This is a genomic window from Streptomyces malaysiensis subsp. samsunensis (assembly GCF_024519315.1).
Classification (GTDB): domain Bacteria; phylum Actinomycetota; class Actinomycetes; order Streptomycetales; family Streptomycetaceae; genus Streptomyces; species Streptomyces malaysiensis.
The window spans coordinates 57,672-114,212 of sequence record NZ_JANIIC010000014.1; the positions used below are offsets into that span (position 1 = coordinate 57,672).

Annotated in this window: 56 protein-coding genes and 1 pseudogene (2 of these 57 running past the window's edge); 9 read left to right on the forward strand and 48 right to left on the reverse strand. The window is 71.3% G+C overall.

The window, feature by feature from the left end; all coding sequences use genetic code 11:
• The 15 genes from NQU54_RS14445 to proS all read right to left on the reverse strand — a co-directional run.
• Positions 1-141, reverse strand: the 5' end (the start) of a protein-coding gene (locus NQU54_RS14445; protein WP_257631418.1) for a YifB family Mg chelatase-like AAA ATPase. It extends 1,482 nt beyond the left edge of the window; only the first 141 of its 1,623 coding nucleotides appear in the window; the start codon lies at positions 139-141; the stop codon falls past the left edge of the window.
• Complete coding sequence (locus NQU54_RS14450) at positions 141-500, reverse strand: YraN family protein (RefSeq protein WP_069866423.1); 360 nt, start codon at positions 498-500, stop codon at positions 141-143. The genes NQU54_RS14445 and NQU54_RS14450 overlap by 1 nt, the downstream gene beginning before the upstream one ends.
• 114 nt (positions 501-614) lie before the next feature.
• The gene (locus NQU54_RS14455; RefSeq protein ID WP_009714730.1) at positions 615-923 is read right to left on the reverse strand and encodes a DUF2469 domain-containing protein; all 309 of its coding nucleotides are present in this window, start codon (positions 921-923) and stop codon (positions 615-617) included.
• Positions 924-962: 39 nt separating this feature from the next.
• Positions 963-1,496: an NUDIX hydrolase gene (locus NQU54_RS14460; protein WP_257631419.1), complete on the reverse strand. Its 534-nt coding sequence runs from the start codon at positions 1,494-1,496 to the stop codon at positions 963-965.
• Positions 1,489-2,256, reverse strand: coding sequence for a signal peptidase I (lepB, locus tag NQU54_RS14465; RefSeq protein WP_079259128.1), 768 nt, complete (start codon positions 2,254-2,256; stop codon positions 1,489-1,491). Before lepB (NQU54_RS14465) ends, NQU54_RS14460 begins: the two co-directional genes overlap by 8 nt.
• A gap of 165 nt (positions 2,257-2,421) precedes the next feature.
• On the reverse strand, positions 2,422-3,381 hold the full coding sequence (gene lepB / locus NQU54_RS14470) for a signal peptidase I (protein ID WP_372505879.1): 960 nt from the start codon (positions 3,379-3,381) through the stop codon (positions 2,422-2,424).
• A complete protein-coding gene (gene lepB / locus NQU54_RS14475) occupies positions 3,308-4,492 on the reverse strand; it encodes a signal peptidase I (RefSeq protein WP_372505880.1) in 1,185 nt (394 codons plus the stop codon). Before lepB (NQU54_RS14475) ends, lepB (NQU54_RS14470) begins: the two co-directional genes overlap by 74 nt.
• Positions 4,485-5,321: a signal peptidase I gene (lepB, locus tag NQU54_RS14480; protein WP_257631421.1), complete on the reverse strand. Its 837-nt coding sequence runs from the start codon at positions 5,319-5,321 to the stop codon at positions 4,485-4,487. The genes lepB (NQU54_RS14475) and lepB (NQU54_RS14480) overlap by 8 nt, the downstream gene beginning before the upstream one ends.
• 83 nt (positions 5,322-5,404) lie before the next feature.
• On the reverse strand, positions 5,405-5,755 hold the full coding sequence (gene rplS, locus NQU54_RS14485) for a 50S ribosomal protein L19 (protein ID WP_014055193.1): 351 nt from the start codon (positions 5,753-5,755) through the stop codon (positions 5,405-5,407).
• A 132-nt stretch (positions 5,756-5,887) separates the two neighbouring features.
• Positions 5,888-6,718, reverse strand: a complete 831-nt coding sequence (gene trmD, locus NQU54_RS14490; protein WP_069866432.1) for a tRNA (guanosine(37)-N1)-methyltransferase TrmD — start codon at positions 6,716-6,718, stop codon at positions 5,888-5,890.
• Positions 6,715-7,416: a ribosome maturation factor RimM gene (gene rimM / locus NQU54_RS14495; protein ID WP_257631422.1), complete on the reverse strand. Its 702-nt coding sequence runs from the start codon at positions 7,414-7,416 to the stop codon at positions 6,715-6,717. Before rimM ends, trmD begins: the two co-directional genes overlap by 4 nt.
• Positions 7,417-7,497: 81 nt before the next feature.
• Positions 7,498-7,737, reverse strand: coding sequence for an RNA-binding protein (locus NQU54_RS14500; protein ID WP_046087411.1), 240 nt, complete (start codon positions 7,735-7,737; stop codon positions 7,498-7,500).
• 2 nt (positions 7,738-7,739) lie between these two features.
• A complete protein-coding gene (rpsP, locus tag NQU54_RS14505) occupies positions 7,740-8,183 on the reverse strand; it encodes a 30S ribosomal protein S16 (protein ID WP_069866434.1) in 444 nt (147 codons plus the stop codon).
• A 155-nt stretch (positions 8,184-8,338) separates the two neighbouring features.
• On the reverse strand, positions 8,339-8,932 hold the full coding sequence (locus NQU54_RS14510; protein ID WP_167503504.1) for a hypothetical protein: 594 nt from the start codon (positions 8,930-8,932) through the stop codon (positions 8,339-8,341).
• Positions 8,933-9,091: 159 nt separating this feature from the next.
• On the reverse strand, positions 9,092-10,507 hold the full coding sequence (gene proS, locus NQU54_RS14515; protein ID WP_257631423.1) for a proline--tRNA ligase: 1,416 nt from the start codon (positions 10,505-10,507) through the stop codon (positions 9,092-9,094).
• Between the two features lie 314 nt (positions 10,508-10,821).
• On the opposite strand from proS, the gene NQU54_RS14520 reads away from it, so the two are divergent.
• On the forward strand, positions 10,822-11,733 hold the full coding sequence (locus NQU54_RS14520) for a methyltransferase domain-containing protein (RefSeq protein ID WP_257631424.1): 912 nt from the start codon (positions 10,822-10,824) through the stop codon (positions 11,731-11,733).
• A gap of 129 nt (positions 11,734-11,862) precedes the next feature.
• Here NQU54_RS14520 and ffh read toward each other — a convergent pair whose 3' ends face one another.
• The 5 genes from ffh to nsdA form a co-directional block, all read right to left on the reverse strand.
• Positions 11,863-13,413 (reverse strand): signal recognition particle protein, encoded by a 1,551-nt coding sequence (gene ffh / locus NQU54_RS14525; RefSeq protein WP_257631425.1) that lies wholly within the window; start codon positions 13,411-13,413, stop codon positions 11,863-11,865.
• A 472-nt stretch (positions 13,414-13,885) separates the two neighbouring features.
• Positions 13,886-16,423 (reverse strand): [protein-PII] uridylyltransferase, encoded by a 2,538-nt coding sequence (locus NQU54_RS14530; RefSeq protein ID WP_257631426.1) that lies wholly within the window; start codon positions 16,421-16,423, stop codon positions 13,886-13,888.
• Between the two features lie 85 nt (positions 16,424-16,508).
• Positions 16,509-16,847, reverse strand: a complete 339-nt coding sequence (locus NQU54_RS14535) for a P-II family nitrogen regulator (protein ID WP_069866445.1) — start codon at positions 16,845-16,847, stop codon at positions 16,509-16,511.
• Positions 16,844-18,136, reverse strand: coding sequence for an ammonium transporter (locus NQU54_RS14540; protein WP_257631427.1), 1,293 nt, complete (start codon positions 18,134-18,136; stop codon positions 16,844-16,846). The genes NQU54_RS14535 and NQU54_RS14540 overlap by 4 nt, the downstream gene beginning before the upstream one ends.
• A 207-nt stretch (positions 18,137-18,343) precedes the next feature.
• The gene (nsdA, locus tag NQU54_RS14545) at positions 18,344-19,858 is read right to left on the reverse strand and encodes a transcriptional repressor NsdA (protein WP_257631428.1); all 1,515 of its coding nucleotides are present in this window, start codon (positions 19,856-19,858) and stop codon (positions 18,344-18,346) included.
• 451 nt (positions 19,859-20,309) lie between these two features.
• On the opposite strand from nsdA, the gene NQU54_RS14550 reads away from it, so the two are divergent.
• The gene (locus NQU54_RS14550) at positions 20,310-20,978 is read left to right on the forward strand and encodes a bifunctional DNA primase/polymerase (RefSeq protein WP_257631429.1); all 669 of its coding nucleotides are present in this window, start codon (positions 20,310-20,312) and stop codon (positions 20,976-20,978) included.
• A gap of 137 nt (positions 20,979-21,115) precedes the next feature.
• Here the strand turns inward: NQU54_RS14550 and ftsY are convergent, their stop codons facing one another.
• From ftsY to NQU54_RS14575, 5 genes are all read right to left on the reverse strand, one after another.
• Positions 21,116-22,333 (reverse strand): signal recognition particle-docking protein FtsY, encoded by a 1,218-nt coding sequence (gene ftsY / locus NQU54_RS14555; protein ID WP_257631430.1) that lies wholly within the window; start codon positions 22,331-22,333, stop codon positions 21,116-21,118.
• Between the two features lie 34 nt (positions 22,334-22,367).
• Positions 22,368-23,018 carry a response regulator gene (locus NQU54_RS14560; protein WP_069866454.1) on the reverse strand — a complete coding sequence of 217 codons (651 nt, stop codon included), beginning with the start codon at positions 23,016-23,018 and terminating at the stop codon, positions 22,368-22,370.
• Positions 23,019-23,324: 306 nt separating this feature from the next.
• Positions 23,325-25,457 carry a sensor histidine kinase gene (locus NQU54_RS14565; RefSeq protein ID WP_257631431.1) on the reverse strand — a complete coding sequence of 711 codons (2,133 nt, stop codon included), beginning with the start codon at positions 25,455-25,457 and terminating at the stop codon, positions 23,325-23,327.
• Position 25,458: 1 nt separating this feature from the next.
• The gene (locus tag NQU54_RS14570) at positions 25,459-25,758 is read right to left on the reverse strand and encodes a hypothetical protein (protein WP_257631432.1); all 300 of its coding nucleotides are present in this window, start codon (positions 25,756-25,758) and stop codon (positions 25,459-25,461) included.
• 131 nt (positions 25,759-25,889) lie between these two features.
• Positions 25,890-26,288: a YqxI family protein gene (locus NQU54_RS14575; RefSeq protein WP_257631433.1), complete on the reverse strand. Its 399-nt coding sequence runs from the start codon at positions 26,286-26,288 to the stop codon at positions 25,890-25,892.
• Between the two features lie 204 nt (positions 26,289-26,492).
• Between NQU54_RS14575 and NQU54_RS14580 the strand changes: the two genes are divergently transcribed.
• Positions 26,493-27,479 (forward strand): LLM class flavin-dependent oxidoreductase, encoded by a 987-nt coding sequence (locus NQU54_RS14580; protein WP_257631434.1) that lies wholly within the window; start codon positions 26,493-26,495, stop codon positions 27,477-27,479.
• Positions 27,480-27,522: 43 nt separating this feature from the next.
• Here the strand turns inward: NQU54_RS14580 and NQU54_RS14585 are convergent, their stop codons facing one another.
• The 4 genes from NQU54_RS14585 to NQU54_RS14600 all read right to left on the reverse strand — a co-directional run bounded on the left by NQU54_RS14585 (position 27,523) and on the right by NQU54_RS14600 (position 34,154).
• On the reverse strand, positions 27,523-28,941 hold the full coding sequence (locus tag NQU54_RS14585) for a sugar porter family MFS transporter (RefSeq protein WP_099015077.1): 1,419 nt from the start codon (positions 28,939-28,941) through the stop codon (positions 27,523-27,525).
• A gap of 216 nt (positions 28,942-29,157) precedes the next feature.
• Positions 29,158-33,054, reverse strand: coding sequence for an SMC hinge domain-related protein (locus NQU54_RS14590; RefSeq protein ID WP_257631435.1), 3,897 nt, complete (start codon positions 33,052-33,054; stop codon positions 29,158-29,160).
• Positions 33,055-33,293: 239 nt separating this feature from the next.
• A complete protein-coding gene (locus NQU54_RS14595) occupies positions 33,294-33,500 on the reverse strand; it encodes a hypothetical protein (RefSeq protein ID WP_069866466.1) in 207 nt (68 codons plus the stop codon).
• A 372-nt stretch (positions 33,501-33,872) separates the two neighbouring features.
• Positions 33,873-34,154, reverse strand: a complete 282-nt coding sequence (locus tag NQU54_RS14600; RefSeq protein WP_079259117.1) for an acylphosphatase — start codon at positions 34,152-34,154, stop codon at positions 33,873-33,875.
• A 305-nt stretch (positions 34,155-34,459) separates the two neighbouring features.
• On the opposite strand from NQU54_RS14600, the gene NQU54_RS14605 reads away from it, so the two are divergent.
• On the forward strand, positions 34,460-35,302 hold the full coding sequence (locus NQU54_RS14605; RefSeq protein WP_257631436.1) for a CAP domain-containing protein: 843 nt from the start codon (positions 34,460-34,462) through the stop codon (positions 35,300-35,302).
• 20 nt (positions 35,303-35,322) lie between these two features.
• Here NQU54_RS14605 and NQU54_RS14610 read toward each other — a convergent pair whose 3' ends face one another.
• The 5 genes from NQU54_RS14610 to NQU54_RS14630 are packed head-to-tail and all read right to left on the reverse strand — an operon-like array spanning position 35,323 to position 38,741.
• Positions 35,323-36,561: a tyrosine-type recombinase/integrase gene (locus NQU54_RS14610; protein WP_257631437.1), complete on the reverse strand. Its 1,239-nt coding sequence runs from the start codon at positions 36,559-36,561 to the stop codon at positions 35,323-35,325.
• Positions 36,561-36,755, reverse strand: a complete 195-nt coding sequence (locus tag NQU54_RS14615) for a helix-turn-helix transcriptional regulator (RefSeq protein ID WP_257631438.1) — start codon at positions 36,753-36,755, stop codon at positions 36,561-36,563. Before NQU54_RS14615 ends, NQU54_RS14610 begins: the two co-directional genes overlap by 1 nt.
• A 2-nt stretch (positions 36,756-36,757) precedes the next feature.
• Positions 36,758-38,176, reverse strand: a complete 1,419-nt coding sequence (repSA, locus tag NQU54_RS14620) for a replication initiator protein RepSA (protein ID WP_372505882.1) — start codon at positions 38,174-38,176, stop codon at positions 36,758-36,760.
• The gene (locus NQU54_RS14625; protein ID WP_257631439.1) at positions 38,173-38,385 is read right to left on the reverse strand and encodes a hypothetical protein; all 213 of its coding nucleotides are present in this window, start codon (positions 38,383-38,385) and stop codon (positions 38,173-38,175) included. Before NQU54_RS14625 ends, repSA begins: the two co-directional genes overlap by 4 nt.
• Complete coding sequence (locus tag NQU54_RS14630) at positions 38,382-38,741, reverse strand: hypothetical protein (protein ID WP_257631440.1); 360 nt, start codon at positions 38,739-38,741, stop codon at positions 38,382-38,384. Before NQU54_RS14630 ends, NQU54_RS14625 begins: the two co-directional genes overlap by 4 nt.
• A 247-nt stretch (positions 38,742-38,988) precedes the next feature.
• Between NQU54_RS14630 and NQU54_RS14635 the strand changes: the two genes are divergently transcribed.
• Positions 38,989-39,747, forward strand: a complete 759-nt coding sequence (locus NQU54_RS14635; RefSeq protein ID WP_257631441.1) for a GntR family transcriptional regulator — start codon at positions 38,989-38,991, stop codon at positions 39,745-39,747.
• 1,145 nt (positions 39,748-40,892) lie between these two features.
• Positions 40,893-41,369, forward strand: a complete 477-nt coding sequence (locus NQU54_RS14640) for a winged helix-turn-helix transcriptional regulator (RefSeq protein WP_257631442.1) — start codon at positions 40,893-40,895, stop codon at positions 41,367-41,369.
• Here NQU54_RS14640 and mutM read toward each other — a convergent pair.
• The 9 genes from mutM to NQU54_RS14685 all read right to left on the reverse strand — a co-directional run bounded on the left by mutM (position 41,282) and on the right by NQU54_RS14685 (position 50,734).
• The gene (gene mutM / locus NQU54_RS14645) at positions 41,282-42,217 is read right to left on the reverse strand and encodes a bifunctional DNA-formamidopyrimidine glycosylase/DNA-(apurinic or apyrimidinic site) lyase (RefSeq protein WP_257631443.1); all 936 of its coding nucleotides are present in this window, start codon (positions 42,215-42,217) and stop codon (positions 41,282-41,284) included. The two genes, NQU54_RS14640 and mutM, sit on opposite strands and share 88 nt — an antisense overlap.
• Positions 42,218-42,339: 122 nt before the next feature.
• On the reverse strand, positions 42,340-43,176 hold the full coding sequence (gene rnc, locus NQU54_RS14650; RefSeq protein ID WP_079259113.1) for a ribonuclease III: 837 nt from the start codon (positions 43,174-43,176) through the stop codon (positions 42,340-42,342).
• A gap of 19 nt (positions 43,177-43,195) precedes the next feature.
• Positions 43,196-43,369, reverse strand: a complete 174-nt coding sequence (gene rpmF, locus NQU54_RS14655) for a 50S ribosomal protein L32 (RefSeq protein ID WP_009714764.1) — start codon at positions 43,367-43,369, stop codon at positions 43,196-43,198.
• Positions 43,370-43,371: 2 nt separating this feature from the next.
• Positions 43,372-43,962: a YceD family protein gene (locus NQU54_RS14660; RefSeq protein ID WP_232564737.1), complete on the reverse strand. Its 591-nt coding sequence runs from the start codon at positions 43,960-43,962 to the stop codon at positions 43,372-43,374.
• 202 nt (positions 43,963-44,164) lie between these two features.
• Positions 44,165-45,241 (reverse strand): cell division initiation protein, encoded by a 1,077-nt coding sequence (locus tag NQU54_RS14665; protein WP_257631444.1) that lies wholly within the window; start codon positions 45,239-45,241, stop codon positions 44,165-44,167.
• A 107-nt stretch (positions 45,242-45,348) separates the two neighbouring features.
• Complete coding sequence (gene coaD, locus NQU54_RS14670; protein ID WP_069866482.1) at positions 45,349-45,858, reverse strand: pantetheine-phosphate adenylyltransferase; 510 nt, start codon at positions 45,856-45,858, stop codon at positions 45,349-45,351.
• Positions 45,855-46,442 (reverse strand): 16S rRNA (guanine(966)-N(2))-methyltransferase RsmD, encoded by a 588-nt coding sequence (rsmD, locus tag NQU54_RS14675; RefSeq protein WP_167503486.1) that lies wholly within the window; start codon positions 46,440-46,442, stop codon positions 45,855-45,857. The genes coaD and rsmD overlap by 4 nt, the downstream gene beginning before the upstream one ends.
• A gap of 125 nt (positions 46,443-46,567) precedes the next feature.
• On the reverse strand, positions 46,568-48,769 hold the full coding sequence (gene recG, locus NQU54_RS14680) for an ATP-dependent DNA helicase RecG (RefSeq protein ID WP_257631489.1): 2,202 nt from the start codon (positions 48,767-48,769) through the stop codon (positions 46,568-46,570).
• Positions 48,770-48,994: 225 nt separating this feature from the next.
• Positions 48,995-50,734 (reverse strand): DAK2 domain-containing protein, encoded by a 1,740-nt coding sequence (locus NQU54_RS14685; RefSeq protein WP_257631445.1) that lies wholly within the window; start codon positions 50,732-50,734, stop codon positions 48,995-48,997.
• Between the two features lie 265 nt (positions 50,735-50,999).
• Here NQU54_RS14685 and rpmB point away from each other — a divergent pair.
• A pseudogene (gene rpmB, locus NQU54_RS50540) lies at positions 51,000-51,110 on the forward strand (50S ribosomal protein L28); the annotation flags it as partial.
• 147 nt (positions 51,111-51,257) lie between these two features.
• Here rpmB and thiD read toward each other — a convergent pair.
• Together thiD and NQU54_RS14700 are read right to left on the reverse strand one after the other, a co-directional pair.
• Positions 51,258-52,097, reverse strand: coding sequence for a bifunctional hydroxymethylpyrimidine kinase/phosphomethylpyrimidine kinase (gene thiD, locus NQU54_RS14695; RefSeq protein ID WP_257631446.1), 840 nt, complete (start codon positions 52,095-52,097; stop codon positions 51,258-51,260).
• A 163-nt stretch (positions 52,098-52,260) separates the two neighbouring features.
• Entirely contained in the window at positions 52,261-53,229 is a 969-nt protein-coding gene (locus NQU54_RS14700; RefSeq protein WP_069866488.1) for a thiamine-phosphate kinase, read from the reverse strand.
• 136 nt (positions 53,230-53,365) lie between these two features.
• On the opposite strand from NQU54_RS14700, the gene NQU54_RS14705 reads away from it, so the two are divergent.
• Complete coding sequence (locus NQU54_RS14705) at positions 53,366-53,599, forward strand: Lrp/AsnC family transcriptional regulator (protein WP_069866490.1); 234 nt, start codon at positions 53,366-53,368, stop codon at positions 53,597-53,599.
• A gap of 20 nt (positions 53,600-53,619) precedes the next feature.
• Positions 53,620-54,117, forward strand: coding sequence for a DUF3515 domain-containing protein (locus NQU54_RS14710; protein ID WP_257631447.1), 498 nt, complete (start codon positions 53,620-53,622; stop codon positions 54,115-54,117).
• Positions 54,118-54,275: 158 nt separating this feature from the next.
• Here NQU54_RS14710 and NQU54_RS14715 read toward each other — a convergent pair whose 3' ends face one another.
• The 3 genes in view from NQU54_RS14715 to NQU54_RS14725 are tightly spaced (at most 34 nt apart) and all read right to left on the reverse strand, a layout consistent with a single transcriptional unit that may run on beyond the window.
• The gene (locus NQU54_RS14715) at positions 54,276-55,448 is read right to left on the reverse strand and encodes a D-alanine--D-alanine ligase family protein (RefSeq protein ID WP_257631448.1); all 1,173 of its coding nucleotides are present in this window, start codon (positions 55,446-55,448) and stop codon (positions 54,276-54,278) included.
• A gap of 34 nt (positions 55,449-55,482) precedes the next feature.
• Entirely contained in the window at positions 55,483-56,484 is a 1,002-nt protein-coding gene (locus NQU54_RS14720) for an NAD(P)H-dependent glycerol-3-phosphate dehydrogenase (protein WP_069866496.1), read from the reverse strand.
• Positions 56,481-56,541, reverse strand: the 3' portion of a protein-coding gene (locus NQU54_RS14725) for a lysophospholipid acyltransferase family protein (protein WP_257631449.1). The gene runs 698 nt beyond the window's last position; the window shows 61 of its 759 coding nt (coding positions 699-759); its start codon lies off the right edge, out of view; its stop codon occupies positions 56,481-56,483. The genes NQU54_RS14720 and NQU54_RS14725 overlap by 4 nt, the downstream gene beginning before the upstream one ends.

Below are 56,541 nucleotides of genomic sequence, written 5' to 3' on the forward strand. Positions count from 1 at the left end.
GTCCCGGCTCTCCACCAGGCTCTTGTCGGGCAGTCCGACGAGTGTGAAGGCGGCCACTCCCGGCTCCAGATCGGCCTGGACCTCCACCACGACGCCCTCGACCCCGACCAGCGCCACCGAGCAGGTGCGGGCGAACCCCATCAGGCCACCCCTCGCACATGCTCGACCACGGGCGCGCCCCGGCGGGGCAGCACGACCGCCACCACGTCGATGCGCACCCCGCCCGGCGGCGGGCCGCCGTGCCGCTCCAGCCAGCGCTCCGCCAGCCGCCGCAGCCGCTCGGTCTTATCCGGCCGGACGGCCGCCATCGGGTGCTCGTAGCCACCCTCGCGGCGCGTCTTGACCTCGCACATCACCAGGGCCCCGGCGTCGAGCGCGACGATGTCGACCTCGCCCTCCCGGCACCGCCAATTGCGCTCCAGGACGGTCATCCCGGCTTCCGCAAGCGTGCGGACCGCCACGTCCTCGCCGTAGCGGCCCAGCGCTCCTCGGGCGTTCATTCGGCACCACCTCCGGCACCGACTGTGACGCCCCCGCGCCCCGCTCAGGGATCTTGGAGCATTTCTGTGGACGGCCGCCCGGCTGTGGACAACTCAGTCACCCGGAAGGGGGAGTCAACCGCCGGGAAGGTCGAGGTCGCTCTTGTTCAGCTCCTCGATATTCACGTCCTTGAACGTGAGAACCCGTACCTGCTTCACGAAACGGGCCGGGCGATACATGTCCCAGACCCAGGCGTCGGCCATCGACACCTCGAAAAAGACCTCACCCTGGACCGAGTGCACCTGCATCTCGTAGTCGTTGGTGAGATAGAAGCGGCGCTCGGTCTCGATCACATATTTGAACAGACCGACGACATCGCGGTACTCCCGGTAGAGCTTCAGCTCCATCTCGGTCTCGTACTTCTCGAGGTCCTCGGCGCTCATGGCATGTTCCCCTTCAGCCGTGCGTCCCCCCATTGTGCGTCAGACGCGCTCAGTCTCCAGGATCACCGGTGCACTCGGGGGTCCCTCGACGAGCAGCGTACGCAACAGTTCCGCCAGCCGTGACGGGTACACCGGCTCGGTGGCCGCAGCCAGATCGTCCGCCGTCCACCACCGCAGCCCGGCCACGCTCCGCCGCTCCAGCTCCGTCAGCCCGCCGCCGGGGCGTGCCGGGGTCTGCCGGGTACGGCACAGGTAGTACCACTCGTCCTGGTCCCAGCGCCGCCCGGCGAACGGGAAGGAGCAGATCCGCCGCCACAGCAGCGGGCCGAGCCGCACATCGGTGATCCCGGTCTCCTCCGCGAGCTCCCTGAGAGCGGCCTCCTCGCGGCTCTCCTCGCCCTCCAGACCGCCTCCCGGGGTGAACCACCACGTGGACGACGGATCGTCCGGTTCGAAGCCGTGCAGCAGCAGGATCCGGTCCTGCGGATCCAGCAGCACCACCCGTGCGACCTTCCGCAGCCGCCGCTCGGCCCCGTCGGTCCGCTCGGCTGCGCCGGCCCCCTCATCAGCCACTCGCGGCCACCTTCCCCTTCGCCGTCTGGCCCTGCCGCGCGCCGCCCGCCCTGCGCCGGACGTACGGCCCGTGGGCCGCGCCCCCCAGGATCAGCACGGCGCCGACAATGATCGCTATCAGTATCGGCCCCAGCGGCCCAGGCTCCGAGATCCCGCCCGGCAGCGCCTTGAAGGCATCGGGCCGCCCCACCGTGCCCCAGGACCCCAGCGGCCAGGCGGTGGCGTCCACCCGGGCGTCCACCGCGCCCCGCTCCACGGCGCCGCCCGCCTCGTCGGTGAGATGCACCCGTGAGTCGAGGGAGTCGCTGCGGTGGTCGCCCAGCAGGAACAGCCGGTCCTTGGGCACGGTGGTGGAGAAGACGGTGGAGGACGCCTGCTCCCCCTTGCGCAGATACGGTTCATCGAGGACCTTGCCGTTCACCCGCAGCCGGCCCTGCTTGTCACAGCACTCGACCCGGTCGCCGCCGACCCCGATGACCCGCTTCACCATGGGCAGGTCGCCCCACACGTTGTCGCGGAAGACCACCACATCGCCGCGGCGCACCTCGCCGCCGTCGATCCGCTGCGCCAGCACCCGGTCGCCCTTGCCGATCGTCGGCGCCATGGAGTCGGTGGGGACGGTGTACGGCTTGTAGAGCACCGCGCCCCAGACGAAACCTCCGAGGAACAGCACACACCCGACGGCCACCGCCAGCCCGGACAGCACGCTGCCCGGCGTACGCCGCGGCGTGCCGCCCCCCACCCCTTGGGCTCCGCTCATTCCAGTGCTCCCGCCGTACGCAACAGACGTAGAAGATCAGGTTCCGTGTGCCCTGGGACACACGGAACCGCACCTTACCCGGCGGTACGGGCCCCGTCAGCAGTCGGCGGTCAACCGCTCCGTCCGGCCCTGGGCTCCCAATCGGCCCTGAACTCCGGACCGGCCCTAGGCTCCGGTCCTGGCCTCGGCTCCGGTCCTGGCCTCGGCCTCCTCCCGGACCTTGGCGATCAGCCTGCGGCGGCGCCACAGCACGATCGGCACCGCGCCCGCGAGCCCCACGGCCGAGGGGGCCATCGCGGCGGCCGCGCTCAGACCCGGCTGGTCGAAGGTGCTCGGCACCGACAGGGTGGACCAGCGGTCGATGGGCCAGGCGACGACGATCGCACGCCCGACGACATCGCCAACCGAGACCGTGCCGTCGTGCAGATTCTGGTGGTAGCGGGAGTCCAGCGAGTCCTGGCGGTGGTCGCCCATCACCCAGATCCGGCCCTCGGGCACCTTGATCGGGCCGAACGGCTTCTCGTCACAGGGAGTGTTCCCGGGGAAGATGTACGGCTCGTCCAGCGGCTTGCCGTTGACCACGACCTTGCCGCCGCGCTCGCAGGAGACGGTGTCCCCGCCGACCGCGATGACCCGCTTGATCAGGTCCTTCTCCTCCGCCGACGGCATCAGTCCGATGAAGCTGAGCGCCTTCTGGATGCCCTCGGCGATCGGGCCGGAGCTCTTCGTCTGGGTCTCGCCGAGCCAGCCGCCCGGATCGTGGAAGACGACCACCTCGCCGCGCTCCGGCTCGGAGCCGAACCACGGGGTGAGCTTGTCCACCAGCACCCGGTCGCCCCGCTGGAGGGTGTTCTGCATCGAGTCGGAGGGGATCGAGAACGCCTGCACCAGGAAGGTCTTGATCAGCAGCGCCAGGGCCAGCGCGATGATGACCAGGATCGGCAGCTCCTTCCAGAAGGAACGCACCTTCTTGGCCTTGGCGGCCTTCCCGGAGCCGTCCGGCCGCCCGGAGCCCGGCCGCGCCGGTTCCTCGTCGCCGGACCCGGGCGGATCAGCCGCGCCGGGCCCGTCCGGAGGGCCGGAGGGTTCCTGCCCGCCATCGGCTCCGTGCGGGCGCGGCGCCATGGGCGGGGCCTTGTCCGTGGGTGCACCGGCTTCGGGCGCCTCGTCCGCCCCGTCCGTGGGAGGCTCCCCCCTCGTCCCGGGCTGCCTCTCGGGCTCTTCGTGACCGGATCGTGCGCCGACCGCCAAATCCCCCACATCCACTCCTCACGCCTGACTGCCGCCTGCCCCACGAACGGCGCAGGATCACCACTCCCATAACGAGCGGGAGTTCCGCAGGGGTCGGGAGCTGGACCATCGCTTGCTGATCTACGGAGGACAGCCTATGCGCCGAGCCCTCGGCCTGCGTTGCCCCGCTCGGCGCGTCCTTCACGGAGGCGTAGGTGCCCGGCTCCTCGAGCCGCCGCATGTGCCCGAACGGCCACGCGATCACCACGGCGCGGCCGACCACCATGTTGTCCGGCACCGTGCCCTGGTAGGGCTCGTCGAGATGGACGCGTGAGTCCGCCGAATTGGACCGGTGATCGCCCATCACGAACATCCGCCCCTGGGGGACGGTCACCTTGAACTGCCTCTGTGACGGCGGGTTGCCGGGGTGCAGATACGGTTCGTTCAGCGGCGTCCCGTTGACGGTGACCTTGCCGTTCGCATCACAGCACGCCACCGTGTCGCCGCCCACCGCGACCACCCGCTTGATCAGGTCCTGCTCGTCGGAGGACGGCAGCAGGCCGATGAAGGTCAGGAACTCCTTGCCCTGCTTGATGACCGGCGGGTCGTCCTTGGGAGGCTTCCGCTCGTCGTCCAGCCAGCCCCCTGGGTCCTTGAACACCACCACATCGCCGCGCTCCGGCTTCGAGCCGAACCACGGGGTGAACTTGTCCACCAGCACCCGGTCGCCGATCCGGATGGTCTGCTCCATCGAACCGGACGGAATGACGAACGCCTGCACCAGGAAGGTCTTCAGGACGAGCGCGATCACCAGCGCCACGCCCACCAGTATCGGTATCTCCTTGACGGCCGAACGGCGCCGCCTGCGCTTGATACGGCGCTGGATCCTGCGCCGCTCCGCACGCCCGCCGACCCGGCGCTCGCCCGGCGCACGCGAGGGGTCCACACCGGCGGGCGGGCCCCCCGCCTGACGCGCCCTGGTACGGGGCCGCCCGCGCTTACCCATGGGCACCACCGGAGGCCGCGGACGGTATGCCGCCGGGCGCCGCGGGCACATCGGCGAAGGTGTCCGTCCGGGGCACGGCGGACCAGCGGCCGAACGGCCAGCCGATCCATTCGGCGCGGCCGATCACCTTGTCGACGGGGACGGTGCCGCCGCCCGGTGCGCCCAGATAGTCGCGCGAGTCCCGGGAGGCGTCGCGGTGGTCGCCCATCACCCACAGCCGTCCCTCGGGCACGACGGTGTCGAAGCGCACCCGCGATGGCCTGTCTCCGGGGCGCAGATAGCCCTCGTCCACCGGCTGACCGTTCACCTCGATCCTCCCCCGCTTGTCGCAGCAGGTGACCCGGTCACCACCAATGCCCACCACGCGCTTGACGTAGTCGGACTCGGCCGGTTCGGCCAGCCCGACCGCCGCGGCCGCCTTGCGCAGCAGACCCGTCACCGGATTCCCGGACGGCTCCTCCTCGCCGAAGGAACCGGCTCCGTCGAACACGACAACGTCGCCGCGGCGCGGATCGTCCCCGAAACGGTAGGCGAGCTTGTTCACAAGAACCCGGTCCCCGGGGCGGAGGGTGTTCTCCATCGAACCGCTGGGGATCAGGAACGGCTGCATCACAAAGCCGCTCACCAGCAGCACGACCGCGGCACAGGCCGCCGCGAGCAGCGCCGCCCGCCGCCATCGCCCGCCCCCGGTCAGCCATTCCGGCAGCCACCGGGCGGACGGGGGTTCCCCGGCCCGCGCGGGAGCATGCGAAGAGCGCGACCGCTCCCCGTGCTCCTTCTCGGAGCCCGGGGAGCGGTCGCGCTCCGCGAGCTGTCCTTCGGTGTTCATCGGGCCAGAGCCTATCCGGCCCGGCCGGATGATCCGGCGGTAGCTCAGTAGTCGCGCAAAATCGCCGCGATACAGCCGCGAACTCAGTTGTCGCGCTTCTCCTTGATCTTGGCGGCCTTGCCGCGGAGGTCGCGCAGGTAGTACAGCTTCGCCCGGCGCACATCACCGCGGGTGACGACCTCGATCTTCTCGACGATCGGGGTGTGCACCGGGAAGGTGCGCTCCACGCCGACGCTGAAGCTGACCTTGCGGACGGTGAAGGTCTCACGGACGCCGGAGCCCTGGCGGCGGATGACGACGCCCTTGAACTGCTGGACACGGGAGCGGTTGCCCTCGATGACGCGGACGTGGACGTTGACCGTGTCGCCGGGGCGGAAGGTCGGAATGTCGCTGCGCAGCGACGCGGAGTCGACGGTGTCGAGCAGGTGAGACATGATCGTCTGCTTTCTTCGCCGATGCCACAGGTCATCAGCGGAATATCGGATGATGATTCGGAGTGCCGCCCTCATCGGGTGGGCGTCGGTCCCCCTGTGGCAGGGGCGCACACCCGGACGTACGGCAGCGGCCTATTCTTCCACGGCCCGGTCCGGCCGCCCAAATCGGGCCCCACCGGTCCCGGGCAGCTCTTCCCAGCCCAGCTCGGTGAGGAGGGCGCGGTCGTGCTTGTCGAGCGTCGCCGGATCGCAGCGCTCGATCAGATCGGGTCGGTTCTCGCTGGTACGGCGGAACGCCTCGTCCCGGCGCCAGCGGGCGACCCTGCCGTGGTGGCCGCTGATCAGCACCTCCGGGATGGGGCGGCCGCGCCACTCGGGGGGCTTGGTGTAGACGGGCCCCTCCAGGAGATCGGCCATCGCGCCGGGGGCGAAGGAGTCGTCGCGATGCGACTCGGCATTGCCCAGCACGCCCGGCAGCAGCCGGGCCACCGCCTCGGTGATCACCAGCACCGCGGCCTCGCCGCCGGCCAGCACATAGTCACCGATCGAGACCTCGTGGACCTCGAGCCGCTCGCCGTACTCCTCGATCACCCGGCGGTCGATGCCCTCGTAGCGGGCGGGCGCGAAGACCAGCCAGGGGCGCTCGGCGAGCTCCACGGCGAGGGCCTGGGTGAACGGACGGCCGCTCGGGGTCGGCACGATCAGCGTGGGCTTGACCAGCCCCTCGGCCTCGCCCGACTCCATGATCGAGTCAAGCGCCTCGCCCCACGGCTCGGGCTTCATGACCATGCCGGGGCCGCCGCCGTACGGAGTGTCGTCGACCGTGTTGTGCCGGTCGTGCGTCCAGGCGCGCAGATCGTGGATCCGCACGTCGAGTTGGCCTCGGGCGCGCGCCTTGCCGACCAGCGAGACGTTCAGCGGCTCCAGGTACTCGGGGAAGATCGTGACGACGTCGAGCCTCATGACGACTCACCCTCACGGCCGCCCGCGGTGTCGCCCTTGCGAACGCCACCGGTGTCGCCCTTGCGAACGCCGTCGGTGTCGTCCTTACGGTTGCCCTCGGAACGGTTGCCCGCGGCGTCGTCCTTACGGTTGCCCTCGGAACGGTTGCCCGCGGACTCGTCCTTACGGTTGCCCGCGATCTCCGCCTCGGCCTCGTCGAGCAGGCCCGGCGGCGGGTCGATCACGGCGCGCTGCGCCTCCAGATCGATCTCCGGCACGACCCCGGAGACGAACGGGATCATCACCTCGTCCCCGCCGGGGCGCTTCACGATCAGCAGGTCCTGGTACGGCAGATGGGAGATCTCGGAGATCCTCCCGACCTCCCTGCCGTCCACGGTGACCACATCGAGGTCGATCAGCTGATGGTCGTAGAACTCCTCGGGGTCCTCGGGGAACTCCTCGGGGTCGACCTCCGCGATCAGCAGGATGTTGCGCAGCGCCTCCGCGGCGTTGCGGTCGCGTACGCCGTCGAAGCGCAGCAGCAGCCGGCCGCTGTGCACCCGGCCGGTCTCGATGGTCAGCGGCCCGGCCGAGGCGGGCTCGGTGGCCAGCACGGCCCCCGGGGCGAGCCGCAGCTCCGGCTCGTCCGTCCGGACCTCGACGGTGACCTCGCCCTTGATGCCATGGGCACGGCCGATCCGCGCGACAACCAACTGCACGATGCGATGTCCCTTCACGCACACGGGCCGGGGACGGCCCAAAGCCCTCCCCGGCCCGTGCCGGTGCTCTTCTTGTTCGCCTCAGTGGACCTGATCGACGTCGACGAGGTCGACGCGGATCCCACGGCCGCCGATGGCGCCCACGACGGTGCGCAGGGCGCGTGCGGTGCGGCCGTTGCGGCCGATCACCTTGCCGAGGTCATCGGGGTGCACCCGGACCTCCAGCACCCGCCCGCGCCGCAGGTTGCGCGAGGCCACCTGCACCTCGTCGGGGTTGTCGACAATGCCCTTCACCAGGTGCTCGAGGGCCTCCTCGAGCATCCTCAGGCCTCGGTCGAGGCGGTGGACTCAGCGGACTCGGCCGCCTCGTCCGACTTCTTGTCGGCCTTCTTCGCCTTCGGGGTGATCGCCTCACCCTTCGGCTCATCACCGGCGTCCTTGGCGGCCGCCTCGAACAGGGCGCGCTTGTCGGCCTTCGGCTCGGCGACCTTCATCGGAGCCGGGGCGGGCAGACCCTTGAACTGCTGCCAGTCGCCGGTGACCTTCAGGATGGCCAGCACCGGCTCGGTCGGCTGCGCGCCGACCTTCAGCCAGTGCTGCACACGCTCCGAGTCGACCTCGATGCGCGACGGGTTCTGCACCGGGTGGTACAGACCGATCTCCTCGATCGCCCGGCCGTCACGGCGGGTGCGGGAGTCGGCGACGACGATGCGGTAGTGAGGCGAACGGATCTTGCCCAGACGCTTCAGCTTGATCTTGACTGCCACGGGAGTGGTGTCTCCTGGTCTTGACGTGGTTGAGCACTGCGACGTGCCGCGTGGGGTTGCGGTACCCGAGTGCCCGATGGACGCGTCAGCCGGAGGAGAGAGGGGTCCTGGTCGACTGTCGAGTACAGCAGACCATTGTGCCACACCGTGACCGGTCAGCCGACCGCGGCCACCGGCTCCGGAATACGGAAGGGCTTACCGCATCCTCCGCACACGATCGGCGCCTGGGCCAGCACCGACGGGACGACCCGGACATTGCGCCCGCAGTCGCACACCGCCTTGACCCGCACCCCGCCACCGGACGAGCCGTGCCGCGCGGCGGGCCCGCGGAAGGTGCGGGAGGTCTCGGCGGTCGTCGCCACGGTGTGCGCCTTGAGCGCGCGCTGGAGGCGGTCGATCGTGGTCCGGTAGCGCTTTCTCGCCTCGGGGCTGAGGGTGACCAGCGAGAAGCCGCTGCTGGGATGCGGCTCATCCGGGTGGTCAAGCCCCAGCTCCTCGGCGACCGCCAGGAACCGGCGGTTGTGGTAGCGGCCGGCGCGTGAGGTGTCACGGACACCGCGGGCAGCGGCGATCCCATGAACTGCCTCATGCAGCAGCCGTTCGAAGGAGAGCTCGGCGCCACATGCGGACGACGACTCTCCGATCAGCGATTCGGGCGCGGCTAGATCCGGCAGCTCGGGGTGGTGCCGTTGAATATCGGCCCACGCCTGTGCCAGCTCTGCGGCGAGAACAGGTGGTGTCGTGCTCACGTCGTGCTAACGAGCAGGACCGTCCCGGTGTTCCGATTCCGGGCCATCCCAAATAATTTGCACGTACCAGTCAGTTCACGGTGATGTACGACGACGAGGGGCGGGTGCGTAAATCTGTGGATGAGCCACGCACCGCGCACCAAGCCGGTACGTACCGGTTCAGTAAGCCCGCGCGACGAACGCGACGTTACCGGGAGCGTCATCGGCGTCCGGCACCGCCCCGTCCTCGGTGACCAGACACCGGACGGATACGGACCGCTCGGCGAGCGCCGCCTCGCCCTCGGGCCCCAGGTCCGCCCACCGGATACGGGCCCAGCCGCCCGCCGCCGCGGCCTCGGCGGCCTCCTCCATGGTCGTCACGTCCGTGGTGCGCGCCTTACGGCGCTCACGGGCCTGCCGCAGCAGCAGCGCCTGGTCCTCCTCCAGGACCTTGGGCAGCAGCTCCGGCAGCAGCTCGGCGCGCACCGGCTCCTTGCCGCCGGGGATCCGCCGGGCCACCATCGCGGTGCCGCCCTCCAGGTCGCGCGGGCCGATCTCGACCCGGATGGGGACGCCCTTGAGCTCCCAGTCGACCGCGCGCCGGCCGAAGGGGGTGTCCGTACGGTCGTCGACATGGACCCGCACGCCCGCCGCGGTGAGCAGGTCGCCGACCTCGCGGACCTTGGCGAGCACCGCCTCATCGCCCTTGATCGCCAGCACCACGACCTGGATCGGGGCCAGCCGCGGCGGGATCCGCAGGCCGTTGTCGTCGCCGTGCATCATCACCAGCGCGCCGACCATCCGGGTCGTGCTGCCCCATGAGGTCTGCCAGACCAGCTCCTGCTCGCCGTCCTTGGACAGATAGCTGGTGTGGAAGGCCCTGGCGAAGTTCTGGCCGAGCTCATGGCTGGTGCCCAGCTGGAGCGCCTTGCCGTCACCCATCATCCCTTCGAGGGTGAGGGTGTTGAGGGCGCCCGCGAACCGCTCCCGGGCGGTCTTGCGGCCCAGGACGAGGTCCATCGCCAGGACGTCCTCCATGAACCGGGCGTAGACCTCACGGTGGATCCGGGCGGCGAAGTCCCTGGCGTCCTCGTACGTCGCGTGCGCGGTATGGCCCTCCTGCCACAGGAACTCGGTCGTCCGCAGGAACAGCCGCGGCCGCAGCTCCCAACGCACCACATTGGCCCACTGGTTGATCAGCAATGGCAGATCGCGGTAGCTCTGCACCCACTTGGAGAAGTACTCGTTGACGATCGTCTCGGAGGTGGGCCGGACGACGACCGGCTCCTCGAGCTCCTTACCGCCGCCATGGGTGACGACCGCCAGCTCCGGCGCGAACCCCTCGACGTGATCGGCCTCCCGGGCCAGATACGACTGCGGGATGAAGAGCGGGAAGTACGCGTTCTGGACGCCGACCGCCTTGATGCGGGCGTCCATGTCCTGCTGCATCCGCTCCCACAGCCCGTACCCGTACGGTCGGATGACCATGGTGCCGCGCACCGGGCCGTTGTCGGCCAGCTCGGCCTTGTTGATCACATCCTGGTACCAGCGGGGGAAGTCCTCCACCCGCGGGGTGAGTACGGGAGTCTTGGCCATGGCGCCGATCGTACGGCGGCGGGGTACCGAACCGTGAATCGCGCCAGAACGAGGCGATCACTGCCGGCCACCGCCCGGCGCCGTCCAGCGGCCCGCCGAGGCCAGCGGGCCGGGGGCGGTTCCGGGAGCATGGCGTACGCACAGGTGTGCGGGGGCGCACAAAGGGGGCACGCAAGCACGGCCGTGAAACCTCTGGACGCGGGGACGGATGCGGAGTTCCCTGGCATTTGGGGGTGGGACGTCATAACGCACAACGGCGTATGTGACACCAAATCTGACGACGGCACTGCTCTTCGCTGATTGGGGCCCTTTCGATGACATCCACGCTCGTACGGCGGCACCGACCGCGCCCCTCCTCGTCATGGACGAGGGACGCCCACGCTCGCACCCGCGACTGGGCGGAGATCCAGGAGCGGATGCTGGTCCCGCTGTACGAGGCCGTCTACGAACGGCTGGACGTCGGCGCCGAGACCCATCTGCTGGGCCTGGGCTGCGGCTCCGGGCTCGCCCTCCTCATGGCGGCCGCGCGCGGCGCCACGGTCTGCGGGGTGGACACGGACGAGCCGCGTCTGGACCTCGCTCGCGAGCGGCTGACGGCCCCGCGCGCGCCGGGCGGGAATGGCGGGCCGGGGCGGTCCGCCCGGCTGGGCCCCGGCGGCCCGGAGAGCCCGTGCGTTCAAGAGGCCGCGGCGAACGCGGCCTTCACGGTGGTGACCGCCTTCGAGCCGCTGTCGGCCCTGGACGCGGGAGGCTCGGGGGCCGCGGTGTCCGCGGCGGCATCCACGCTCGCGGCCGCCGCCGCGCGCACCGAGCGCGGCGGGGCCGTGGTGCTCGCCGGATGGGGCCCGCCGGAGCGCTGCGCCACCTCCGGGGTGTTGCGGGTGGGCGCCCGGCTCGCCGATCCGATGTACTCCCCCGGCGAGCGCCGGGAGGAGCCCACGCCCGCGCACTGGCGGCTGTGCGGCCGGGACGACCTGGAGGAGCTGGCCGCGCGGGCCGGGCTGCGGCCCGACGGATCGGGCCGGGTGGCCTGCCCGTTCGGGTACGCCGACATGGACAGCGCGGTGCGCGGGATGCTGTCGACGGGGCTGTTCGACGCGGCGGAGCGGGCCACGGATCCGACCCAGGTCCGTAAGGAGATCACCGAGGCGCTCCATCCGCATCGGCGCGCGGACGGCACGGTGTGGATGCCCAATGTCTTCCGCTATCTGATCTGCCGCGTCTGAACGGGAGCGTCACGTAAAGCCCCTGGAATCCGCCGTGTGCGCGGGGGCCTTACGGTTCGTTCGTACGGACGCCTCGAAGGGCCGGAGCCGTTCGTTCGTACGGACGCCTCGAGCGGGCGCCGGGGCGGCTCAGCCCATGAACTTCTTGAACTCGTCGGGGAGTTCGAAGTCCTTACCGCCCTGCTCACCGCCGGGCAGCCCGAACGCGCCACCCTGCTCGCGGCGCGCCGCGGCGGCCTGCTCCTCGGCCTTGCGCTTCATGGGGTTGCCCGAGCGCTGCTTCCCCTTGGCCTTCTTCTGCTGCTTGCCCTTGCGCTTGGCGCTGCCGCCACCCATGCCAGGCGTACCCGGCATCCCGGGCATTCCCGGCATGCCGCCCTGGGCCATCTTCGACATCATCTTGCGCGCGTCGAAGAACCGCTCCACCAGGTTCTTCACCGCGCTCACCTCGACACCGGAACCGCGGGCGATACGGGCGCGGCGCGAGCCGTTGATGATCGTGGGGTCCTGGCGCTCGGCCGGGGTCATCGACTTGATGATGGCCGCGGTGCGGTCCACATCCCGCTCGTCCAGATTGTTGAGCTGGTCCTTCATCTGGCCCATGCCCGGCAGCATGCCGAGCAGCTTGGAGATGGAGCCCATCTTGCGGACCTGCTCCATCTGCGCCAGGAAGTCGTCGAGCGTGAACTCCTTGGGGCCCTTCGCCAGCTTGGCCGCCATCTTCTCGGCCTCTTGCTGGCTGAAGGTCTGCTCGGCCTTCTCGATCAGGCTGAGCATGTCGCCCATGCCGAGGATGCGGGACGCCATACGGTCCGGGTGGAACGCATCGAAGTCGTCCAGCTTCTCGCCGTTGGAGGCGAACATGATCTGACGGCCGGTGACATGCGCGATGGACAGCGCGGCACCGCCGCGCGCGTCGCCGTCCAGCTTGGAGAGCACCACGCCGTCGAAGCCGACGCCGTCGCGGAACGCCTCGGCGGTGTTCACCGCGTCCTGGCCGATCATCGCGTCGACGACGAAGAGGACCTCGTCCGGGCGGACCGCGTCGCGGATGTCGGCCGCCTGCCGCATCAGCTCCTCGTCGATGCCGAGGCGGCCCGCGGTGTCGACGATCACGACGTCGTGCTGCTTGGTCCGGGCGAACTCGATCGAGTCCTGCGCCACCTTCACCGGGTCGCCGACGCCATTGCCCGGCTCGGGGGCGAAGACGGCGACCTCGGCGCGCTCGGCGACCACCGAGAGCTGATTGACGGCGTTGGGGCGCTGGAGGTCACAGGCGACGAGCAGCGGGGCGTGGCCCTGGGTCTTCAGCCAGCGGCCGAGCTTTCCCGCGAGGGTGGTCTTACCGGCGCCCTGGAGACCCGCGAGCATGATCACTGTCGGCGGCTGCTTGGCGAAGCGGAGGCGCCTCGCCTCACCGCCGAGGATGCCGACCAGCTCATCGTTGACGATCTTGATGACCTGCTGGGCGGGGTTGAGCGCCTGGGAGACCTCCGCGCCGAGGCTCCGCTCCTTGACCTGCTTGATGAACGCCCGGACGACGGGCAGCGCCACGTCGGCCTCTAGGAGGGCGATACGGATCTCGCGTGCCGTGGCGTCGATGTCCGCCTCGCTGAGGCGGCCCTTGCCCCGGAGGTTCTTGAAAGTCGCTGCGAGGCGATCGGAGAGGGTATCGAACACGGTGGTCGCGAATCCTTCGGTCGGATGTCGGGTCGGTGGTCGGCCTCCAAGGGTATCCGGCTGTTGCGGGAACGGTCTGCCCCCGGGCTGGGGGCCGCCCGTCCGGGGGGTGCTTTTCCCCACCCCGCCCCTTCCCGAACCGGGGCTCCGCCCCGGGCCCCGCCGGGGCTGCGCCCCAGACCCCGTTCCGGGGGCTCCGCCCCCGAACCCCCGCCGGGGCTCCGCCCCTGGACCCCGCTCCTCAAACGCCGGAGGGGCTGAAAAGTGGGCCCATACGCCCCGGACCTGCTTCTCAAACGCCAAGCCGCTGGGGGCCCATAAGCCCGGACGCCGCTCCTCGGACACCAGGGCCGCTGGAGGCCCAATACGCCCGTGACTCCGCTCCTCAATCGCCCCAGCGGCCAGGACGTGGGGCCCATACGCGCCGGACCTGTTCTCGGACGCCCGAGAGATAAATCATGGGCCCCGGGCCTCACTGGCCCGGCGTGCCGGTCAGGGTCTGCTCGACCTGCTGGGCGATCTCGGTCGCGTGCAGGGGCTTCAGGGGGGCGCCGGAGGCGTCTGTGACGTAGAAGGCGTCCACCGCGTTGGCGCCGAGGGTGGAGACGTGGGCGCTGCGGACCGCTACTCCGGTGGCTTCCAGGGCGCGGCCGATGCGGTGCAGGAGGCCGGGGGCGTCCTGGGCGCGGACCTCGATCACCGTGGCCAGCTGGGAGCTGCCGGGGGCGACCGTGACCCGTGGTGGTGGGGCGTGCACGCCGTGGCGGCGGGGGTACTTGCGGTAGGCGGCCTCGCGTTCGGCGAGGCGGGCGACGATGTCGAGCGAGCCGTCCAGGGCGCGCAGCAGGTCGTTCCGCAGCCGGGCGGCCTGGGGCAGCGAACCGTATTCGGCCGCCACCCGCCAGCTCAGCAGCAGTACCCCGTCCGCCGCGCCGGCCGTGTCCAGTTCCTTCGGCAGTTCGACGGCGCGCAGATCCGCGGCGCGCACCGTAAGGCGGTGCAGGGCCAGCACACCGGCCGCGGTGGGTAGGACGCCGGGCTGGTCGGGGACGGCGATGAGCAGTTCCACGCCGATCGGTTCGGGGCCGGTGGTGCCCTCCTCCGGTGCCCATTCGGGGCCGCCCGCGTCGCCCGGTGCCAGCGCCTCGGAGCGTGCGTGCAGGGCGAGCACCGGGCCGCCGGTGCGCCATGCCTCGACCGCGAGGCGTTCCTGTTCGGCCGTGGTCCGCTGTGGGGTGGACCAGTCGTCCGCGGGTTCGCCCGCGAGCACCGCCGAGACTCGTTTGACCAGGTCGGCGACGAGGGAGCCGCGCCAGGCGCTCCAGGCCGCAGGGCCGGTGGCGAGCGCGTCGGCCTCGGTGAGGGCGTGCAGCAGCTCCAGGGTGGTGGCGCCGCCGACGGTCTCGGCGACCGAGCGCACCGTGGCCGGGTCGTCCAGGTCGCGGCGGGTTGCGGTCTCGACGAGCAGCAGATGGTGGCGTACGAGGGTGGCGAGCACCGCGACGTCCGCGCGGTCGAAGCCGATGCGGGCGGCGACGTCGCGGGCGATGGTCTCCCCGGCCACCGAGTGGTCACCGGGCCAGCCCTTGCCGATGTCGTGCAGCAGCGCGGCGACCAGCAGCAGATCGGGGCGGCCGACCCGGCGGCTGAGGGCGCTGGCCCGGACCGCGGTCTCGACCAGATGGCGGTCCACGGTCCAGCGGTGGACGGGGTTGCGCTGCGGACGGCAGCGCACCCGCTCCCAGTCCGGCAGCAGCCGGGTGATCAGCCCTTCCGCCTCGAGGGCCTCCCACACCCCGACCGTGGACTCGCCCGCGCCCAGCAGCGTGATCAGCTGCTCCCTGGCCTCGGGCGGCCACGGCACGGGCAGCGGCCGGGCGGCGGCGGACAGCCGCCTTACGGCGTGCAGCGACAGCGGAAGTCCGGCCTGGGCGGCGGCCGCGGCGGCCCGCAGGGGGAGCACGGGGTCGCGGTCGGGGCGCGCGGTGCGGGCCAGCACCACCTCGCCGTCCTGCTCCACCACACCTTCGGCGAGCGGGCTGCGCTCCCCCGCGTCCGGGCCGCTTCCGCCGCCGCGCCCGGCCCGGCCGCCGAGGAGTGCCCGCAGCCGGGGCCGGGTGGCCGAGCGGGCGCGCAGCACCCGCTCGACCTCGCGCCAGGTGACATCGCTCGCGTAGGAGATGATCCGGGCCGATTCGTAGATCTGGCGCAGCAGGGCGTCGGCGTCCAGCAGCCCGAGGACGCCCGCGACCTGGTCCTGCTCCTGGAGCGCGAGGCGCTCGGTGGCACGGCCGGTGGACAGGTGGAGCGCGTCGCGGGCGTCCAGCAGCCGCCCGCGAGCCTCGTCGAGGCCCTCGCGGGGGGCGTCGGCGAGCCAGGAGGCGGCGATGGCGCGCAGCGCGGTGGCGTCGCGGAGCCCGCCGCGGGCCTCCTTCAGATCGGGTTCGAGCAGGAACTGGAGCTCACCGTGGCGCTCGCCGCGCTCCTGGCACAGCGCGTGCAGCTCGGGCAGCCGCCGCGGGGCCTGGGCCCGCCAGTCGGCGAGGACGGTGGTGCGCAGATCGGCGGTGAGCGCCGCGTCGCCCGCGATATGGCGGGCGTCGAGCAGGCCGAGCTGGACCTTGAGATCCTCGGCGGCCGTGCCGCGGGCCTCGTCGGGGGTGCGCACGGAGTGGTCGAGGGCGAGGCCCATGTCCCAGACGGGGTACCAGATGTGGTCGGCGAGCGCGGCGAGGGCCGAGCGGTCGGCGGTGCCGTCGTGCAGCAGCAGCACATCGAGGTCGCTGCGCGGGGAGAGTTCACCGCGTCCGTAGCCGCCGACCGCCACCAGGGCGGCGCCCCGGCCGATCCCCGCGCTCTCCACCCCGCCGGTGAGCAGCGCGGCCAGCCACTGGTCGGTGAGGTCGGCCAGGGCGGAACGGCGCGGCGGCCCGGACCGCGACCCCTCCTGGAGGAGTCGCAGCCGGGCCGCCGCGTAGCCGCCGGGCCCCGAGTCGGTGGTGTCGGTCATGGTCTCGAGGCTTTCCGTCAACTCGGCTCCCTGTCCGCGTGCCACTGGCTGTCCGGATCGTGGCGGGCCCTGAACGGCCGGGCCCTCAGAGGGCGTCCGGGCCGCGCTCCCCGGTGCGCACCCGGACGGCGGTCTCCACGGGGACGCTCCAGACCTTGCCGTCCCCGATCTTTCCGGTGCGGGCCGCCTTGACCACCACGTCGATGAGGTCATCGGCGTCCTCGTCCTCGACCAGCACCTCTATGCGCACCTTGGGCACCAGGTCGACGGTGTACTCCGCGCCCCGGTAGACCTCGGTGTGGCCGCGCTGCCGGCCGTAGCCGCTGGCCTCGGTGACGGTCAGGCCCTGGACGCCGAACGCCTGGAGCGCTTCCTTGATCTCGTCGAGCCGGTGCGGCTTGACCACTGCGGTGATGAGCTTCACGCGTCCACCTTCTTGTTGTGCGGCTTCTGCGGCGCGGACGCGCCCTGGCCCGAGGCGGGCACCGTACTACTGCGGGGCGATGCGCCGACCGCGCTGAAGTCGTAGGCGGTCTCGGCGTGGAACGCCTGGTCGACGCCGCCGAGCTCGTCGTCCTCACTGGCCCGGAAGCCGATGGTGACGTGGATGAGCTTGGCGAGGATCCAGGAGACGACGAAGGAGTAGATCAGCACCGTGAAGGCGCCGAGGGCCTGCCTGCCCAGCTGGGCCGCGCCGCCGACGCCGTCGGTGGCGAGGACGCCGACCAGGAGGGTGCCGATGAGGCCGCCGACCAGGTGCACCCCGACCACGTCGAGCGAGTCGTCGTAGCCCAGCTTGTACTTGAGGCTGACGGCCCAGGAGCAGACGACACCGGCCACCAGGCCGATCACGATGGCGCCCCAGGGGTTCACCGCCGCGCCCGAGGGGGTGATGGCGACCAGGCCCGCGACCGCGCCGGAGGCGGCGCCCAGCGTGGTGAAGGCGCCGTGCCGGATGCGCTCGTAGGCGAGCCAGCCGAGCATGGCGACACCGGTGGCGATCTGGGTGTTGAAGGCCATGTTGGCGGCGGTCCCGTTGGCGGCGAGGGCGGAGCCGGCGTTGAAGCCGAACCAGCCGAACCACAGCAGACCGGAGCCGAGCATCACCAGCGGCAGGTTGTGCGGGCGCATCGGGTCCTTCTTGAAGCCGATGCGCTTGCCGAGCACCAGGGCCACGGCCAGGCCCGCGGCACCCGCGTTGATGTGCACCGCCGTGCCGCCCGCGAAGTCGATGACCTCCCTCTTGAACAGCCAGCCGTCGGCCTGCCAGACCCAGTGCGCGACCGGGAAATAGACGACCGTGGACCACAGCGTGATGAAGAGCGTCCAGGCGCCGAATTTGACGCGGTCGGCGACGGCTCCGCTGATCAGCGCGGGGGTGATCACCGCGAACATCAACTGGAAGAGCGCGAAGGCCAGGACCGGAATCGCGTCGGGCTTCTCGCCCCACAGCGAGGTGGGGTCGATGCCCTTGAAGCCGATGTGGTCGAGATTGCCCAGCAGCCCGCCGCCGATGTCATCGCCGAAGGTGAGCGAGTAGCCGAACAGCACCCACAGCAGCGAGATGACGCCGAGCGAGATGAAGGACATCATCAGCATGTTCAGGGCGCTCTTCACCCGCACCATGCCGCCGTAGAAGAAGGCCAGGCCGGGGGTCATCAGCATCACGAGCGCGGCGCTGATCAATACGAACGCGGTATTTGCGCCATTCAATGTGGACGTCTCCTCGAAACGACGGCCCGTGCGGGCAGGACATCGGGGGGCCGGTATTCGCCTTGAGGTTGGCGCAGCGCCGTTTCAGCCGATGCCACCCGATGTTTCACCGCAGTGACGAAGGACGCGGGAGTGTTACGTGCCGATGAACCGCGGTGGGCGGGGCGGAACCCTCCGTTACCGTGTCGCGATCATCGCCGGGGGTGCTCAGACGGCCCGGCCCGGACCCGTCGTCTCCGGGTTGTCGGGCATGAGAGTGGCCAGCCGCTCCCCGAGGTCGGTGATCTCCGGTACGTCGCCGAACTGGCGCACCGCCGTGTCCACGGTCTTGCGCAGCCGGTTGTTGACCCGCTCCGAACGCACCCGCTTGGCGAGCGGCAGCGCCTCATGGGCGACCGCGGCGGCCCTTTCGGGCTCCTTCTGGAGCAGGTGGACGGTGGCCATCCCGATCAGGTTGAGCGCATACGAACGCTGGGGGCCCGCGTCGTTCTCGGTCTCCTGGCCGAAGAGGCGCACTGCCCTGCGCATCACCGGATCGGCCATCTTGGCGTAGGTGGGGCTGCGGCCGGCGACATAGGCGAGGTCGCGGTAGGAGTGGGCGTTCTCCGCGTTGAGCTCGGCCTCGGAGAAGAAGCGGATCCAGTCCGGGTCGCCGTCGCCCCCGGCGCAATCGGCGAAGCTGTCCTCGGCCATCTTCACCGCGCGATGGCATTTGCTGGGCTGGCCCATGTTGGCGTACGCGCGGGCCTCCATCGCGTACAGCATGGCCTGGGTGCGCGGGGTGGCGTTCTCCCGGCTGCCGTACTGGGCGAGGTGGATCAGCTCCAGCGCGTCGTCGGGCCGCCCGACGTGGATCATCTGGCGGCTCATGCTGGAGAGGATGTACGAGCCGAGGGGGCGGTCCCCTGACTCCTTGGCGGCGTGGAGGGCGAGCACGAAGTACTTCTGCGCGGTGGGCTGGAGCCCGACGTCATAGCTCATCCACCCGGCCAGCTGGGCGAGCTCGCCCGCGACCTTGAACAGCCGCCGGGAGACCGCGTCCGCATGCGGCTCCTGGAGCAGGTCGGTGACCTCGTGCAGCTGGCCGACCACCGCCTTGCGGCGCAGCCCGCCCCCGCACTGGGCGTCCCAGGCGCGGAACATCACGATGGTGGACTCCAGCAGCTCCAGCTCGGGCTCGGAGAGCCGGGAGACCCGGCGGGTGCGCCCGCCGCCCGCCGCCTTGGCGCCGCCGGGCTGCCCGCCCGGCGAGGGCACCAGCCAGCGCTGCATCGGCTCGATGAGGGCGGGGCCCGCGGACAGCCCGAGCGAGGTGCCGAGGAAGCCGCGGCGGGCGAGCATCAGATCGCTGCGGGAGAACTCGCCGATCAGCGCGACCGTTTCGGGCCCGGCCCAGGGAAGATCCACCCCGGACACGGACGGTGACCGGTGGACGGCGCGCAGCCCGAGGTCCTCGATGCCCACCACACAGCCGAAGCGCTCGGAGAACAGCTCGGAGAGAATCTGCGGAATCGGCTCCCGGGGCTGCTCACCATCCAGCCAGCGGCGCACCCGCGAGGTGTCGGTACTGATGTGGTGGGCGCCTAACTGCCGTGCTCTGCGGTTCACTTGGCGCGCCAGCTCCCCCTTCGACCAGCCGCTGCGCACGAACCACGACCCCAATTGCGCATTGGGGCGCTTCCCAGCACCGCCGCCGCCGTCGCCCACCCGGAACGCCCCCATCCCACGAATTTTCCCGGACCGCCACCAGAATGCCGTCTGTCACGGTCAGTTGTCCCCGGGATGAGGCGCATCAACCGTCCGGACGGAGAACGGTCTCATGCCAGTGGCATGTACCGATCCGTAATCCGCCCATCGTCAGCTCGTATTCGAGCGAGCGCCATATCCAGGGACTGTGCACTGAAAGTAATCCTACGATCACGCCTCCGGCGAGGCGGTTCCCGAAAACGCCACCATTCGCCACCCCTTCGAATGAACCCCGTTGCCGTTTCCCACGATTCACTTGACACCAGGGCGACGGGAACAGATGCAGGGGTGCAAGCGGGGGCGCACGGGTCGCGTCCCACCACCTCCGTCACATCGGAGCGCACACCGCCGCGCCCTCATCGGCGACGGAGTGTCATCGCGGCGCTTCGGCTCGTAACCATCGAGAGCGGGACCCGTTGGAGGGGGCATGGACTTCACGATCGGCGGCATCCGGGACATGCGGTCCGGCTCACGACGCCGTGGCCGTACGTCCGAGTCCACGACGGTGGCGGAGTACACCGGTCTGTGGGGCTGGGACGTGGTGCCGGGCGCGCGGGCGACACGGGGCTCGGGGAGCGGCAGAAACGAATGCTCATGCGGTGACCACGGCTGTTCCTCCCCCGGCGCGCATCCGCTGACCTTCACCCCCGGCGTTCCCGCGGGCGCCACCCTGGACGACGCCGCGGCCGCGTGGGAGCGGGTCCCGGGTGCGGCCGTGCTGCTGCCCGTGGGCCGCTCGTTCGACATCCTGGAGGTGTCCGAGTACGCGGGCGGACACGCGCTGGTCCGGCTGGAACGGATGGGGCTGCCCCTCGGCCCGGTGGCCGTCACCCCGCACGGGCGCGCCCAGTTCTTCGTCGCCCCGGGCGCCGCCGCCGAACTCCCCGAGCTGCTGTACCGCATGGGCTGGGACGACGCCGAGCTCGATCTGAACTGCCTCGGCCCGGGCGACCACATCACCGCCCCGCCCTCGGACCTCGGCGGCCTCGGACCGGTCCGCTGGCTGCGCCCGCCGACCCTCGACACCGCGCGTCCGCCGCACGCCCGGCTGGTCCTGGGCACGCTCGCCTATCTGAGCCACCGGGCAGGGGCCTGAGCGGCCGCCCCGTGACACGGGACGCGGGTACGGGCCGGGGCCTGAAACGGCGCCCCTCCTGACGCGAAACGCCGGACGGGCCGGGAGTCAACCCCGGCCCGTCCGGCGCGCTATCGGTACTCCCCCCACCACGGGCCTCAGCCGCCGATCAGCGCGTCGACGAACGCCTCCGGCTCGAACGGCGCGAGATCGTCCGCGCCCTCGCCCAGCCCCACCAGCTTGACCGGGACGTTGAGCTCACGCTGGACCGCGATCACGATGCCGCCCTTGGCGGTGCCGTCCAGCTTGGTCAGCACGATGCCGGTGATGTCCACCACCTCGGCGAACACCCGCGCCTGCACCAGGCCGTTCTGCCCGGTCGTGGCGTCGAGGACGAGCAGCACCTCGTCGACCGCGCCGTGCTTCTCCACGACCCGCTTGACCTTGCCCAGCTCGTCCATCAGACCCGTCTTGGTGTGCAGCCGCCCGGCGGTGTCGATCAGGACGACATCCGCGCTCTCGGTGATGCCCTCCTTCACGGCGTCGAAGGCCACCGACGCCGGGTCGCCGGCCTCCGGCCCGCGCACCGTACGGGCACCGACCCGCTCGCCCCAGGTCTGGAGCTGATCGGCGGCGGCCGCGCGGAAGGTGTCGGCCGCGCCGAGCACCACCGACTTGCCGTCGGCCACGAGCACCCGGGCCAGCTTGCCCGTCGTGGTGGTCTTACCGGTGCCATTGACGCCGACGACCATGACGACGCCCGGCTTCTCCTCGCCGTTCACGCCCACACCGCTCTCGGTGTGCACCGAACGGTCGGCCTCGGTGCCGATGAGGCGCAGCAACTCCTCCCGCAGCAGCCCGCGCAGCTCGTCGGGGGTACGGGTACCGAGCACCTTGACGCGCTCCCGCAGCCGCTCGACCAGCTCCTGGGTCGGCGCCACACCGACGTCCGCAGTCAGCAGCGTGTCCTCGATCTCCTCCCAGGTGTCGTCGTCGAGGTGCTCCCGGGACAGCAGCGTCAGCAGCCCCTTGCCCAGAGTGGTCTGGGAACGGGACAGCCGGGCGCGCAGCCGCACCAGCCGGCCGGCGGTCGGCTCCGGGACCTCGATCGGCGGGACCTCGGGGGCGGGTGCCTCCGCGGTGGCGGCCGGGGCCCCGGCCCCCGGAAGATCCACCTCCTCGATGGTTCTGCGTGGTTCCTCACGCGGGGTTTCGGCCTCCTCGCCGACGTGCGGTTCGGCGGGCGGCGCGGTGACGGTGGGGCTGCTGGGCGGGGGCGGGGGCAGCCGCTTCTTCTTGCGGCCGCTGATCACGAGCCCGCTGATCGCGGCAACCGCGACCACAGCGATGACTACGGCAAGGATGAGGTATTCCATAACGCCCCCAGTATCAGCCACGAGGGGAAGCGAGTCATTCGCCTCCCAGACCGGCCTGCCGGGCGCGCACGATCGCCTGCGCGCGGTCGTGCACCTGGAGCTTGGCGAAGATCGAGCCGACATGATTGCGCACCGTCTTGTCCGTCACCACCAGCCGCTGGGCGATCTGGCGATAGCCCAGTCCGGCCGCGAGCAGATCCAGCACCTCCCGCTCCCGGGCGGTCAGGGTCGGGAACGCCTCCTTCGCGGACGCCGAACCGGAGGCCCCGACCAGCGCCCCGAGCCGCTCGGCCATCCGCGGGCTGAAGATCGCGCCGCCGCGCGCCACGGTGTGCAGCGCCCGCAGGATCTCGTCCCGGCCCGCGCCCTTGAGGAGATAGCCACGGGCCCCGGCGCGCACGGCGGCCAGCAGACTGTCGTCGTCCTCGGACATCGTCATGACCAGCACCCGGGTCTCGGGGTGATCGCACAGAATCCGCCGGGTCGCCTCCAGCCCCGACCGGCCCGGCAGGCCCAGGTCCATGACCACCAGATCCGGCTCGGTACGCACGGCCTCGGCTATCGCGCCGTCCGCGCAGGCCGCCTGACCGACGACGGCGAAAGCGTCGTCGAGGTTCACGGCGGCGGCCAAGCCCTCCCGGAAAAGGGGATGGTCGTCCACCAGCAACACCCGCCACTGCGCCACGCTTCGCTCCCTTCTTTTTTGAGGCTCGGTTCGCCTCCGGGGCGCTTGTGTCACTGTCGACGGTCGACCGTGCTCGGCCCCTCGTTCCTCGGGCCCTCCGCGCGCTCTCCCTTTCGACAGTGACGCGCCCCTTCGGCTCGCCCCCAGCTACCGCTGGGAGGTGCCCCCGGCCGGTAAGACCAAGCGCCCGGATGCTCTACGGCACCCTGCGGCTTGCCCAGTTGCCGATGGGTGCCGGTACGACCAAGCGCCCGAAGGCTCCAAGGCACCCGTAACTCGCCCCAAGGCGGCTGGCACCCAAGATTCCTAAGGCGCCCTGCTCACCGGTCTGCTCGTCTTGAGCAGTGCCCGGCACGCCTCGTGTCCCGTGGGCTTCCTGCGCTCCTCGGGGTTGCCGTGCTCGCCGGGCCCGGCCAGTGGCAGCACCGCGTGCACCACCGTGCCGGTCTCCGATCCGGTCACCGAGCAGGAGCCGCCGATCTCCTCGGCGCGTTCGGTGACCGAGGCGAGGCCGACACCGGGCACCGCGGTCTCGCGCAGTCCGCTCCCGTCGTCGGTGACCTTGACCTCGAGCGTGTCCGGGCCCGCGGTCAGCTCGACGCTCACCTGGCGGGCCCGGGCGTGTCGTACGGCGTTGGTCAGCGACTCCGCGGCGATCCGGTACGCGGCCGTCTCGACGCCGGGCGCCAGCGGGGGCAGCGCCGCGGGGCGGCTGGCCACGCCGACCCGCAGGCCGTCGACGCCCAGCCGGTGCGCCAGGTCCCGTACCGCACCGGCCAGTCCGCGCTCCGCCAGCGCGGCCGGGGCCAGGCCCGCGATGATGCGGCGCACCTCGACCAGGGCCTCGGCGAGCGTCTCGGCGGCCTCGCACAGCTGGGGGGTGGCGGGGTGACCGGGCGGGCAGGAGGTCTGTGCGATGTCCAGGCGCAGCCTTACGGCGGCCAGTTGGGGGCCGAGTCCGTCGTGGATCTCCCGGCGCAGCCGGCGGCGTTCCTGTTCACGGGCGAGCACCAGGCGCTCGCGGGCGGCCTGGGCCTCCTCGGCCAGGCGCAGCGCGGCGAGCGCGGGGGCGGCCTGGTCGGCGAGGACGGAGAGCAGCCCGCTGTCGCGTTCGGCCGGGGTGCCGGAGCCGTCGCGGGAGACCTCCAGACGGCCGACGGTGCGGCCGTGGTGGCGCAGCAGGAACGTCTGGACCGGGCCGGTCAGCGGGGCCCCCGCGGAGGCCAGCCGCCGGGGCCCGGCGCGGGTGTCGACGCTGACGGCGGCGCCCGAGACGCCGAGGTCCTCCACGGCGCTGCGGCAGATCTGCTGCGGCACCTCGCCGGGGTGCGGGGCCTGCTGGAGGCGTACGGCGAGGGCGCTCACGGCCTCGTGCGGGCGGGCCCTGGGCTCGTAGAAGGCGCGCTCGACGCAGAGGGTGAGCCAGCGGGCGCTGGGCCGCAGCCCCCAGCCCAGCACCAGGGCGCATCCGGCGGTGATCGTGGTGGCCCCGCTCCGTACCGAGGGCAGTCCGGCCTGGACGGCGACGACCGTGCAGACCACCACGGCGGCCAGGGAGGTGAGGACGAAGGCGCGGGCGAGGCGGTGGCTGGTGGAGCGGTCCAGCCGCCATATGCCGGTGCGGGCGACGCCGAGGCAGATCGCGGCGGCCCATACGGCGCTGCCGGCGGTGCGGGCCACGATGGTGGGCACGCCCTCGCCCCACTGGGACAACAGGAGCGAGACGCAGGCGGGGTAGGCGGCGGCCAGCAGCGCCCAGTCGCGCCGCTCGGCGCCGCGCGAGAGGGCGGCGCGGCAGCACAGGGCGGCGGTCACGGCCGCGGCGACGCTGCGCAGCACCCAGGGTTCGGCCTCGGCGTAGGCGTCGAGGTGGTCGAAGGCCCACTGGCCGCCCGCGGTGGCGAACGCGGGGTTGGACACGGAGCCCACCCGGGGCTCGCTGATCAGCCAGAGCCCCGCGAACCCCAGCCAGTAGCCGGACGCGCCCAGGCTGATCACCCACCACTGCCACCGCCTGCGCCCGCCCCGCGGGAAGAGCCACAGCGGCAGCAGCAGCACGGTCAGCGGGCGGCAGGCCATCTTGGCGGCGGCGAGCAGCAGGGACAGTACGGCGCCGGTGGTGCCCAGGTCGGCCAGGCCCAGCAGTCCGGCCGCGGCCGAGGGCAGCAGCCACAGGCCGCCCGCCACCAGCAGGACGCCGCCGTAGCGCCGGGCCGAGCGCTCGGCCAGCAGCAGCACTCCGACGCCGAGCACCGGGACGCCCACGGCGACCCTGGTGAGCACGGCGGCGCCCCGGGGGTGCGGGTAGGCGAGCGCGAGCCACTGGTCGTTGACCCGCAGCAGCCCGGCCACCCATACGGCCAGGACCACCACGATCAGTGCCGAGGCCCCGCCCGCGGCGCGCACGGCGCGGTCCCTCGGCAGTGCCGCATGGCGCATCTCAGCCGGTGTTCAGGGCGCGCGCCGCGCCGGAGCCGCCGCCTCTGACCCACAGCGTGACGTAGTTGTCGTTGCGGCCGGGGCGGCATTTGTACTCGTCCCACCTGTGCCGTTGGATGCCCGTCTTACCCGCGCGCTTGCAGGCGGCGGTGGTGTCGTAGTGCCCCGCCTCCCGCCAGGCCGTGTCCCCGGACACGGCGGCCGGGGAGGAGGCGGTGGCGGGGGAGGCGGCCGCGGTCCACATGACGGCCCCGGCGCTCAGGCCGAGTGCGATCGCCGTGCGGATTCGGGTAGGGCGCATGGTCGTTCTCCTTGTGTCTCGCCCGAGCACTACCCGCCACCGCGGCCGTGAAGTGCGTAGATGCCCCGGCCCACCCGAACCGGTGACCTCCTAGCACCCCCGTTTCCATCGGCGGCGCCAGGAGGGGGCGCTCACCCCACGAGCAGCAGTACGGCGACGGCGATCGACTCCGCCTCTCCGTAAGGCAGTCCGAATCGCATCAGGACGAGCATGATGGGCTGCGCCGCCCAGACCTCCAGCGTGTCCAGGAAGTTGGCGAGCCGGTGTGCGTAGCGGCGCACCATCGCGGTCTCGCGGGGGCTGAGCCGGCTGAGCAGCTTGGCCAGCAGCGCGCCTCCGTAGTGGAGGGCGACCACCAGCAGCCGCTGCCGGATGAGCCGTGCGGCTTCGGGGTCCGGGCCGGGGCCGGAGAAGAGCGCGGTCTTGGCGGATTCCAGGTCTCCGGGGTCACCGGCGGTGTGCCGGACCCGGTTGATGAGGTCGTCGATGTCTGCCGCGGTGATGAGCGATTCCCCCGTGCTGATCGTCACGCGCCCCTCCTGAGTTGGCGTATGCGGGCTGCGGCCCGGGTTGCGGGCCGGCCCTTACGATCGGCCGCCCCGAGTCCCAGGCGCATGAGTCATCCGTCCCGGCCGTGCCCATTGCGATGGGCCGAACGGCCCATGACAGTGGCGATTTGACGGCCCGTCAGCTACGGTCCGGCTGCCGCATCCTCGACGAAGGAGGACATCCGCATGCCCGTCACGGTCGTACGCCTCAACCTCGTCGATCCCGACGCGACCCCGCGCGGCCTGTCCGAGCGGTACCGCGCCGCCCTCGAGATGGCCGCCTTCGCCGATGAGCGGGGTCTGTCCACCCTCCAGACCGAGGAGCACCACGGGTCCCCCGACAACTGGCTGCCCGCCCCGCTGGCCTTCGCGGGCACGCTGCTGGGCGCCACCCGCCGGATCACCGTCACCGTATCGGCGCTGATCGCGCCGCTGTACGACCCGCTGAGGCTCGCCGAGGACCTCGCCGTGCTGGACCTGGCCAGTGGCGGGCGGCTGATCACGGTGGCGGGGATCGGCTACCGGCCGGAGGAGTACGAGGCCCAGGGCAAGGAGTGGAAGCGGCGCGGCGCGCTTCAGGACGAGGCGCTGGAGACGCTGCTCGCGGCCTGGACGGGCGAGCCCTTCGAACACCGGGGTCGCACGGTCCGGATCACCCCGCGCCCGTACACCCGGCCGCATCCGCCGCTGCTGATCGGCGGCAGTTCCCAGGCGGCGGCCCGCCGCGCGGCCCGCCTGGGCCTGCCGTTCTTCCCCAGCGCCCATCTGCCGGAGCTGGAGGCGTACTACCACGCGCGGCTCGCGGAGTACGGCACCGAGGGCTGGTGTCTGATGCCCCCGGCGGCCACCCCGCTGCTGCATGTGTCCGAGGACCCGGACCGGACCTGGGCACGCCACGGCGGACATCTGCTGTACGAGGCTCGCAGGTACGCCTCCTGGCAGCAGGGCACGGTGCGCTCGGCGGTGCGCTCACGGGCCGAGGACGTGGCGGCGCTGCGCCAGGAGGGCGTCTATCGCATCGTCACGCCCGAGGAGTGCGTGGCGCTGGCGGCGGAGGGCGGCGAGACGGCGAGCCTGGTGCTGCATCCGCTGTGCGGGGGGATGCCGGTCGAGGAGGGCTGGGAGTCCCTGCGGCTGTTCGCGGAACGAGTGCTGCCCCGCCTCAAGGACTGAGGCGGGGCAGTTCTCCGGTACGAGGAGCGGGCGGCGGGGGGATTTAGCCCATCTCCTCCAACGCCTTGCCCTTGGTCTCCGGCACCCACTTGAGGATGAAGGGGATCGAGAGCACGGCGAAGGCCGTGTACATGATGTACGTACCCGACAGGTTCCAGTCCGAAAGGCTCGGGAAGCTGGCGGTGATGGCCCAGTTGGCGATCCACTGGGCGGAGGCGGCGACGCCGAGGGCGGCCGCGCGGATCTTGTTCGGGAACATCTCGCCGAGCAGGACCCAGACCACCACACCCCACGAGAGGGCGAAGAAGAGCACGAAGGCGTGGGCCGCGATCAGCGCCAGGACGCCCTCGGCGTGCGGCAGCTTGCCGTCCACCAGGTGCGCCGAGAAGGCCCAGGCGACCAGGGCGAGGGAGATGGCCATGCCCACGGAGCCGATGAGCGCGAGCGGCTTGCGGCCGATCCGGTCGACGAAGATCATCGCGATCACGGTGCCGAGGATGTTGATGATCGACGTGGTGAAGGAGTAGAAGAACGAGCCGCTCGGGTCCACGCCCACGGACTGCCACAGCGTCGAGGAGTAGTAGAACGCCACGTTGATGCCGACGAGCTGCTGGAAGACCGAGAGCCCGATGCCGATCCAGACGATGGGCAGCAGACCGAACCGCCCGCCGAGGAGGTCCTTGAAGGTGGACTTCTCCTCACTGCGCATGGCCCGGTCGATCTCGGCGACCCGCACATCGAGGTCCACGGTCTTGCCCTCGACCTCCTCCAGGACCTCCTTGGCCTGCTCGGTCCGGCCGACGGAGATCAGGAAGCGGGGGGACTCGGGGATGGCGAAGGACAGCAGCCCGTAGAGGACGGCGGGGATGACCATGACGCCGAGCATCCACTGCCATGCCTCCAGGCCGGCGATCTGGCCGCGCTGCTCGCCGTCGGCGAGGTTGAGGATGCCCCAGTTGACGAGCTGGGAGATGGCGATGCCGACGACGATCGCGGCCTGCTGGAACGAGGCGAGCCGGCCGCGGTAGGCGGGCGGGGCGACCTCGGCGATATAGGCTGGGCCGATCACCGAGGCCATGCCGATGCCGATGCCGCCGAGCACTCGCCAGATCGCCAGGTCCCACAGCGAGAAGGGCAGCGCCGAGCCGACCGCGCTGATCGTGAAGAGGACGGCGGCGATCTGCATGACGCGGATCCGGCCGATCCGGTCGGCTATCCGGCCCGCGGTGGCGGCGCCGATGGCCGAGCCGATCAGGGCGATGGCCACGACCTGGGCGAGGGCCGCGGAGCCGATGTCGTACTTGCCGCGGATGGCTTCGACCGCTCCGTTGATCACCGAGCTGTCGTAGCCGAAGAGAAAGCCGCCCATCGCGGCGGCTGCGGTGATGAAGATGACATGGCCGAGGTGGTCCGGCTGGGCCTTGCGGCCCTCGGCTCCCTCTGCCTGCACGGTGGTGGACAACGTGAACTCCTGACGCCCGTCCGGCAGCGCTGCCGGACGTGGGGGGACGGCTGGCCCTTCCAGCGGAGGCAGCCGAGGCGTCGACCACCACTTGAAGGTAAAAGCAATGTTGCAGAGACTATTCCTTCAAGTTTCGAAGTCAATAGGGTGTGACGAAGAAGTCGTCCCAGCATGCCTGCACAAGCAGCAATGTCTTGACTTCAAGTATTGAAACGGTCACCGCAAGCGCTGGCTGATGACCTTCGAGACGCCATCGCCCTGCATGGAGACGCCGTACAGCGCGTCCGCGACCTCCATCGTGCGCTTCTGGTGGGTGATCACGATCAGCTGGGAAGCCTCCTGGAGCTCCTGCATGATCCGGATCAGCCGCTGGAGGTTGGTGTCGTCGAGCGCCGCCTCGACCTCGTCCATCACATAGAACGGGCTCGGCCTGGCCTTGAAGATCGACACCAGCAGGGCCACGGCGGTCAGCGAACGCTCACCGCCCGAGAGCAGCGACAGCCGCTTGACCTTCTTGCCCGGCGGCCGGGCCTCCACATCCACGCCCGTGGTCAGCATGTTGTCGGGGTCGGTCAGCACCAGCCGCCCCTCCCCGCCCGGGAACAGCCGCGAGAACACACCCTCGAACTCGCGGGCGGTGTCCCGGTACGCCTCGGTGAAGACCTGCTCGACCCGCTCGTCGACCTCCTTGACCACCTGGAGGAGATCGGCCCGGGTCTTCTTGAGGTCCTCCAGCTGCTCGCTCAGGAACTGATGCCGCTCCTCCAGCGCCGCGAACTCCTCAAGCGCCAGCGGATTGACCTTGCCCAGCTGCTGATACGCGCGCTCCGCGGCCTTCAGCCGCTTCTCCTGCTGCGCCCTCACATAGCGCACCGGCTGGTTGCGCGGATGCTCCGGGTCCTCCGGCAGCACCTCGCCCTCGGCGGGCGGGGACGGCGGAACCAGCTGGTCCGGGCCGTATTCGGCGATCAGCCCGGCCGGTTCGACGCCCAGCTCCTCCAGCGCCTTGGACTCCAACTGCTCGATCCGCATCCGCTTCTCCGCCCCCAGCACCTCGCCCCGGTGCACCGAGTCGGTCAGCTTGTCCAGCTCGCTCTTGAGGTCACGCCCATGGCCGCGGGCGGCGTCCAGCTCCCGCTCGCGGTCGGCCTTGGCACGCTCCGCGGCGTCCCGCTCCCGCTCGGCCCGCACCAGCGACACCTCGACATGCGCGAGCAGCTGACGGGCGCCTGAGGCCACCGCGGAGGCCACCTCGGCCTCATGGCGCAGCCGGGCGCGCCGCTCCTCGGCGCGCGCCCGGGCCTCACGCTCGGCGCGCGCACCCCGGTCGAGCGCGTCGGCCCGCCCCGCGAGCCCCTTGACGCGCTCCTCATGCGTACGGACCTGGAGCCGCGCCTCCATCTCGGTCTGCCGGGCGTTGGCGCCGTCGGCCGCCAGCCGGTCCCGTACGGAGGTGTCGGGCTCCTCCGCACCCCCTTCACCCGCGGCGGTTTCCTCCTCCGCCACCGCCAGCCGCTCCGCCAGCTCCTCGGCCTCCTCGGTGGCCCGCTCCAGCGCCTCCTCGGCCCTGGCGACGGCCGCGGCCGACCGCTCGGCCTCCCCGGCGGCCCCGCGCGCCTGCCCGGCCAGCCGGCCCAGGGACTGCGCGACCCTCGACTTCTCCCGGTCCGCCGCGCTCCGGCGGCCCGCGAGCTCCTCGACCAGCGCCAGGCACTCGGCCCGCCGCTCCTTAGCCGCGCGCTGCGCCCCGGCCAGCTCCTCGCACCGTACGGCGAGCCGCTCGAGCTCAGCCGCCGCCTCGTCGACGGACGCCTGCACCTCCAGCAGCGTGGGCGCCCCGGCGGAGCCGCCCTGCGCGAAGTGCGCCCCGAGCAGATCTCCCTCGGCGGTCACGGCCGTCAACTCCGGCCGCCGCACGAGCAGTTCCTCGGCCTCCTCCAGGGTCCCGACCACCACCATGCCGCCGAGCAGCCGCCGTACGGCGGGCAGCAGCGCCGCGGGTCCATCCACCAAGTCCGCCACCCGCGGCGGCCCTTCGCGCCCCGGGTCCCGCTCCCCACCGTCCGGCGCGCTCCCCGCGGGGTGCGGCACCCGCGTGGAGACGGACGGCTCGGACGGCCCCCCGGCGGCGACGACCGTGGTACCGGGCTCCGGATCGAACTGGGGAACGACCGAGCCCGGCGCCGCCGGGGTGGTGACCGATCCCGGCGGGGCCGACCGACCCGGCTCGCCCGGCGCGCTCCCCTCGGCCCGCGCCCCCGGCACGGCGGCGGCGCCGTCCGGTGCGGGCTCGCCGGGAGCGGTGTGCGGTGCGGCGGGGCCGTCCGGCTCCGAGGCGGTGGCCGGGGACGCCGCTCGGTCGGCGTCAGCTGGGAACTCCGCACGACCGGCAGCGGCCGTGGTCAGGAGGAGCGCGGCGCGGCCGGCGTCGTCGGCGCGGAGGAGGCGGATGGCCTCGGCCGCCGCGCGGGGGCCGGTGACGGCGATCGCGTCCGCGGCGGCGCCCAGGGCCGCGGCGACGGGGACCTCGAAGCCCGGGGTGACGGTGAGGAGTTCGGCGGCGGGGCCCAGGAGTCCGCTGAGGCGGCCGGCGGCGGCCAGCAGGGCGCCCGTGCCGTCCTTACGGCGCAGACCGAGGGCGAGGGCGTCATGGCGGGCGGAGGTCGCGGCGCGCTCGCGCTCGGCGGCCGTCGCGGCCTCGCGGGCCGCGCTCAGCGCCGCCTCCGCCTCGGCCAGCTCACGCTTGGCGGCCTCGTGGCGCTCCGCCAATTCCGCGTCATCCGCGTCGAGTCCGTCGACCTCCGCCTTGAGCTGCTCGTACTCCTCCTGCGCTGCGGTCGCCCGGGTCTGCGCCTCATCGCGGGAGGCGGCCAGCCGCTCGATCTCGGCACGCGCCGAACCGGCCCGGCCGCGGGCCGCGTTCACCTGGCCCTGGAGCCGGGCGAGCCCTTCGCGGCGGTCGGCGATGGCGCGGGCCACGTCCTTGAGCCGGCGCTCCTCCTGGGCCAGGCTCCGCTCGAGCTCGGCCCGGTGCTCCACGGTGTCGTCCAGCGCGCGGCTCGCCGCCTCCAGGGCTGCCTCCAGCTCGGCCTCCTGCTCCCGGATGCGGGCCGCCTCGCGCTCCATGTCCTCCGGGTCGCGGCCGCGCCGCTCCTCCCCGGGGGCGGAGGTGGCGCTCTTGACCCGGGCGTCCGCCAGGCTGATCGTGCCGCGCACCCGCTCGGCGAGCTGCGAGAGCTCGTACCAGGTCTGCTGGGCGTCCCTGAGCCGGGGCGCGAGCCGCCGCACCTGCTCCTCCAGCGCCGCCTCGCGCTGCTGTGCGGTGCGCAGCTCGGTCTCGGCGGTCTCCTTGCGCCGCTTGAGCTCGGCCTCGTCGGCGATCTCGGCGCGCAGCGCCTCGCGCAGGGTGACCAGGTCGTCGGCGAGCAGCCGCAGCCGGGCGTCGCGCAGATCGGCCTGGATGACGGCGGCCCGCCGGGCCACCGCGGCCTGCCGGCCGAGCGGTTTGAGCTGGCGGCGCAGCTCGTCGGTGAGATCCTGGACGCGGGCGAGGTTGGCCTGCATCGCGTCCAGCTTGCGCAGCGCCTTCTCCTTGCGCTTGCGGTGCTTGAGGACGCCCGCGGCCTCCTCGATGAAGGCGCGGCGGCCGGTGGGGTCGGCGTGCAGCACCCCGTCGAGCTGGCCCTGCCCGACGATGACGTGCATCTCACGGCCGATGCCGGAGTCGGAGAGCAGTTCCTGGATATCGAGCAGCCGGCAGGTATCCCCATTGATCTGGTATTCGCTGCCGCCGTTGCGGAACATGATCCGGGTAATGGTGACTTCGGCGTAGTCGATGGGCAGCGCGCCGTCGGCGTTGTCGATGGTGAGCGAGACCTCGGCGCGGCCGAGCGGGGGACGGCCGGTGGTCCCGGCGAAGATGACGTCCTCCATCTTCCCGCCGCGCAGGGACTTGGCACCCTGTTCGCCCATGACCCAGGAAAGGGCGTCCACGACATTGGACTTGCCCGAGCCATTGGGGCCGACGACGCAGGTGATACCCGGCTCGAACCGGAGCGTCGTGGCGGAGGCGAAGGATTTGAACCCTCGCAGGGTCAGGCTCTTGAGGTGCACGCCTTTGGACTCTACCCGCCACCCTTCCTCCGGCACCGTCCCATAACGGTGGTGCCGCGCACCCGCCCCGGCTTTTTCTCGGTTTCAGCAATGATCGGTTTCACCGCTGGGAGAGAGGGGCACATCAGTCGGTAAGGGTGGCTCGGAGGCACACTGGGGATACGACGAAGGGACGCCGAGGCGTCCCTTGAAGATTCTCAAGCGGCTGACGATGCAGCCCGACCGGCCCTTGGGCTGGGTCAGGCGAGCGCAGGCTCCGCCTGGGATACGTCGATGCTTTCGAGCAGCGAGTCGCCGTGACGAGCGGCGGCGGACAGTGCGTCGTTCTCGGCCTGAATCCGAACGAGCTCGGATTCAAGATCCTGGACGCGCTGCTGAAGCCGTCGCATCTCGGAGAGGACTCGGGGGTCGGAACCGCCGACGTAACCGAGAAGCGCCTTTGCCATGATGGATGGTCCTCCACACTGAGTGACCGACCGAAGCGGTGTGGGTCGTGAGGGATTTGCACCCGCGATGCCTGCCGAATTACTACCGTGCTGGGTGGCAAACAGTTAAGGTGCGCGGGGCTTCCAGCGTCTCACCAATTGGTTTGAGGGTCAACACGATCACACGCCGACGGGGTCGCAGGGGTCGAGAGCACATTGGCGGCGAACTCTGCCGCCCCTCTCCAAAGGACCCATGACAGTCGGGGGATCTTCCGTGTGACGGCAGCCTTCCATGGAGCGGCGCCGTTGGCAACCATCAGCCCATTTCTGCTCACCGTGCGCAGGGAAGGCATGGTCAGCGGGGCACCGCGGAAGGTGCCTCCGGCGAGTTGATCAACGGATCTCGAAGGTCTCATAGCCACCGCGAGGTGTGTCCCAGATCTCGGTGATTCCCTCGACTTTCCCGGGCGTGTCGCCGTCCCTGAGCCATTCGAGCAGCTGTTCGCATTCCGTACGCGGGCCCTCCGCGACCACCTGCACCCGCCCGTCGGAGAGGTTGGAAGCAAAGCCGACGAGGCCCCCGATACGCAGCGCGTTGGCCCGGGTGTACCAGCGGAAGCCGACGCCCTGGACACGGCCGCGCACCCACACGGTGAGGCGGACTCTTTCGTTCATATGCGCACGCTAACCCCCCGCGCGAGCAGCCGCTAAACCATCGAATTGCCCAGTGGGCAGGCGCGTTGGGGCCCGAATGGCGTACAGTCCCGGCTCAACAGGACTCACCCACACGAGTGATACATGGCTCGCGCACACGAGTGACACATTTCGAGCGACTTTTGACGCCGAGCACACGAGGAAGGCAGGAGATGGGCCGCCATCGACGATCTGCCCCCGGTATCCCGGTGCAGGAGGCCCTCGCGGGCCGCCACCGGGGACCGCACCGGAGCCCCCTCGCTCCGGTCCGGACCGGACTGTTGGGCGTGTCCGCCGCTGTCGCGGTCGGCGCCGTGGCGATGGCCTCCGGACTCGGTCCGGGAAACGCCTACAAGATCGGCGGGGGCAATGACTCCGCCGGACAGGTCCAGGCGGGGGGTCCCACCGACTCCGGCCTGGAGACACAGGGCTCGCAGTCCGCGGCCCCCACCGATCGCAGCACGGTTCCTCCCAGCCGTGGTGACGACCGCGCTCACGCACCCTCCACAACTCCCTCCACGACCCCCTCCAAGCCCTCCGGGACGCCCTCCACCACACCCCCGGAGCAGCCGAGCGCCTCCGAGCCGCCCGGGAACGGCCGGCAGGGCGGGAACGGCAAGGGAAACGGCAAGGGCAACAACGGGAACGGGAACGGCAACGGCGGCTCGAAGGGCCACGGCCAAGGGAAGCCGTCCGGTACCCCCACCACGGAGCCGACCGCGCCGGAGCCCCCGGCGGAGTCGGCCGGTCCCGAGGCCGCCTCGGAGGCCGAGGTCCTCACCCTCGTCAACAAGGAGCGCAAGAAGGTCGGCTGCGCCCCCGTGACGGCCGATTCCAAACTCGCCCAGTTGGCCGAGGACTTCAGCGAGGACATGTCCCTGCGCCAGTTCTTCGACCACATCAGCCCCGACGGCGACAGCCCCTGGGACCGTGCCGAGAGCGCGGGCATCCTGGACCTGGGCGGGGAGAACATCGCCCGCGGCCAGTCGGACGCACAGGCCGTGATGGACTCCTGGATGAACAGCTCCGGCCATCGGGCAAACATCCTCAACTGCTCGTTCAAGCGGCTGGGCGTCGGCGCGCACTTCGGCACCGGCGGCCCCTGGTGGACCCAGGACTTCGGCTATTGAGATAGATGCAGGTCAGAGGCTTACCAGGTCGTCTGGGCCGTGTCGGGGCCGTCATTCACACGGCCCCCGTCTCCAAGGACGCGATCAACGGCGGCCCGGGTCCTGGTCTCACTGGAGGGCATCAGGTGCGTGTACGTCCGGAGGGTGTATCCGGGGTCGTGGTGCCCCAGGTACTCACTCAGAGCCTTGATGCTCTCCCCTGCGTCGAGAAGCACCGAGGCGTAGAAGTGACGTAGCGCATGCATGCCATGCTCACGGTCGGGCTCTACGCCGACTGCTCGCAGCGTCGGGCGCCAGACGCGATCGTTGAACCGGTTCCGGTTGAGCGGCAGCCCGGCGGGACCGTAGAAGATCAACGTTGCCGTGACAGGCGGTCCATCGAGCGTTTTCCAGGGCAAAGTGATCGCGACGGGCGGATACCGCGTGATGTGCCCGGCCAGAGCGAACGCGACCGACTCAGGTAGCGGCACGTCACGGATCTTGCCGCCCTTCGGAGGAGCGAACACCGACCGACCACGGAGCAGCTTGACCTGACGGACGACGTGAACGACTCCCCCAAGAAAGTCCACCTCTTCCACCGCCAGGCCGAACACCTCACCCTGTCGCAGCCCGCAACCAACGGCCGGTTCGATCAGCTCCCGATACCGGTCAGGTAGCTGATCCTGGACCGCCCTGACGCGCTCGACCGTCCACGGTTTGACCTTGCGTGGGTCCAGTCGGGGCGCCTTGACCGACCGGGACCGACACGGGTTGTCCCTGATGATCCGGTCTTCCACGGCAGCCGTGAAGACTGTGGAGACGTGCGCAAAGATCCCCCGACGATAACCAGCCGCAAGGCCCGCATCCTCCAGAGTGCGCATCCATAGCCGTATGTGCGAGGGCTGGAACGACGCCAAGGGTCGTGTCCCCAGGTAGGGCACCGCGTGCAGGCGTAGCCGACTCTCGACAGACTCACGGGTGGCCGGATCGGTGGTCTGGGTGGCAAGCCACGTGCTCACGTACTGCGCGAAGGTCACCCGTCCCGCCGATGGGTCGATGTAGTCGCCCCGGGACATGTCGGCCTCGACGTTGTTCAACCACGCTTCAGCCTTGCGCTTCTGCTTGTCCGGGAATGACTGGCTCTTCTCGGTGCCATCGGGCCCGACGTAGCGGGCGCGGTAGCGCATGCCGACGCCGTACCGGTCGGTCTTGACCTTGACGGGTTTGCCGTCTGGACCCGGGACCGTCTTGTACCAGCGGTCTTGGATGTGCCCGGCCATCAGGCGGCCCCTTCCATCAAGTCAGCAATCCAGCGGCGGACGTCTTCCGGGTCGAAGCGCAGGTGTCGGCCGACCCGGAAACCGCGTGGACCGGTACCTTTGCGGCGCCACTGGTAGACCGTTTCGACGGGTACGCCGACCAGATCGGCCAGGTCTACCGGGGTCAGGAAGCGTTCAGGGAGCGGTCGGGCCATGGTCACCACTCCCCCTCTGCGTCGAGGTCGGCCAGTGCCTCACGGGCGGTCTCACGGTTGGTACGGAGCTCCCGGGCGATGGTGGCGGCGAGCCAGGATTCACCGGGGGTGTGGCCGTGTCCGGCGTAGGTCCAGTGGGACATGACCAGCGTGGAACCCTCCGGGGTGTCGTCAGGGTCGGGCAGACCCCGTTCGCGGCGTTCCTGGCGTGCGCGGAAGTCGGCGCGGACCTGGCGCAGTGCGCTGAGGGTGGTGGAGTAGCGGCGGCTCTTGGTGGAGAAGTGGCCCCGAAAGCCGAGCATGTGGGCCCATTGCCAGAGCTTGCGGTCCGGGTAGTGGTCGTCCAGGTCGAAGCAGGCTTCGATCAGGCGGCGGGTGTGGGTGGGCAGGTCGGTCAGCTTGTCCAGTTCGGCGAGTTCGCCGATGCGGCGGTCCACGGTGCCGGTGGTCTCGGCCGCTTTGGTGGCGTACTTGGCCACGTACGAGGCAACGGCCTGTTCGGTGAGTTCCTGGCCGTCGTCCATACCGATGGGCCGTACGTCCACCTGGTCACCCCAGCGGAGCACACGGGCAGGATGGGCGCCGGCGGCGGGCAGGGGGACGGAGACGCGGGCAGCGGCGGCGGTGATGGCGTCCGACAGCAGGCCCGCACTCGCCCATGCCGGCGGGGCGTCGTCCGCCCCTCCCGGTCCGTCGAGGCGCACGATGGCGTGGAAGTGGACCGCTCCGCGCTTTTGGTACTCGGCCACCTTGCCGAAGGAGACCCGGCACACCTCCCCCAGCGCGCTCTGTGACATCCCCGCGCGGGTGGCGAGCTCCCGGCGCAGGTAGATGGTGAAGCGCCGCCACAGATCCCCCGCGTGGTTGTTCCACAGGACCGCGCCCGCGTAGTCGTACCGGCCCGGGTCCAGTGCCGTGCCCAGTTCGGGGGCTCCTTCGGGATGCGGGGTGCCGCAACGGCAGCGGCCGGAGGTGGGGCGGTTGTGGACCGGACCGAAGGACGGGGCGGTCAGGGTGGCGAACACCTTCGGGTGGGTACGCACCCGGGCGGAGACGCCCTTGTTCAGGTCTCCTGTCAGGCCCGCGCGGATCAGGTGGAAGGTGTCGCCCGCGTAAGTCCAGGCGCAGGAAGGACAGCGGGAAGCCCGGCGGTTGCCGCAAGCGACGCGGAGTCGTCCGCCCGGCTCCCCCTCGGTGCTGTAGGAGTACAGGACATCCCCGGTACGGGCGTCACGGGTGGTGGTCAGGCCCTGGAGGTGGATCGGGTCGGAGCAACCGCCGTTGCGCTTGATCTGCTCTTGCCAGCGATCGAACCCGGGTCCGGCCGTGACCCTGAGCGTGTCGGCGAGGGTGATGGGGTCGGTGCCCAAGGAGACCGCAGCGTCAGCCACGGCCTCCGGGGCGACGGGGAAGACCGTCACTGGTGGGCCTCCCTCGGGTAGCCGTGCCCGAGGGGCGGGTAGGTGCCGAACAGCTTGGCGTCCTCTTCGGCGTAGAGCGCGTCATCGACCACGGCGAAGAACTCGGTGTGCGGCCGGATGTCGTGACGGTCCAGCCATGCGGCGATCTGCTCGGTGCGTTCCTCGTCGGCAACTTCGGCCGCGTGCTGGGGGTCCCCGAAGTAGGTCACGCAGCCACCACCAACGGCGCCGGGGCGGGGGTGGTGTCGGCGAGCCGGACCATGAGGTGGTCCACGTAGCCGGTGAGGCGGGTCCGGGCGTTGTCGCTGATCTCGTCCGGGAAGATCGAGCGGGGGTTGTGCTCCATCAGGCCAGAGCCGGAGCAGTCGAGGCAGAAGATCGACATCGGGTCGTGGACGGGCGTGGCCTCACTGCCCCATCCGGATCCGGCGCACGTGTTGCAGTCGGCCCACGGGCGGGAGGTCAGGAAGTACAGGCACTCTGCCGGGTCGGCGCACTGCGTCTCGGTGCAGACAGGGCAACCACGCTGCAAGGAGACACACACGGTGAGAGCAGAAGCAGGCATGATGGAACTTCCCTTCGGGGATCAGGGGCGACGCATCTGCTTGGCGGTGGAGCGTCGCCCCGCCTTGTGTCTATGCGCGAGGCACAGTCAGGCAGCCTCTCTAGACATCTCTATTGGAAGGCAACGTGTATAGAGATGTCAAGCGGTCTGTATAGAGATGTTGGTCGAGGCCGGATTTTGGCTACTCGCACAAGGCGACACGTTGACCCATGGCCTAGGCTGTCTAGAGAAGAGAGGAGGCGTTCGAATGGCCACCACCGACGACGACCGTCGGCCGAAGTACCAGCGGATCGCTGACTCCCTGCGTGGGGCGATCCAGTCGGGCGAATACGGTCCCGGTGATCGGCTCCCAGGGGAGAACGAGCTGATGGCCGCCCACGGGGTGGCGCGCATGACCGCCCGTCAGGCATTGAGTGTGCTCAAAGACGAGGGTGTTGCCGAGTCACGCAAAGGTGCTGGCGTATTCGTCCGATCGTTCCGCCCACTGAGACGTCGAGGCATTCAGCGCCTGTCTCAGCAGCAGTGGGGCAACGGCAAGTCCATCTGGTCAGCCGACGTCGAGAACCGCGCGCTTGTCGTGGACCGGGTGACAGTGTCGGAAGAGCCCGCTCCCGATCATGTTGGGGGCGTCCTGGACCTGTCCGCTGAGGACACAGTGTGTGTGCGGCGTAGGCGCTTCGTTCTGGACGGGAAACCCGTCCTGCTCGCCACGAGCTATCTACCCATGTCAGTAGTGGCAGGCTCATCGATCACGGAGGAGAACACCGGCCCGGGAGGCACGTACGCGAGGCTCGCTGAACTCGGCTACAAGCCCGTGCACTTCCGCGAAGAGATCCGTTCCCGCATGCCCGCGAAGGATGAGACGGATCAACTCAACCTCTCTCCAGGCACACCCGTGATCCTCGTGTGCCGAACCGCCTTCGCAGACGAGGGGCGCCCTGTAGAGATCAACGAAATGACTCTCGATGCAGCCTCTTACATCCTGGAGTACGACTTCGACGCGTGACTCAGCGTGAGCCGTTACGGATTTCTCTACCTCATCAAGCCCCACCCTTCGGGCGGGGAAGGGTGGGGAACCCTCCGGGAGCTCCCGCGTGAGAGGGGGCCGCTACTGCGGAACCAGTCGGACCCTGGTCGGGATGATCGAAGACTGCCCAACCGGGACGTCGTGAGAGCGCTATGGCCAGCAGGCCCGTTCGATGCCGGCGAGCACGCGGACGGGCCTTCGTGCTGTCGGCTCGGTGTTCTGCGGTCGGCGGGTGCTCTTGCCCCCTGGGCATCCGGCGCGCTGGCCAACGGCCTGACAGCCGCCGCTACGGATCACACCCCACCGGCCCGTCACACGGGCCGGCGCGGGCACGGGGACTCGGGCGCCGCTCCTGCCTCCGGCCCGCTCCGCCCGGCCCCCGGCCCCGCGCCACCTGAAGTCGCCACGGGGTGACCCTCACGCTTTGTCCGCCTAAGAACGGCGCCGGACCGAGCAGTCACCCCACCACCACGACACACCACGCCACCGCAGCCACACCCACCAGCAGCAACCAACCACGAGGGGCGCAGCCCGGACGCACACGGGCCCATGGGGGCAACACCACGCCCGCCGAGAACCCGAAGGCGGCAGGGGAGGCTGAGGCGGATGGGTGGTGGGGTGTGTGGGTGGCCGGGGCGGGCGCTGAGAGAGACTTTAAGGTCTGCTGATCAGCGGGGCCCCTCCGAGAGCAAGAAAGGGGGCCGAGTGACCACAAGAGCGGTGAGGGATTCCATCCCTCTCCATTGGTACAAGTGTAATGGCCCCCTTTCATGCTCTCGCCCCGCAGATCACCAGACCTCAAACTCTCTCCCACCACCCGCGTGGGCAGGCTCGGGCCGTTACGGGGCCGTGAAAGGGTGCTCAACGACGACCAACGCTGACAACCATTGACGGCTCAGTCGCAGGTCACAGCGTTGATCGGTTAAGCGACCGCAGGTCAAAGACCCGGCGGGTCACTTCTTCGGCTACTGACCCCCTGAGCGGACCTCCGCATCCGGCTCATATACGAAGCCCGGGGTGTATCGATACGTCCCGGGCTTCGTATGCGCCCGCCACGAGCAGCACACTCACCATGCGAAAGCGCAGCCCTGGAGTCAGCGCTGAGTGCGCGTATGGTGTTGTGCATGGACAGTGAACGCACTGGCGGAGCGTCCTCCACGACGGACGCGGAGAACCTGGCCTTCGACGTGTTCGCCCGCGCCTGCCCCTCGCGCGGCACGCTGGAGCACGTCACCGGCAAATGGGGCGGCCTCATCCTGGGCGCGCTCCACGAGGGCACCTTCCGCTTCAACGAGCTGCGGCGGCGGGTCGACGGCGTCAGCGAGAAGATGCTGTCCCAGACGCTGCACGCGCTGGAGCGCGACGGTCTGGTGCACCGCGAGGCCCAGCCGACCAACCCGCCCCGGGTGGACTACCGGCTGACCCCGCTGGGCAGCGCGGTCGCCGAGCGGCTGCTGGCCCTGATCTATCTGGTCGAGGACCGGATGCCCGAGGTGCTGACGGCCCAGGAGCGCTACGACACCGGGCGCGCCGGGAGCGGCGAGGCGGCGGCCGCGCGGGACGCCGGACGGTCCGCGGTGGCCGGGCGCGGCGGGCGCTGACAGCGCGGGCAGAAGTAGCTGGAGCGGTTCATCCAGGGGCGGCGGCGCATCGCGGTGCCGCAGCGGCGGCACGGCTCGTCCTCCCGGCCGTACGCGTCCAGGGAGCGCTCGAAGTACCCCGACTCGCCGTTCACGTTCACATAGAGGCTGTCGAAGCTGGTGCCGCCGACGGCCAGCGCGGCGGTCATGACCTCGCGCACATGGCCGAGGAGTTCGGCGGAGCGCGGGCGGGTGAGGGTCGCCGTCGGCCGGTCGTAGTGCAGCCGGGCGCGCCACAGCGCCTCGTCGGCGTAGATGTTGCCGACCCCGCTGATCAGCGACTGGTCCAGCAGTGCGCGCTTGATCGTGGTGCGGCGACGGCGCAGCGCGGTGTGGAAGGCCGTCTCGTCGAAGGCGGGGTCCAGCGGGTCGCGGGCGATATGCGCGATGACGTCCGGCAGCCCCTCCAGGTCGCCGGGGACCGTGTCGTGCAGCGAGAGCCCGCCGAAGGTGCGCTGGTCGACGAAGCGCAGTTCGGTGCCCGCGTCGTCGGCGAAGCGGACCCGGATGCGCAGATGCTTCTCGTCCGGGGCCTCGGCCGGCTGGACCAGCAGCTGCCCGCTCATCCCGAGATGGGCCAGGACCGACTCGGCGGCCGCGTCGTCGTCGAACGGCAGCCACAGGTACTTGCCGCGGCGGCGGACGACCCCGGTGCGGCGGCCCCTGAGGCGGGCCGCGAAGTCCTCGGCGCCGCCGAGGTGACGGCGGACCGCGCGGGGGTGCAGCACCTGGACCTCGGCGACCGTACGGCCGCTGACCCAGCGCTCCAGTCCGCGGCGGACCACCTCGACCTCGGGCAGCTCGGGCAAGGGGGGCCTCCTCGGCCTCGAGCCCTCACCGCCCCCGGGCGGAACGGCCGGGCGGGCCGTCCGCCGCGGGGGCGGTGAGAGGCGTTACGGACGTACGGACATGGCGGTGCGGGGAAGGGCGATCAGTGTGCCGTGGAGGCCGTGTCGGCGGCGGCTCCGCCGTCCGCCGCCGTGGTGGCGGTTTCGGCGTCGGCCGCTTGGGCCTTCGCCTGGGCCTCGTCGGCAGCCGCGCGGATCGCGCGCCAGGCGGCCTCGGCCGCCTGCTGCTCGGCTTCCTTCTTGCTGCGGCCGGTGCCGGTGCCGTACGCGACACCACCGACGCGGGCGGCAGCCGTGAAGGTCTTCTCGTGGTCAGGACCTGTCTCGGAGACCAGGTACTCCGGAACCCCGAGGCCCTCGGTGGCGGTCAGCTCCTGGAGGCTGGTCTTCCAGTCCAGGCCGGCGCCGAGGTTCGAGGACTTCTCGATCAGCGGGTCGAAGAGCCGGTGCACCAGCTCCGCGGCGGCATCGAGCCCCTGGTCGAGATAGACCGCGCCGATCACCGCTTCAAGGGTGTCGGCGAGGATGGAAGCCTTGTCCCTGCCCCCGGTGCCCTCTTCACCCCGGCCGAGCCGGATGAAGGCGCCGAGGTCGAGGCCGCGGCCCACCTCGGCGAGCGCGCGCGAGTTGACCACCGCGGCCCGCAACTTGGCCAGCTGGCCCTCGGGCAGGTCGGGGTGGATGCGGTACAGCGTATCGGTGACCACCAGGCCGAGCACGGAATCCCCGAGGAACTCCAGCCGCTCGTTGGTGGGCAGCCCGCCGTTCTCGTACGCGAAGGAGCGGTGGGTCAGCGCACGCACCAGAAGGGCGGACTCGAGCTGGTACCCGAGCCGCCCTTCCAGGATCGTGTGAGACGAGGCCGTGTCCGCCTGGGACGCTTCACCGCGCTTACGCGGGGGCGTAGTGGCGTCTGACATAGAGCCTGTCACCCGCCGATCAGACCTCGAGGACCTGGCGGCGGTTGTAGGTGCCGCAGCTCGGGCACGCGATGTGCTGCTGCTTCGGCTCGTGGCAGCGCTCGCACGCCACCAGGGTGGGGACCGCAGCCTTCCACTGCGACCGGCGGTGGCGCGTGTTGCTGCGCGACATCTTCCGCTTCGGAACAGCCACGGCTACTTCTCCTGTGGGTCATCCCCGCGCCTGCGGGGTGCGTTGTCCTTCTCGCCGTCCCTCATGGCCTCGGCGAGTCCCTGCAATGCCGCCCACCGGATGTCGGCGGCGTCGTGGTGGTGGCCGGGGTCGTCCGCGAGCCGGGCGCCGCATTCGGCGCACAGCCCGGGGCAGTCCTCCCGGCACACCGGCTGCAACGGCAGTGCGAGCACCACCGCGTCGCGCAGCACGGGCTCGAGGTCGAACAGGTCGGCCTCGAGGAAGAGCCTGTCCTCCTCCTCGGCGTCGTCGCCGGTGTCCGCGTCGCGGCTCCGGTCGTCGGCGTCGGGGTAGGAGTACATCTCCTGGAAGTCCGCTTCGAGCTCTCGCTCCAGCGGCTCCAGACACCTTACGCACTCCCCTGTCAGCGGTGCACGGGCGGTGCCTGTGACAAGCACCCCTTCCATGACCGACTCCAGGCGGAGGTCCAGCTCGACGGTCGCGCCCTCCCGCACCCCGATGACCTCGATACCGAGGTCCTTGGGCGCCACCACGGAACGGGAGATCCTTTTCAGCGCACCAGGACGCCGGCCCAGCTCGCGCGTGTCGAACACGAGAGGGGCGCGATGGTCGAGGCGGGCGTTCAGGGCTTCCTGCTTTCTACGCTGTGGCGGGCCACCCGAATCATCCACTACGAATCGGGCAGCCGAGATCGCGGACGTACACGCGACCGAAGAGCCAGGATACTGGACAGGCCGCCGTAGACCCAATCCGCCCGGTGGGGACGGGGTTCCGGCGGCCTGGCGGGGAGCGGGCTCAGCGGCCCTGCTCGTACTGGCGGAGCTGATCGAGGTCGATCATGCTCGTGTCGAACAGGCTGGTCTCGTCGAGCGCGGCGCCCGGCTGCTGCTGATGGTGGTGCGGCAGCTCCTGGGGCTGCTGGGGCACATAGGCCGCGTTCGGGTCGTAGCCCTGGCCCTGGGCCTGCTGCTGCCAGGCGTAGGCGTCCTGCTGATAGCCGCCCTGCGCGGCGTAGAGGTCCTGCTGCGGGTAGGTCTGCTGCTGATAGCCGTACGCGTCCTGCTGCTGGTAGGCCGCGGTGGCGGCGTAGTACGCGGCGTCGGCGGCCGCCTGGTCGGGCTGGGCCACGGGCTGGGCGACGGCCGCCTGGGACTGGGCGAGGTCCGCCAGATAGTCGTCGTCGGTGGTCCGCAGGGCCATCCCGGCCTCGTCCTGGGCAGCCATATGGGCACCGAGCTCATCGGCGGGCCTGGCCCCGAGCAGCTTCTGGCGGCCCCGGCCGACCGCCTCCAGCGTCTTGGCCAGGACCGCCGAGACGGCCCCCAGCTTGGTGTCCACGTACTCGTCGGCGCGCTCCCGCAGGGTCGTGGGGTCCGCGCTGCGCTCCGGGCCCTCGTCGGGCTCCTCGAGGCCGTCCCCGACGCCGGGGGCGCGGCCGAGCAGCTTCTCCCGGCCGCGGTCGACCGAGCCGATGGTCTTGGTGAGCACGACCTCGAAGTTGGCCAGCTTGCTGTCCACATAGTCGTCGGCCTCGACGCGGATCTCCTCGGCCTCACGGCGGGCCTCGGCGAGGATCCGGTCGGCCTCCTCCTGGGACTTCCGCACCAGCTCGGTGTCCGAGATCAGCGAGGCGCGCTGGCCGTGTGCGGACTCGATGATCCGCTCGGCCTCCTGGCGGGCCTGCTCGACCATCTGGTCCCGGCCGCCGATCAGCTCCTGGGCGTGGGCCAGGGAGTCCGGGAGGGCGGCGCGCACCTCTTCGAGCATGGCGAGCAGCTGAGCGCGGTTGACCACGCACGAGGCCGACATGGGCATGGACCGGGCGCCGCCGACGGTATCGACGATCTCGTCGAGCTTCTTCTGCACGTCCACTGTGGGTGCTCGCAGACTGTCTGGATACGGATGGATACGGGATACGAACGGGACGACTGTACGGCCAGCGGGCCCCTCCCGGACAGCCGCTGATGCCCCGTCAGCCGCTACTTCCGGCCGAGCCGCTCGGAGAGCGCCTCCAGGACCACCGGCGGCACCAGATGGGATACGTCGCCGCCCCAGGCCGCGACCTCCTTGACCAGGCTGGAGGAGAGGAAGCTGTAGGTGGGGTTGGTGGGCACGAACAGCGTCTCCACGCCGGAGAGGCCGTTGTTCATCTGGGCCATCTGGAGCTCGTAGTCGAAGTCGCTGACGGCCCGCAGCCCCTTGACGATCGCGGGGATGTCCCGCTGCTTGCAGAAGTCGACAAGAAGGCCGTGGAACGCCTCCACCTTGACGTTCCCGTACTCCTCGGTGGTCTGGCGGAGGAGATCCATCCGCTCCTCCACCGTGAACAGGCCCTGCTTGGACTTGTTGATCATCACGGCTACGTGCACGACGTCATAGAGCTTGGAGGCACGGGCGATGATGTCGAGGTGTCCATTGGTGACGGGGTCGAACGACCCCGGACAGACTGCGCGGCGCAACGGAAGTTCCTCGCTCTCGGGTCCGGTCATGACGCGTTCTCGCACGTGGAGGCGGCGCGACCGTACCAAAGCGTGCCCTCGCCGTAGCGACGGGCCCTAAGCCCCTCGAATCCGGCAGGCCACACGAACTCCCCACCTCGTGTGCTCCGCTCAACGGTGGCCAGCGCTTCGGGAGCTAGCCAGCCCTTCCCCAGGAGTGTGAGGAGGATCTCGCGGAGTTCGGCGTCGGTGACCGCGTAGGGCGGATCCAGGAAAACGACGTCGTACGGGCCGGTGACCGGGGCCTGTCCGGCGATGGTCTGTTCGGCCTTGCCGGTGCGCAGCTCCGCGCCCGGCAGACCGAGCGCCCGGACGTTCTGACGGATCGTACGGGCCGCCCGCGGGTCGGACTCGACCAGCAGCGCGTGGGCGGCGCCGCGGGACAGCGCCTCCAGGCCGATCGCGCCGGAGCCGCCGTAGAGGTCGAGGACGCGGGCCCCGTCCAGCGAGCCGAGCAGCGACTCCCAGGTGGAGAACAGGCCCTCGCGCGCCCGGTCCGAAGTGGGTCGGGTGCCGTTTCCCGGCGGCACGGCCAGGCGCCGGCCGCCGGCCGCTCCGGCGATCACGCGGGTCATGGTTGGTGGCAGTCCTTCACGGTGGTCGGGGCAACGGCGCACCGCGCGCCCGTCCGGGCGGGGCCGCCGCACCTCCACGATATGGCGTACGGCGGCGTGCGGTGGCCGCGCTCCCGTACGCGGGCTCAGCCCTTGTCGAGGAACTCCTCGCGATCCTTGTCCAGCAGGGCGTCAAGCGCCGTGCGCAGCTCCGGATATCCGGCCAGCTCCGGGTCGGCGGCGACGATCTCGGCCGCCTCCTCCCGGGCCGCCGCGATCACCTCCTCGTCGTCGATGACGGCGAGCACCCGCAGCGAGGAGCGCACCCCGGACTGGGCCTGGCCGAGCACATCGCCCTCCCGGCGCTGCTCCAGGTCGATCCGGGACAGCTCGAAGCCGTCGAGCGTGGCCGCGACCGCGCCCAGCCGCGCCCGGGCGGGGCTGCCCTCGGGCATGTCGGTCACCAGCAGGCACAGCCCGGCGGCCGAGCCCCGGCCGACGCGGCCGCGCAGCTGGTGCAGCTGGGAGACGCCGAACCGGTCGGCGTCCATGATCACCATGGCGGTGGCATTGGGGACGTTGACCCCGACCTCGATGACGGTCGTGGCGACCAGGACGTCCACCTCGCCCGCGGCGAAGCGGCGCATCACCTCGTCCTTGGCCTCGGGCTGCATCCGCCCGTGCAGCACCTCCACCCGCAGATCTCCCAGCGGGCCCTTGGTGAGCTGCTCGGCGATGTCGACGACGGCCAGCGGCGGCCGCTTCTCGGCCTCGTCCTCGGGGGACGGGCGGGCCGCGCCCTTGGGCTCCTCCCCCTCGTCGCCGCCCTCGTCCCCGATCCGGGGGCACACCACATACGCCTGGTGCCCGGCGGCCACCTCCTCGCGCACCCGCTCCCAGGCGCGGCTGAGGAAGTGCGGCTTGTCCTTGGCGGGCACCACATGGGAGGCGATCGGGGAGCGGCCCGCGGGCAGCTGGTCCAGGACGGAGGTCTCCAGGTCGCCGAAGACGGTCATGGCGACGGTGCGCGGGATCGGGGTGGCCGTCATCACCAGCAGATGCGGGGGCTGCTTGCCCTTGGAGCGCAGGGCGTCGCGCTGCTCGACCCCGAAGCGGTGCTGCTCGTCGACGACCACCAGCCCCAGATCGTGGAACTGGACCTTGTCCTCGATCAGGGCATGGGTGCCGATCACGATCCCGGCCTCGCCGGTGACCAGGTCCAGCAGCGCCTGCCGGCGGGCCGCGGCGCCCATGGAGCCGGTGAGCAGCACCACCTTGGTGCCCTGCTCCACGCCGCCTTCCCGTTCCCCATCGCCTCCCTGCTGCGCAGGCGCTTCGCGCCACAGCCCCCAACTGGCCAGCTCGCCCATCATCTCGGTGATCGAGCGGTGGTGCTGCTGGGCGAGCACCTCGGTGGGCGCGAGCATCGCCGCCTGTCCCCCGGCGTCCACGACGCCTAGCATCGCCCGCAGCGCGACCATGGTCTTGCCGGAGCCGACCTCGCCCTGGAGCAGCCGGTGCATGGGGTGGTCGGTGGCCAGGTCGGCGAAGATCTCCTCGCTCACCCGGCGCTGGCCCTCGGTGAGGGTGAACGGCAGCCGGGCGTCGAAGGCGGTCAGCAGCCCGTCCGGGGCGGGCTTGCGGGGCGCCGCGGGCAGCTGGGCGTCGGCCCGCCGCCGCCGGGCGAGCGCCACCTGGAGGACGAACGCCTCGTCCCACTTCAGGCGGTCCCGGGCCATCGCGATATCGGCCTTGGTGACCGGCCGGTGGATCTTGCGCAGCGCCTCGGGGAGCGTGGCCAGCCCCCGGCCCTCGCGGAGCCCGTCGGGCAGCGGGTCGACCAGCCCGGCCAGCGCGGCCTCCTCATGGCCGGCCGGGCCCAGCACTGTGTCGATGGCCTGCTGGATCTGCCAGGACTCCATCTGCTTGCACGCCGGGTACAGCGGCAGCAGCTGATTGGCGAACGCCTCCACGGTCTCCGCGCCGCTCCCCTCGCCCAGCGCCTTGAACTCCGGGTGGGCCAGCTGACGCTTGCGGTTGAAGACCGAGACCTTCCCGGCGAACATCGCACGGGTGCCGGGCTGGAGCTCGGCCCGCGGTTTGTGAACGCCCTTGCCGAAGAAGACCAGCTGGAGACGGCCGCTGCCGTCGGTGATGGTGACCTCCAGCCGCCGGCCCCGGCCGCCGTTGAACGTATGCACCCGGGCGTCGGCCACCTGCGCCACCACGGTCACATGCTCGTCCAGGGGCAGGTCCGACAGCCGGGTCAGCTCACCTCGCTCCGCGTACCGCCGCGGATAGTGGTGCAGCAGATCGCCGACGGTGTGCAGGTCGAGATGGTCGGCCATCACCTTCGCGGTGTTGCCGCCCAGGACCTTCTTCAGGGGTTCATCCAGCACGGGCACCCGTCCATTGCACACCACGGGGGTGACAAACGGGGATGACGAGCGGGGTGATTCGGGCGGGGCGACCCGGCGGCCGGGCGCCGGGTTGGTCTCAACGGCTCCGAACGGCCGGGCCCATCCGCCGCCCATAAGCCGCCGGGGTCGTCCCACGTCCACCGGCCGGCGGACTCATTCGACGCCTATGATCAGCGGCGTGGTGGGCTGACCACCCCGGTAGACGACCGTGTCGACGGCGAAGTGCCCCTCCCGTACATGCCGCTCCAGCCGTTCGGCGACCTCGTCCGCAAGCCCCGCGCCCAGCACCAGAGTGACCATCTCGCCGCCCGACGCCAGCATCCGGTCCAGCACCGTCTCGGCGGTCGCGGCAAGCTCCGAGCCGATCACCGCCACATCGCCGTCGATCATGCCCAGGACGTCCCCGGCCTGGCACACCCCGGCCATGGTCCAGGACTGGCGCTCGGCGACGGCCAGTTCCGCGTAGCGGGTGGCGCCCGCGGCCGAGGTCATGGCGACCACGTCCTCGTCGAAGCTGCGGCCGGGCTCGTGGACGGCGAGCGCGGCGATGCCCTGGACGGCGGAGCGGGTGGGGATCACCGCGGCCCGTACGCCCTCGGCGCGGGCCTGGGCGGCGGCCGCGGCCGCCGTGTGGTGCAGCTCGGTGTCGTTCGGCAGCAGTACGACCTCACGGGCATCGGCCCGGCGGACCGCCTCGACCAGCTCACCGCTGGCGGGCGGCTCCCCGGCGCGGGTGGCGACGGCGGTCGCGCCCGCCTCGGCGCACAGCGCGGCGAGCCCGTCGCCGGGGACGACGGCCACCACGGCGCGGGTCGCGCGCTCGCCGCGCGGGCCGGCCGTGGAGTCCTGGGCACCGGTCCGATCCGGCAGGACGACCGCCGGGCCCGGCCGGTCCTGGCCATCGGCGTCCGCCTTACGGGCGGCACCGCCGAAGTGGGTGATCCGGATGCGGTACGGGCGCCCGGCCTGGATGCCCGCCTCCACGGCCGCCCCCGCGTCGTCCACATGGACGTGCACATTCCACAGGCCGTCGCCGCCGACGACCACCAGGGAGTCGCCGAGGGCGTCCAGGCGCTCCCGCAGGGCGGCCACCGCCGTGTCGTCGGCCTCCAGGAGGTAGATCACCTCGAAGCCGGGCCCGCCCCCTGGGGCGCCGTCGGCGGGACAGCCCGCGGGGTCCTGCCCGGCGGTCGCCAGGGCGCCACCGAGCGGGCGGAGCGGCGCGAGCGCCGCGGGGGCCTCGCCCGACAGGGCCTCGGCGAGCCCGCCCAGGACCGTCACCAGTCCGTAGCCGCCGGCGTCGACCACCCCGGCGCGGGCGAGGACGTCGAGCTGACCGGGGGTGGCCTGGAGCGCGGCGCGGGCGCCCTCGTAGGCGGAGCGGGCCACCGTGGCGACGTCGCCCGTGGCGCGCTCCGCGCCCTCCGCGGCGGCCACGGCGACCGTAAGGACGGTGCCTTCGACGGGGTGCGCGACCGCCAGGTAGGCGAGGTCGACCGCGCGCCGCAGCGCCCGCCGCAGCCCGTCGGCCTCGCCCGTGCCCGGGTTCCCCTCCACCGGGCCGGTGGCCAGGACGTCCGCCATACCGCGCAGCAGCTGCGCCAGGATCGTGCCGGAGTTGCCCCGTGCTCCGATGAGCGCGCCATGGGCCATGGCGCGCACCACATCGGCGAGGGTGGGGCGGGAGACGGCGGCGGAGGCGGCGTGGCCGTCGAAGGCGGCGTCCACGGCCCGGGCGGCGGACTCGACGGTCAGATACAGATTGGTGCCGGTGTCCCCGTCCGCGACCGGATAGACATTGATCGCGTCGATGTCCGCACGGGCCCGGCCCAGCGCGTCCAGCGCCAGTCCGCACCAGTTCCGTACCGCATCGGCGTCGAGCGTGTGCGGCACGTAAGGTCCTCCTCGGAGGCTGCTGGGGCGGGGCGGGCATAGCGTCACCGCAGGGTAGCCGCCGCCCTCGGCGGGTGCCGGGGCAGCCATGATAGTTTCTTTGTACGGGAGTGGCCGTTGTATGCTGCTCCGGTTGCCCGATGCGAATCGGGCCATTCCCCCAGGCGCCGCCGAGTCCTCCATGATTCAGGCAACGCCCGGGGCATCCGTTCAAGTGTCCTGTCTCCTCGCGAGAAGCGAGGTTGACCCGTCTTTGGAGTAACCCGTGGCTGCCAACTGCGACGTCTGCGGCAAGGGGCCGGGCTTCGGCAACAACATCTCGCACTCGCACCGCCGCACCCGCCGTCGTTGGAACCCCAACATCCAGACGGTGCGCGCTGTGGTCGGTCGTACCCCGAAGCGGCTCAACGTCTGCACCTCGTGCATCAAGGCCGGCAAGGTTTCGCGCTAGCCGCCCCGCCGTTCGCACAGGCCGGTCCACCCATGGCGTGGACCGGCCTTTCGCGTGCGTCTGCGCGGGCCCTCAGCCGGATCCCTGCCGCAACCATCCGTGGTCGACGGGGCCGATGCCCGCGCCCAGGGGGAAGCCCGCCGCGATGGCGCCCGTGACGTACGCCTTGGCCGCCGTGACGGCCTGAGGGACCTCGTATCCGCCCGCCAGATACGTGGCGATCGCCGCGGCGAGGGTGCATCCCGTGCCGTGCGTATGGCGGTTGTCCTGGCGGGGCGCCCGCAGCCAGTGCTCCTCGGTGCCGTCCGTGAGCAGATCCACCGCCTCACCGCCGGGCAGATGGCCGCCCTTGATCAGCGCCCACCGCGGGCCGTGGCCCAGTACCGCCCCGGCCGCCCGCCGCTGGTCCTCCTCCGACTCCACCCGGACGCCGGTGAGCTGGGCCACCTCGTCCAGGTTGGGCGTGGCCACGGTCGCGGTCGGCAGCAGCTTCGTACGGACCGCGTCGAGCGCCTCGACGGCCAGCAGCGGGTCGCCGTGCTTGGAGACCCCGACCGGGTCGACGACCACCGGCGCGGGGAGGTCCGCGAGCAGCGCGGCCACGGTCTCGACCAGTTCGGCGCTCGCCAGCATGCCGGTCTTGACCGCCTGGACGCCGATGTCGTCGGCCACACTGCGGAACTGGGCCCGTACGGCCTCTGCGGGCAGCTCCCAGGCGCCCTGGACGCCCAGGGAGTTCTGCGCCGTCACCGCGGTGATGACGCTCATCCCGTGGGCGCCGAGGGCCAGCATGGTCTTCAGATCGGCCTGGATACCCGCACCGCCGCCGGAGTCCGATCCGGCGACGGTGAGGACGCGCACGGGCGCCGAGCCGTCAGGGGAGGGGCGGGGGACACGGGGAGGTAGGGCCATGGGGCCGAATCTACTCGGCGCCCACGGCGTCCCCGGCGCCCCCTCGGCTCCCTCACGGTCCCCCGGCGCCCTCGATCGCCCGTAAGGCTCCCGGGGTCACACGGCGCCCTTATAGGTCACTCGGCGCCCTTATGACCCTCACGGTCACTCGGCGCTCCTACGGTCACTCGGTGCCCTTGCCGTCGCCGAAGTGGTCCCAGCCCCCGTGTGCCCAGGGGGCTCCGTCCACCGTCACCTGGGGCAGCACCGAGGGGTTCAGCACCTCGCCGATCACCTTCCAGCGGGCCGGCAGCTTGGCGTCGGGCGGGAAGGTGGCCACGATCGCGTGGTCCTCTCCCCCGCTGAGCACCCATTGCAGCGGGTCGACGCCCACCGCCTGCCCGATGTCCGACATCTGCGAGGGGATGTCGATGTCCGCCGAGCGCAGATCGATACGGACCTTGCTGGCCTCCGCGATATGCCCGAGGTCGGCCACCAGCCCGTCGCTCACATCGGTCATCGCCGTCGCGCCGAGCCCGGCGGCGGCCGGGCCGGCGTGGTACGGCGGCTCCGGGCGGCGGTGGGCCTCGACGAACGCCCGCGGCGAGCGGAAGCCGCGGGAGAGCACCGCGTGACCGGCCGCCGACCAGCCCAGCCATCCGGTGACGGCGACAACGTCGCCGGGCTTGGCACCGGATCGGGTGACCGGTTCATGGTTGCGCAGATCGCCCAGTGCGGTGATCGCGACAGTGATGGTGTCCCCGCGGACCACATCGCCGCCGACCACGGCCGCGCCCGCGACCTGGCATTCGTCGCGGATGCCGTCCATCAGCTCGGTCGGCCAGGTCACCGGCAGATCGGCGGGGACCACCAGGCCGAGCAGCAGGGCGGTCGGCACCGCGCCCATGGCCGCGATGTCCGCCAGGTTCTGGGCCGCGGCCTTACGGCCGACGTCATAGGCGGTGGACCAGTCCCGGCGGAAGTGCCTGCCCTCCAGCAGGACGTCCGTACTGGCCACGACCCTCCGGTCGGGCGCGGCCACAACCGCGGCGTCATCACCGGGCCCCAGCCTCACCGCCGGGGTGGTGGTGAGCCGGGAGGTGAGCTCTCTGATGAGCCCGAACTCCCCCAACTCGCCCACGGTGCCCTTCATCCCATCGCCCCTTCGTGCTCGTGACCACTTGCCGCCCCGCCGCGCTCCCCGCGCGGGTCTCCCCGCGCCGCATGGCGACGCGGTACCGTGGCGTCCCTTCTCTCCACATGATCCTCGTAGCCGCCCTGGAGGTTCCGTGGTACAGGCGTACATCCTGATCCAGACCGAGGTCGGCAGGGCCTCGACAGTGGCCGACATCATTTCCAAGATCCCTGGGGTGATACAGGCGGAGGACGTCACCGGCCCTTATGACGTCATCGTGCGCGCCCAGGCCGACACAGTCGATGAGCTCGGCCGCATGGTGGTCGCGAAAGTCCAACAAGTGGAAGGCATCACCCGCACCCTGACCTGCCCGGTCGTCCATATCTAGCGCCCCCGTATGCTCGGCGGGTGAATTCCGCACACCGTAGTCCCACGCGAAGGCTCGCTCCGCTGTGCGTCACCGTGGCGCTCGCCCTGGTGCCGTTGGCCGGTTGCTCCTTCACCGGGGATTCGGACGACGCCGAGGCGCCCGCGGTTCCCACGCCGCCCGCGCGGGCGGCGTCATTGTGCCGGGCGCTGCACAAGGAGCTGCCCCGTACCGTGAACGGGCTGAAGCGGGGCACCATCGAGCCCGCCTCGGACTACACGGCGATGTGGGGGGATCCTGCCGTGCGGCTGCGCTGCGGGGTTCCCCGGCCGCGGGCGATGGATTCCTCGACCGAGTCGGTCGAGGTGAACGGCGTCGCATGGCTCCCCGAGAAGCAGAAGGACGGCTACCGCTTCACCACGGTACTGCGCCGGGCGTATGTCGAGGTGACCGTGCCCGGGAAGTACGCCCCCGAGATCAACGCCCTGGTCGACTTCGCCCATGGCGTGAAGAAGACGGTGCCCGAAGGCGTGGCCTAGCGCGGCCCCGTCGAGCGGCGACCGGCGCCGCCGCTAAGCGGATCGGCGGAAGTCGGCTGCGGTTCGGTGGCGCCCCGAAGGGGCGCGGGGAACTGCGCGACCAGCCACGACGCGCCGCGGACGATCGACGGCAGGTCAGGGCACTTCCAGCGGAGCGCTTAGCGCAGCCCCGTCGAGCGCCGCAGCGCGGCCTGGAGCAGCCGGTCCACCAGCTCGGGGTAGCTCACTCCGCTCTCCTGCCACATGCGCGGGTACATCGAGATCGGGGTGAAGCCGGGCATGGTGTTGATCTCGTTGATCACGAACTCGCCGCTGTCCAGCAGGAAGAAGTCGGCCCGGACCAGCCCCTCGCAGGACGCCGCCTCGAAGGCGGCCACCGCGAGCTCCTGGACCCGCCGGGTCTGCTCCTCGGTGAGCGGCGCGGGCACGATGCCGTCCGCCGAGTCGATGTACTTGGCCTCGAAGTCGTAGAAGGCGTGGGAGGAGACCGGCGGGATCTCGGCGGGCACGCTGGCCCGCGGCCCGTCCTCGTACTCCAGCACTCCGCATTCGATCTCGCGGCCGCGCAGCAGCGCCTCCACGATGACCTTCGGGTCGTGGCGCCTGGCCTCCTCGATGGCCTCGTCCAGGTCCGCGGGGTCGTCGACCTTGCTGATTCCGATGGAGGAGCCGGCGCGCGCGGGCTTCACGAAGAGCGGCCAGCCGTGCTCCTCGGCGAACTCCACGACCCTGCGGCGGGCGGCGGAAGGTTCCTGCTCCCAGGCGCGGGGGCGGATCACCTCGTACGGGCCGACGGGCAGCCCGAAGGAGACGAACACCCGCTTCATGTACTCCTTGTCCATGCCCACCGCGGAGGCGAGCACCCCGGCGCCCACATACGGCACCCCGGACAGCTCCAGCAGCCCCTGGAGGGTGCCGTCCTCGCCGTACGGACCGTGCAGCATGGGGAAGACGACGTCGACGTCGCCCAGTGCCTTGGGCACCACCCCCGGCTCGCTGTAGACGACCTCGCGGTTCCCCGGGTCGACCGGGAGGACGACCGAGCCCTCGCTGGACTCGGCGAGCCGTTCGACGCTCGGCAGCTCGCGGTTGGCGATGGCCATCCGCTCCGGCTCGTCCGCGGTCAGCGCCCAACGGCCGTCCGCGGTGATGCCGATCGGCAGCACGTCGTACTTCTCACGGTCGATGGCGCGCAGCACGGCGCCCGCGGTGACCACCGAGATGGCGTGCTCGGAGCTGCGGCCGCCGAAGACGACGGCGACGCGCGGCTTCCGCCGCTCGCCTCCGGAGGAAGCCGGGACAGGGCCTGGGGAAGGGGTCTGGCTGCTCATATCGCGTTGAGGTTACCTTGCGGTCCGCGCGGCGTCAGTGCCGCTCGGCCTTGGCGCTGCGGGACATCAGCTCTTTGAGTGCGACAAGCGGCTGTTTGCCGTCGTGCACGATTCCCACGACGGTCTCGGTGATGGGCATGTCGACGTCGTAGCGGCGGGCGAGATCCAGCACGGACTCGCACGACTTGACGCCCTCCGCAGTCTGCTTGGTGACCGCGATGGTCTCCTCCAGTGTCATCCCGCGGCCCAGGTTGGTGCCGAAGGTGTGGTTGCGGGAGAGCGGGGAGGAGCAGGTGGCGACGAGGTCGCCCATGCCCGCCAGGCCCGCGAAGGTGTGCGCGTCGGCGCCCATCGCCAGGCCCAGCCGGGTCGTTTCGGCGAGGCCGCGGGTGATGAGCGACGCCTTGGTGTTGTCGCCGAGCCCCATGCCGTCGGCGATGCCCACGGCCAGCGCGATGACGTTCTTCACCGCGCCGCCCAGTTCGCAGCCGACCACATCGGTGTTGGTGTACGGGCGGAAGTACGCGGTGTGGCAGGCGGTCTGGAGGCGGCGGGCCACGCTCTCGTCGGGGCAGGCCACCACGGCGGCGGCGGGCTGCCGGGCTGCGATCTCCTTGGCGAGGTTGGGCCCGGTGAGCACCGCGACGCGCTCCGCGGGCGCCTTGGCGACCTCCTGGACGACCTCGCTCATCCGCTTGGCCGTGCCGAGTTCGACGCCCTTCATCAGGGAGACCAGCACGGTGTCGTCGGCCAGCAGCGGGGCCCAGTCGGAGAGGTTGCCGCGCAGCGTCTGGGAGGGCACGGAGAAGACGGTGAACTCGGCGCCGTCCGCGGCCTCGGCCGGGTCGGTGGTGGCCCGCACGCCGTCGGGGAGCCGCACTCCGGGGAAGTAGTCGGGATTGGTGCGGCCGGTGTTGATGGCCTCGACGACACCGGGCCTGCGGCCCCACAGCGTCACCTCGCAGCCGGCGTCGGCGAGCACCATCGCGAAGGCGGTGCCCCAGGAGCCGGTGCCGAAGACGGCGCAGCGCGTCACTTGCTCTCCTCATCGGCCAGCGGAAGCGGCGGGCCGTCGGTGCCGGGGCGGATGGGC

Bases quoted from the DNA above. Each gene is read 5' to 3' on its own strand.
- NQU54_RS14700 (WP_069866488.1), bottom strand. From the start codon at position 53,229: ATGAAGGGCACCGTGGGCGAGTTGGGGGAGTTCGGGCTCATCAGAGAG.
- coaD (WP_069866482.1), bottom strand. From the start codon at position 45,858: ATGACCGGACCCGAGAGCGAGGAACTTCCGTTGCGCCGCGCAGTCTGT.
- NQU54_RS14595 (WP_069866466.1), bottom strand. From the start codon at position 33,500: ATGGCAAAGGCGCTTCTCGGTTACGTCGGCGGTTCCGACCCCCGAGTC.
- ftsY (WP_257631430.1), bottom strand. From the start codon at position 22,333: ATGGAATACCTCATCCTTGCCGTAGTCATCGCTGTGGTCGCGGTTGCC.
- lepB (WP_372505879.1), bottom strand. From the start codon at position 3,381: ATGGCGCCGCGCCCGCACGGAGCCGATGGCGGGCAGGAACCCTCCGGC.
- NQU54_RS14565 (WP_257631431.1), bottom strand. From the start codon at position 25,457: ATGCGCCATGCGGCACTGCCGAGGGACCGCGCCGTGCGCGCCGCGGGC.
- NQU54_RS14530 (WP_257631426.1), bottom strand. From the start codon at position 16,423: ATGACCGACACCACCGACTCGGGGCCCGGCGGCTACGCGGCGGCCCGG.
- NQU54_RS14630 (WP_257631440.1), bottom strand. From the start codon at position 38,741: ATGCCTGCTTCTGCTCTCACCGTGTGTGTCTCCTTGCAGCGTGGTTGC.
- NQU54_RS14570 (WP_257631432.1), bottom strand. From the start codon at position 25,758: ATGCGCCCTACCCGAATCCGCACGGCGATCGCACTCGGCCTGAGCGCC.
- lepB (WP_257631421.1), bottom strand. From the start codon at position 5,321: ATGAACACCGAAGGACAGCTCGCGGAGCGCGACCGCTCCCCGGGCTCC.
- NQU54_RS14455 (WP_009714730.1), bottom strand. From the start codon at position 923: ATGAGCGCCGAGGACCTCGAGAAGTACGAGACCGAGATGGAGCTGAAG.
- lepB (WP_079259128.1), bottom strand. From the start codon at position 2,256: ATGAGCGGAGCCCAAGGGGTGGGGGGCGGCACGCCGCGGCGTACGCCG.
- rsmD (WP_167503486.1), bottom strand. From the start codon at position 46,442: ATGACCCGCGTGATCGCCGGAGCGGCCGGCGGCCGGCGCCTGGCCGTG.
- NQU54_RS14580 (WP_257631434.1), top strand. From the start codon at position 26,493: ATGCCCGTCACGGTCGTACGCCTCAACCTCGTCGATCCCGACGCGACC.
- rplS (WP_014055193.1), bottom strand. From the start codon at position 5,755: ATGTCTCACCTGCTCGACACCGTCGACTCCGCGTCGCTGCGCAGCGAC.
- recG (WP_257631489.1), bottom strand. From the start codon at position 48,769: ATGGCCGACCATCTCGACCTGCACACCGTCGGCGATCTGCTGCACCAC.
- lepB (WP_372505880.1), bottom strand. From the start codon at position 4,492: ATGGGTAAGCGCGGGCGGCCCCGTACCAGGGCGCGTCAGGCGGGGGGC.
- NQU54_RS14635 (WP_257631441.1), top strand. From the start codon at position 38,989: ATGGCCACCACCGACGACGACCGTCGGCCGAAGTACCAGCGGATCGCT.
- thiD (WP_257631446.1), bottom strand. From the start codon at position 52,097: ATGGCCCTACCTCCCCGTGTCCCCCGCCCCTCCCCTGACGGCTCGGCG.
- NQU54_RS14640 (WP_257631442.1), top strand. From the start codon at position 40,893: ATGGACAGTGAACGCACTGGCGGAGCGTCCTCCACGACGGACGCGGAG.
- NQU54_RS14500 (WP_046087411.1), bottom strand. From the start codon at position 7,737: ATGCTCGAGGAGGCCCTCGAGCACCTGGTGAAGGGCATTGTCGACAAC.
- NQU54_RS14550 (WP_257631429.1), top strand. From the start codon at position 20,310: ATGGACTTCACGATCGGCGGCATCCGGGACATGCGGTCCGGCTCACGA.
- NQU54_RS14600 (WP_079259117.1), bottom strand. From the start codon at position 34,154: ATGAACGAAAGAGTCCGCCTCACCGTGTGGGTGCGCGGCCGTGTCCAG.
- NQU54_RS14520 (WP_257631424.1), top strand. From the start codon at position 10,822: ATGACATCCACGCTCGTACGGCGGCACCGACCGCGCCCCTCCTCGTCA.
- NQU54_RS14610 (WP_257631437.1), bottom strand. From the start codon at position 36,561: ATGGCCGGGCACATCCAAGACCGCTGGTACAAGACGGTCCCGGGTCCA.
- NQU54_RS14715 (WP_257631448.1), bottom strand. From the start codon at position 55,448: ATGAGCAGCCAGACCCCTTCCCCAGGCCCTGTCCCGGCTTCCTCCGGA.
- trmD (WP_069866432.1), bottom strand. From the start codon at position 6,718: ATGAGGCTCGACGTCGTCACGATCTTCCCCGAGTACCTGGAGCCGCTG.
- NQU54_RS14450 (WP_069866423.1), bottom strand. From the start codon at position 500: ATGAACGCCCGAGGAGCGCTGGGCCGCTACGGCGAGGACGTGGCGGTC.
- nsdA (WP_257631428.1), bottom strand. From the start codon at position 19,858: ATGGGGGCGTTCCGGGTGGGCGACGGCGGCGGCGGTGCTGGGAAGCGC.
- rnc (WP_079259113.1), bottom strand. From the start codon at position 43,176: ATGTCAGACGCCACTACGCCCCCGCGTAAGCGCGGTGAAGCGTCCCAG.
- proS (WP_257631423.1), bottom strand. From the start codon at position 10,507: ATGGCCAAGACTCCCGTACTCACCCCGCGGGTGGAGGACTTCCCCCGC.
- NQU54_RS14615 (WP_257631438.1), bottom strand. From the start codon at position 36,755: ATGGCCCGACCGCTCCCTGAACGCTTCCTGACCCCGGTAGACCTGGCC.